Origin of the sequence: Mycobacterium kyogaense, from assembly GCF_003254575.1 — a bacterium.
Classification (GTDB): Bacteria; Actinomycetota; Actinomycetes; order Mycobacteriales; family Mycobacteriaceae; genus Mycobacterium; species Mycobacterium kyogaense.
On sequence record NZ_QJUA01000032.1, the window covers coordinates 1 to 57,671 of the forward strand.

Annotated in this window: 52 protein-coding genes and 3 pseudogenes (1 of these 55 running past the window's edge); 25 read left to right on the forward strand and 30 right to left on the reverse strand. The window is 67.3% G+C overall.

The features are described from left to right. The 6 genes and pseudogenes from DMB80_RS19770 to chvE form a co-directional block, all read right to left on the reverse strand. A pseudogene (locus DMB80_RS19770) lies at positions 1–305 on the reverse strand (galactokinase family protein); the annotation flags it as partial. Next, positions 302–1,384 (reverse strand): galactose-1-phosphate uridylyltransferase, encoded by a 1,083-nt coding sequence (gene galT / locus DMB80_RS19775; RefSeq protein ID WP_240431286.1) that lies wholly within the window; start codon positions 1,382–1,384, stop codon positions 302–304. The gene galT and the pseudogene DMB80_RS19770, both read right to left, overlap by 4 nt. Next, complete coding sequence (locus DMB80_RS19780; RefSeq protein ID WP_111511421.1) at positions 1,351–1,572, reverse strand: hypothetical protein; 222 nt, start codon at positions 1,570–1,572, stop codon at positions 1,351–1,353. Before DMB80_RS19780 ends, galT begins: the two co-directional genes overlap by 34 nt. Before the next feature lies 1 nt (position 1,573). Then, the gene (gene mmsB, locus DMB80_RS19785; protein WP_111511422.1) at positions 1,574–2,806 is read right to left on the reverse strand and encodes a multiple monosaccharide ABC transporter permease; all 1,233 of its coding nucleotides are present in this window, start codon (positions 2,804–2,806) and stop codon (positions 1,574–1,576) included. Next, a complete protein-coding gene (gene mmsA, locus DMB80_RS19790; RefSeq protein WP_420812206.1) occupies positions 2,807–4,348 on the reverse strand; it encodes a multiple monosaccharide ABC transporter ATP-binding protein in 1,542 nt (513 codons plus the stop codon). It lies immediately after the preceding gene. Then, on the reverse strand, positions 4,345–5,445 hold the full coding sequence (gene chvE / locus DMB80_RS19795; RefSeq protein WP_111511424.1) for a multiple monosaccharide ABC transporter substrate-binding protein: 1,101 nt from the start codon (positions 5,443–5,445) through the stop codon (positions 4,345–4,347). Before chvE ends, mmsA begins: the two co-directional genes overlap by 4 nt. A 273-nt stretch (positions 5,446–5,718) precedes the next feature. On the opposite strand from chvE, the gene DMB80_RS19800 reads away from it, so the two are divergent. The 9 genes from DMB80_RS19800 to DMB80_RS19840 are packed head-to-tail and all read left to right on the forward strand — an operon-like array spanning position 5,719 to position 16,217. Continuing rightward, positions 5,719–6,708, forward strand: coding sequence for an ABC transporter substrate-binding protein (locus tag DMB80_RS19800; protein ID WP_240431287.1), 990 nt, complete (start codon positions 5,719–5,721; stop codon positions 6,706–6,708). A gap of 20 nt (positions 6,709–6,728) precedes the next feature. Continuing rightward, a complete protein-coding gene (locus DMB80_RS19805; RefSeq protein ID WP_162938625.1) occupies positions 6,729–8,243 on the forward strand; it encodes a sugar ABC transporter ATP-binding protein in 1,515 nt (504 codons plus the stop codon). Continuing rightward, a complete protein-coding gene (locus DMB80_RS19810) occupies positions 8,240–9,298 on the forward strand; it encodes an ABC transporter permease (protein ID WP_111511425.1) in 1,059 nt (352 codons plus the stop codon). Before DMB80_RS19805 ends, DMB80_RS19810 begins: the two co-directional genes overlap by 4 nt. Next, positions 9,295–10,290, forward strand: coding sequence for an ABC transporter permease subunit (locus DMB80_RS19815; protein ID WP_111511426.1), 996 nt, complete (start codon positions 9,295–9,297; stop codon positions 10,288–10,290). The genes DMB80_RS19810 and DMB80_RS19815 overlap by 4 nt, the downstream gene beginning before the upstream one ends. Beyond that, on the forward strand, positions 10,287–11,315 hold the full coding sequence (locus DMB80_RS19820; RefSeq protein WP_111511427.1) for a LacI family DNA-binding transcriptional regulator: 1,029 nt from the start codon (positions 10,287–10,289) through the stop codon (positions 11,313–11,315). Before DMB80_RS19815 ends, DMB80_RS19820 begins: the two co-directional genes overlap by 4 nt. Next, a complete protein-coding gene (gene araB / locus DMB80_RS19825) occupies positions 11,312–12,979 on the forward strand; it encodes a ribulokinase (protein WP_111511428.1) in 1,668 nt (555 codons plus the stop codon). Before DMB80_RS19820 ends, araB begins: the two co-directional genes overlap by 4 nt. After that, positions 12,976–13,686 carry an L-ribulose-5-phosphate 4-epimerase gene (locus DMB80_RS19830; RefSeq protein WP_111511429.1) on the forward strand — a complete coding sequence of 237 codons (711 nt, stop codon included), beginning with the start codon at positions 12,976–12,978 and terminating at the stop codon, positions 13,684–13,686. The genes araB and DMB80_RS19830 overlap by 4 nt, the downstream gene beginning before the upstream one ends. Continuing rightward, complete coding sequence (araA, locus tag DMB80_RS19835; RefSeq protein WP_111511430.1) at positions 13,683–15,194, forward strand: L-arabinose isomerase; 1,512 nt, start codon at positions 13,683–13,685, stop codon at positions 15,192–15,194. The genes DMB80_RS19830 and araA overlap by 4 nt, the downstream gene beginning before the upstream one ends. A 15-nt stretch (positions 15,195–15,209) precedes the next feature. After that, the gene (locus DMB80_RS19840; protein WP_240431288.1) at positions 15,210–16,217 is read left to right on the forward strand and encodes a zinc-dependent alcohol dehydrogenase; all 1,008 of its coding nucleotides are present in this window, start codon (positions 15,210–15,212) and stop codon (positions 16,215–16,217) included. A 5-nt stretch (positions 16,218–16,222) separates the two neighbouring features. Here DMB80_RS19840 and DMB80_RS19845 read toward each other — a convergent pair whose 3' ends face one another. From DMB80_RS19845 to DMB80_RS19860, 4 genes are read right to left on the reverse strand one after another with little or no spacing between them, the layout of a single operon-like run. Beyond that, positions 16,223–17,083, reverse strand: a complete 861-nt coding sequence (locus DMB80_RS19845; RefSeq protein WP_111511432.1) for an oxygenase MpaB family protein — start codon at positions 17,081–17,083, stop codon at positions 16,223–16,225. 8 nt (positions 17,084–17,091) lie between these two features. Further along, complete coding sequence (locus DMB80_RS19850) at positions 17,092–18,246, reverse strand: serine hydrolase domain-containing protein (RefSeq protein WP_111511474.1); 1,155 nt, start codon at positions 18,244–18,246, stop codon at positions 17,092–17,094. A gap of 22 nt (positions 18,247–18,268) precedes the next feature. Next, positions 18,269–19,603, reverse strand: coding sequence for an LLM class flavin-dependent oxidoreductase (locus DMB80_RS19855; protein ID WP_111511433.1), 1,335 nt, complete (start codon positions 19,601–19,603; stop codon positions 18,269–18,271). Beyond that, positions 19,600–20,505: a MetQ/NlpA family ABC transporter substrate-binding protein gene (locus tag DMB80_RS19860; RefSeq protein ID WP_111511475.1), complete on the reverse strand. Its 906-nt coding sequence runs from the start codon at positions 20,503–20,505 to the stop codon at positions 19,600–19,602. Before DMB80_RS19860 ends, DMB80_RS19855 begins: the two co-directional genes overlap by 4 nt. 116 nt (positions 20,506–20,621) lie before the next feature. Between DMB80_RS19860 and DMB80_RS19865 the strand changes: the two genes are divergently transcribed. From DMB80_RS19865 to DMB80_RS19875, 3 genes are read left to right on the forward strand one after another with little or no spacing between them, the layout of a single operon-like run. After that, positions 20,622–21,617 carry a methionine ABC transporter ATP-binding protein gene (locus DMB80_RS19865; RefSeq protein WP_111511434.1) on the forward strand — a complete coding sequence of 332 codons (996 nt, stop codon included), beginning with the start codon at positions 20,622–20,624 and terminating at the stop codon, positions 21,615–21,617. Then, on the forward strand, positions 21,614–22,327 hold the full coding sequence (locus DMB80_RS19870) for a methionine ABC transporter permease (RefSeq protein ID WP_111511435.1): 714 nt from the start codon (positions 21,614–21,616) through the stop codon (positions 22,325–22,327). Before DMB80_RS19865 ends, DMB80_RS19870 begins: the two co-directional genes overlap by 4 nt. Continuing rightward, a complete protein-coding gene (locus tag DMB80_RS19875; protein ID WP_111511436.1) occupies positions 22,324–23,226 on the forward strand; it encodes a MetQ/NlpA family ABC transporter substrate-binding protein in 903 nt (300 codons plus the stop codon). Before DMB80_RS19870 ends, DMB80_RS19875 begins: the two co-directional genes overlap by 4 nt. Positions 23,227–23,229: 3 nt before the next feature. Here DMB80_RS19875 and DMB80_RS19880 read toward each other — a convergent pair whose 3' ends face one another. Together DMB80_RS19880 and DMB80_RS19885 are read right to left on the reverse strand one after the other, a co-directional pair. After that, positions 23,230–24,285, reverse strand: a complete 1,056-nt coding sequence (locus DMB80_RS19880) for a fatty acid desaturase family protein (protein ID WP_111511437.1) — start codon at positions 24,283–24,285, stop codon at positions 23,230–23,232. Between the two features lie 66 nt (positions 24,286–24,351). Then, on the reverse strand, positions 24,352–25,008 hold the full coding sequence (locus DMB80_RS19885; protein WP_111511438.1) for a LuxR C-terminal-related transcriptional regulator: 657 nt from the start codon (positions 25,006–25,008) through the stop codon (positions 24,352–24,354). Positions 25,009–25,108: 100 nt separating this feature from the next. On the opposite strand from DMB80_RS19885, the gene DMB80_RS28195 reads away from it, so the two are divergent. The 4 genes from DMB80_RS28195 (at position 25,109) to DMB80_RS19900 (ending at position 27,029) form a co-directional block, all read left to right on the forward strand. Further along, positions 25,109–25,264: a DUF6131 family protein gene (locus DMB80_RS28195; RefSeq protein WP_162938626.1), complete on the forward strand. Its 156-nt coding sequence runs from the start codon at positions 25,109–25,111 to the stop codon at positions 25,262–25,264. A 91-nt stretch (positions 25,265–25,355) separates the two neighbouring features. After that, positions 25,356–25,940 carry a hypothetical protein gene (locus tag DMB80_RS19890; RefSeq protein ID WP_111511439.1) on the forward strand — a complete coding sequence of 195 codons (585 nt, stop codon included), beginning with the start codon at positions 25,356–25,358 and terminating at the stop codon, positions 25,938–25,940. Then, positions 25,937–26,404: a hypothetical protein gene (locus DMB80_RS28675; protein WP_240431289.1), complete on the forward strand. Its 468-nt coding sequence runs from the start codon at positions 25,937–25,939 to the stop codon at positions 26,402–26,404. Before DMB80_RS19890 ends, DMB80_RS28675 begins: the two co-directional genes overlap by 4 nt. A 64-nt stretch (positions 26,405–26,468) precedes the next feature. Continuing rightward, positions 26,469–27,029, forward strand: coding sequence for a thiaminase II/PqqC family protein (locus DMB80_RS19900; protein WP_111511440.1), 561 nt, complete (start codon positions 26,469–26,471; stop codon positions 27,027–27,029). A gap of 4 nt (positions 27,030–27,033) precedes the next feature. On the opposite strand, the gene DMB80_RS19905 is transcribed toward DMB80_RS19900, so the two are convergent. From DMB80_RS19905 to DMB80_RS19920, 4 genes and pseudogenes are all read right to left on the reverse strand, one after another. Beyond that, the gene (locus DMB80_RS19905; RefSeq protein ID WP_111511441.1) at positions 27,034–28,371 is read right to left on the reverse strand and encodes an MFS transporter; all 1,338 of its coding nucleotides are present in this window, start codon (positions 28,369–28,371) and stop codon (positions 27,034–27,036) included. 120 nt (positions 28,372–28,491) lie between these two features. Further along, complete coding sequence (locus tag DMB80_RS19910) at positions 28,492–29,967, reverse strand: serine/threonine-protein kinase (RefSeq protein WP_111511442.1); 1,476 nt, start codon at positions 29,965–29,967, stop codon at positions 28,492–28,494. 78 nt (positions 29,968–30,045) lie between these two features. Next, positions 30,046–30,456, reverse strand: coding sequence for a cupin domain-containing protein (locus DMB80_RS19915; RefSeq protein ID WP_111511443.1), 411 nt, complete (start codon positions 30,454–30,456; stop codon positions 30,046–30,048). 7 nt (positions 30,457–30,463) lie between these two features. After that, positions 30,464–30,676 (reverse strand): annotated as a pseudogene (locus DMB80_RS19920) (sigma factor-like helix-turn-helix DNA-binding protein); the annotation flags it as partial. Between the two features lie 216 nt (positions 30,677–30,892). On the opposite strand from DMB80_RS19920, the pseudogene DMB80_RS19925 reads away from it, so the two are divergent. Then, positions 30,893–31,144: pseudogene (locus DMB80_RS19925) on the forward strand (SDR family oxidoreductase); the annotation flags it as partial. Between the two features lie 33 nt (positions 31,145–31,177). Here the strand turns inward: DMB80_RS19925 and DMB80_RS19930 are convergent. The 4 genes from DMB80_RS19930 to DMB80_RS19945 form a co-directional block, all read right to left on the reverse strand. Beyond that, entirely contained in the window at positions 31,178–32,563 is a 1,386-nt protein-coding gene (locus DMB80_RS19930) for a WS/DGAT/MGAT family O-acyltransferase (RefSeq protein WP_111511446.1), read from the reverse strand. Positions 32,564–32,599: 36 nt separating this feature from the next. Next, entirely contained in the window at positions 32,600–33,289 is a 690-nt protein-coding gene (locus DMB80_RS19935) for a mycothiol-dependent nitroreductase Rv2466c family protein (RefSeq protein ID WP_111511447.1), read from the reverse strand. Then, positions 33,286–34,065: a maleylpyruvate isomerase family mycothiol-dependent enzyme gene (locus DMB80_RS19940; protein WP_205538796.1), complete on the reverse strand. Its 780-nt coding sequence runs from the start codon at positions 34,063–34,065 to the stop codon at positions 33,286–33,288. Before DMB80_RS19940 ends, DMB80_RS19935 begins: the two co-directional genes overlap by 4 nt. A 61-nt stretch (positions 34,066–34,126) precedes the next feature. Continuing rightward, on the reverse strand, positions 34,127–36,463 hold the full coding sequence (locus DMB80_RS19945) for a CocE/NonD family hydrolase (protein WP_338043886.1): 2,337 nt from the start codon (positions 36,461–36,463) through the stop codon (positions 34,127–34,129). A gap of 308 nt (positions 36,464–36,771) precedes the next feature. Here DMB80_RS19945 and DMB80_RS19950 point away from each other — a divergent pair, with 308 nt between their 5' ends. Next, positions 36,772–38,406, forward strand: a complete 1,635-nt coding sequence (locus DMB80_RS19950) for a fatty acyl-AMP ligase (protein ID WP_111511449.1) — start codon at positions 36,772–36,774, stop codon at positions 38,404–38,406. Here DMB80_RS19950 and DMB80_RS19955 read toward each other — a convergent pair. The 4 genes from DMB80_RS19955 to DMB80_RS19970 form a co-directional block, all read right to left on the reverse strand. Beyond that, a complete protein-coding gene (locus DMB80_RS19955) occupies positions 38,403–40,067 on the reverse strand; it encodes a GGDEF domain-containing protein (protein ID WP_240431290.1) in 1,665 nt (554 codons plus the stop codon). The two genes, DMB80_RS19950 and DMB80_RS19955, sit on opposite strands and share 4 nt — an antisense overlap. Before the next feature lie 124 nt (positions 40,068–40,191). Further along, on the reverse strand, positions 40,192–41,262 hold the full coding sequence (locus DMB80_RS19960; RefSeq protein ID WP_240431291.1) for a glycosyltransferase: 1,071 nt from the start codon (positions 41,260–41,262) through the stop codon (positions 40,192–40,194). A 205-nt stretch (positions 41,263–41,467) separates the two neighbouring features. After that, complete coding sequence (locus DMB80_RS19965; protein ID WP_046366004.1) at positions 41,468–41,671, reverse strand: cold-shock protein; 204 nt, start codon at positions 41,669–41,671, stop codon at positions 41,468–41,470. A gap of 82 nt (positions 41,672–41,753) precedes the next feature. After that, positions 41,754–42,239, reverse strand: coding sequence for a DUF5994 family protein (locus DMB80_RS19970; RefSeq protein ID WP_111511451.1), 486 nt, complete (start codon positions 42,237–42,239; stop codon positions 41,754–41,756). A gap of 346 nt (positions 42,240–42,585) precedes the next feature. Between DMB80_RS19970 and DMB80_RS19980 the strand changes: the two genes are divergently transcribed. After that, positions 42,586–44,778, forward strand: coding sequence for an MMPL family transporter (locus DMB80_RS19980; protein ID WP_111511453.1), 2,193 nt, complete (start codon positions 42,586–42,588; stop codon positions 44,776–44,778). Positions 44,779–44,824: 46 nt separating this feature from the next. Here DMB80_RS19980 and DMB80_RS19985 read toward each other — a convergent pair whose 3' ends face one another. The 5 genes from DMB80_RS19985 to stpK7 form a co-directional block, all read right to left on the reverse strand. After that, a complete protein-coding gene (locus tag DMB80_RS19985) occupies positions 44,825–45,919 on the reverse strand; it encodes a PE-PPE domain-containing protein (RefSeq protein ID WP_111511454.1) in 1,095 nt (364 codons plus the stop codon). A gap of 302 nt (positions 45,920–46,221) precedes the next feature. After that, complete coding sequence (locus DMB80_RS19990; RefSeq protein ID WP_111511455.1) at positions 46,222–46,455, reverse strand: DUF6480 family protein; 234 nt, start codon at positions 46,453–46,455, stop codon at positions 46,222–46,224. Further along, positions 46,452–47,117 (reverse strand): IF2 family translation initiation factor, encoded by a 666-nt coding sequence (locus DMB80_RS19995; protein ID WP_111511456.1) that lies wholly within the window; start codon positions 47,115–47,117, stop codon positions 46,452–46,454. Before DMB80_RS19995 ends, DMB80_RS19990 begins: the two co-directional genes overlap by 4 nt. A 9-nt stretch (positions 47,118–47,126) precedes the next feature. Continuing rightward, positions 47,127–47,672, reverse strand: a complete 546-nt coding sequence (locus DMB80_RS20000; protein WP_111511457.1) for a CsbD family protein — start codon at positions 47,670–47,672, stop codon at positions 47,127–47,129. Positions 47,673–47,742: 70 nt separating this feature from the next. Beyond that, positions 47,743–49,503 carry a serine/threonine protein kinase StpK7 gene (stpK7, locus tag DMB80_RS20005; RefSeq protein ID WP_111511458.1) on the reverse strand — a complete coding sequence of 587 codons (1,761 nt, stop codon included), beginning with the start codon at positions 49,501–49,503 and terminating at the stop codon, positions 47,743–47,745. Between the two features lie 286 nt (positions 49,504–49,789). Here stpK7 and DMB80_RS20010 point away from each other — a divergent pair, with 286 nt between their 5' ends. From DMB80_RS20010 to DMB80_RS20030, 5 genes are read left to right on the forward strand one after another with little or no spacing between them, the layout of a single operon-like run. After that, positions 49,790–51,388, forward strand: a complete 1,599-nt coding sequence (locus DMB80_RS20010) for an aldehyde dehydrogenase (NADP(+)) (protein WP_111511459.1) — start codon at positions 49,790–49,792, stop codon at positions 51,386–51,388. Positions 51,389–51,422: 34 nt separating this feature from the next. After that, a complete protein-coding gene (locus DMB80_RS20015; protein ID WP_111511460.1) occupies positions 51,423–52,364 on the forward strand; it encodes a 5-dehydro-4-deoxyglucarate dehydratase in 942 nt (313 codons plus the stop codon). Next, entirely contained in the window at positions 52,364–53,623 is a 1,260-nt protein-coding gene (locus tag DMB80_RS20020; protein WP_111511461.1) for a glucarate dehydratase family protein, read from the forward strand. Before DMB80_RS20015 ends, DMB80_RS20020 begins: the two co-directional genes overlap by 1 nt. Before the next feature lie 39 nt (positions 53,624–53,662). After that, positions 53,663–54,127 (forward strand): hypothetical protein, encoded by a 465-nt coding sequence (locus tag DMB80_RS20025; protein ID WP_111511462.1) that lies wholly within the window; start codon positions 53,663–53,665, stop codon positions 54,125–54,127. After that, positions 54,127–55,050, forward strand: coding sequence for a LysR family transcriptional regulator (locus DMB80_RS20030; protein ID WP_111511463.1), 924 nt, complete (start codon positions 54,127–54,129; stop codon positions 55,048–55,050). The genes DMB80_RS20025 and DMB80_RS20030 overlap by 1 nt, the downstream gene beginning before the upstream one ends. Before the next feature lie 6 nt (positions 55,051–55,056). Here the strand turns inward: DMB80_RS20030 and DMB80_RS20035 are convergent, their stop codons facing one another. Continuing rightward, positions 55,057–56,004 (reverse strand): 2-hydroxyacid dehydrogenase, encoded by a 948-nt coding sequence (locus DMB80_RS20035; RefSeq protein ID WP_111511464.1) that lies wholly within the window; start codon positions 56,002–56,004, stop codon positions 55,057–55,059. 306 nt (positions 56,005–56,310) lie between these two features. Here DMB80_RS20035 and DMB80_RS20040 point away from each other — a divergent pair, with 306 nt between their 5' ends. Continuing rightward, positions 56,311–57,671, forward strand: the 5' portion of a protein-coding gene (locus DMB80_RS20040; protein ID WP_111511465.1) for an ABC transporter substrate-binding protein. Its footprint extends 187 nt past the window's final position; 1,361 of the gene's 1,548 nt are visible here — the first part of the coding sequence; its start codon is at positions 56,311–56,313; its stop codon lies off the right edge, out of view.

The following is a 57,671-nucleotide window of genomic DNA, read 5'->3' on the forward strand; positions in this document are numbered from 1 at the left end:
GATCTGCACACCACTGCTGATTGCCAGCGTCCCACCCGGCACCGGATAGCCGCCTCCCGCAGCGACCACACCACCCCCGCCACGTACGCCGCCCATCCGTCAACGTCGCCGGGCACCGTGTCGAGACCAATCCGCACCACGTCTTTCGACAGCTCTGTGCTCACCACCAGCTCGCCGCTCTCGGCCGGCTCGAACTCCACCACCGTGCGCCCCGGCAGCGCGATCGGTAGCGCGAATCCCACGTTGTAGTCGGTGTGTTCGCCGATCAAGTTGATCCGGCCCGGCGCCGAGAAGCGAATGCTCACAGGCTGCGCAGCCTTTCCGCCAGCGTCTCGGGCACCACGTCGTTGATGAATGCGTCCATCACCGACTCCGACGACGCCAGGTACTTGAGCTTGTCCGCGCTGCGGCGCGTCGAGATGATCTCGACGTGGAAGCAGCCCTCGCCCTCCGGGTACTGGTGCAGCCCCGCCATGTACGGCAGCGGCGCGTCGTACATGCGGTCCAACCGCTGCAGCACGTCCTGGTACATGGCGCTGAAGGCGTCCAGCTCGGCGCCGGAGAGGTCGAGCAGCGAGTGCACGAACCGGTTGGGATAGATGTGCACCTCCACCGGCCAGCGGGCCGCGAACGGCACGAACGCCGTGAACGCCCAGTCACGCGACACAATGCGACGACCGTCCGCGACCTCCCGCGCCACCAGATCGCCAAAAAGATTGCTGCCGTGTTGTTCCCGGTACAAAGATGCATGCCGCAGCATCTGCTCCGTTCGCGGCGTCAGGAACGGGTAGCCGTAGATCTGCCCGTGCGGGTGGGTCAGCGTCACGCCGATTTCCTCACCGCGGTTCTCGAAGCAGAACACCTGCGCGATTTCCGGGCGGCCAAGCAGGTCAGCGGTGCGGTGCCGCCATGCCTCGACCACAAGCCGGGCCTGCGTTGGAGCAAGAGAGGCGAACGAGCTGTCGTGGTCGCTGGAGAAGCAGATCACCTCGCAGCGGCCGCTACCGGGCACCGGATCGAACTCCGAAGAAGCAGAAAGGCCGCCGCCCGACCCCGAGAGAGAAGCGAACCGGTTCTCGAAGACGACGACGTCATAGTCCTGGGCCGGGATCTCACTGGTGAGTCCGGTCGGCCCCGGGCAGAGCGGGCACTCCCCGCGGGGCGGGAGGTAGGTGCGGTCCTGGCGGGCCGGGGCGATGATCACCCACTGCCCGGTCGTCTGGTCGAACCGCAACTCCGACAGCGACTCTGAGCGGGGCGGAAGTGGCCGGAGGTCGGGTACCGGTGCTGGCGCCCGGCCGGGCAGGTTGAAGAACAGCAGATCGCGTCCGTCGGCGAGGGTCCACGCCGTCACTGAGTCGGTGAGCGACGGATTCTCAACCACGGTTGACGCAACTCCTCTGCCCGGCGCATCGCCTCAGCGTCCAGGATCTGATGGTAACGCGCGACGAGTTGCTCCCGGGTCAGCCCGAACTCGGGCAGCACCTCATCGGCGGGCGGGCCGCCGTACGGCGCCCAGCTCCGCATGAACGTGACGATGTCGTGTTCGTAACGATCCGCGACTCCGGGCATGTCAGGCCCCGCCCTTCTTCTTGTTGTAGATGTCGAAGCCGACCGCAGCCAGCAGCACCAGACCCTTGATCACCTGCTGCACGTCGCTGCCGATACCGATCAGCGACATACCGTTGTTGAGCACGCCGAGCACGAATCCACCGATGATCGCGCCGAACACCGTGCCGACACCGCCGCTGGCCGAGGCACCGCCGATGAACGCCGCGGCGATCGCCTCCAGCTCCATGCCAATACCTGCCTGTGGCGTCGCGGAATTCAGGCGGGCGGCGAACAGCAACCCGGCCAGTGCGGAGAGCAACCCCATGTTGACGAAGACCAGGAACGTCACCCGCTTGGTCTTGACGCCCGACAGCCGTGCCGCGGCCTCGTTACCGCCGACGGCGTACACCTGCCGGCCGACGACCGTGCCGCGCATGATGAACGCGTAGACCACGAAGGCCAGGGCCAGGATGATGCCGACCACCGGGACACCGCGGTAGCTGGCCAGCAGCAGCGTGAACGCCGCCAGCGCCGCGACGATGGCCGCGCACTTCGCGACGAACCAGCCCAGCGGCAGCACGCTGAACCCGTACTGACTCTGGGCGCGTCGCTGCCGCACCTGTTGCCACACCGCGGCCAGCATCACGAACACGCCGAGAATCACGGTGGGCCAGTGGTAGACGGCGTTCGCGCCGAGCTCGGGTAGGAACCCGCTGCTGACCTGACCGAAGGTGCGTGGGAACGGCGCGATCGACTGCCCTTCGAGCAGATACTGTGTGGCACCGCGGAACACGAGCATCCCGGCCAGCGTCACGATGAACGACGGGATGCCCACATAGGCGATCCAAAAGCCCTGCCAGGCACCGATCAACGCACCCAACAGCAGACACAGTGCGACCGCGACAGGCCAGGGCATGTCGTTGCGGATCATCAACACCGCCGACATCGCCCCGATGAACCCGGCGATCGAGCCCACCGACAGGTCGATGTGACCGGAGATGATCACGATGACCATCCCGATCGCGAGGATCAGGATGTAGCCGTTCTGCTGGACGATGTTGGTGACGTTGAGGGGCTTGAGCAGGATGCCGCCCGTCCACACCTGGAACAGGATGACGATCAGGGCGAGCGCGACGACCATGCCGTACTGGCGGAAGTTGCCCTGCAGCAATGCCTTCAACCGGGACACGGTCGAGTCCGCGGGCGGCGGCGCCGGAGCGCTCGGCGGCGTCGACACCGTCGGGGTGGTGGTCATCTATCCTCGTCCCTTCATCATGTAGCGCATCAGCGTCTCCTGCGACGCGTCGGCCCGGGCCACCTCACCGGTGAGCCGGCCCTCGTTGAGTGTGTAGATGCGGTCGCACAGGCCGATCAGCTCCGGCAGTTCCGAGGAGATGACGATCACCGCTTTCCCCTGTGCCGCCAGTGAATTGATGATCGTGTAGATCTCGTACTTGGCGCCGACGTCGATGCCGCGGGTGGGTTCGTCGAGAATGAGCACGTCGGGGTCGGCGAACACCCACTTGCTGAGCACCACCTTCTGCTGGTTGCCGCCCGACAGGTTCCCGGTGACCGCCTTGACCGACGGCGCCTTGATCCGCATGTCCTTGCGGAAGCGCTCGGCGACCTTGGTCTCCTCGTGCTCATTGATGACGGACTGCCGGCTCACCTTCGGCAGTGACGCCAGCGTGATGCTGCGCGCGATGTCGTCCATCAGGTTCAGGCCGAAGTGCTTGCGGTCCTCGGTGGCGTAGGCGATGCCGTGGCTGATGGCTTCGGGCACCGTGCGGGTGCGAATCTGTTTGCCGTCCTTGAACACCGAGCCGCCGGCCTTCTTGCCGTAGCTGCGGCCGAACACGCTCATCGCGAGCTCGGTGCGGCCGGCGCCCATCAGGCCGGCCAGCCCCACCACCTCGCCGCGACGGACGTTCAGCGAGACCCCGTCGACGACCTTGCGCTGCTGATCGAGTGGGTGATAGACGGTCCAGTCCTCGATCGCGAACGTGACGTCGCCGATCTCATGCGCGGTGCGCTCGGGGAACCGGTCCACCAGCGGCCGACCCACCATGCCGCGAATGATGTGCTCCTCGGTGAGATCCGGCCCCACGTCGAGCGTCTCGATCGTGCGGCCGTCCCGTAGCACTGTGATGCGGTCGGCGACGCGCGTCACCTCGTTCAGCTTGTGCGAGATGATGATGCACGTGAGCCCCTGGCGGCGTAGCTCCAGGATCAGGTCGAGCAGGTTGCGGCTGTCCTCGTCGTTCAGCGCCGCGGTCGGCTCGTCCAGGATCAGCAGCTTCACCTTCTTCGACAGCGCCTTGGCGATCTCGACGAGCTGCTGCTTGCCGACCCCGATGTCGGAGATCCGGGTGCCCGGGCTCTCCCTCAGCCCGACCCGGTCGAGGAGCTGCTGGGCGTGGGTGGTGGTCTCGTGCCAGCTGATCACCCCCGCCGAGGCGTGCTCGTTGCCCAGGAAGATGTTCTCCGCGATCGAGAGCACCGGCACCAGCGCGAGTTCCTGGTGGATGATGCCGATGCCGCGCCGCTCGCTGGACCGGATGTCCTTGAAATCGCCCGGGGCACCGTCGAAGACGATCTCCCCGTCGTAGGAGCCGTGCGGGTAGATCCCGCTGAGCACCTTCATCAGCGTCGACTTGCCCGCGCCGTTCTCTCCGCAGATCGCGTGGATCTCGCCGTGGCGCACCGTGAGGTTCACGTCACTCAGCGCGGTCACCGCGCCGAAGCGCTTGGTGATTCCCCGCATCTCGAGCAGTGCGGTGCCCTCGCTGCCCATCAGGTCAGCTGCGCCGAGGTGTAGTAGCCAGAGTCGACGAGCACCTTCTGGTAGTTGGACTTGTCCACACTGACGGGCTGCAGCAGGAACGACGGCACGACCTTCACCCCGTTGTCGTAGGTGGTGGTGTCGTTGACCTCCGGCTTACCGCCGGTGAGTAGCGAATCAGCCATCTGCACAGCTGCTTTTGCGAGCTCGCGGGTGTCCTTGAACACCGTCTGCGTCTGCTCCCCGGCAATGATCGACTTGACCGACGCGAGTTCGGCGTCCTGTCCGGTGACGATCGGCAGCGGGTTGGCCGGAGTGCCGTAGCCGGCGCTCTTAAGCGCCGAGATGATGCCGAGTGACATTCCGTCATAGGGCGAGAGCACCGCGTCCACCCGGCCGCTGGTGTAGGACCGGCTCAGCAGGTTGTCCATCCGCGACTGCGCGAGCCCACCGTCCCAGCGCAGCGTCGCCACCTGGTCGAAGGACGTCTGCCCGCTCTTCACCACCAGCTTGCCGCTGTCGAGGTAGGGCTGCAGCACGCTCATCGCACCCTTGAAGAAGAACGTCGCGTTGTTGTCATCGGGCGAGCCGGCGAACAGCTCGATGTTGAACGGGCCCTTGCCCTGCGCCACACCCAGCTTGTCAACGATGTACTGCGCCTGCAGCACACCGACTTTGAAGTTGTCGAACGTCGCGTAGTAATCGACGTTGGCCGAGCCGCGGATCAACCGGTCGTAGCTGACCACAGGAATCTTCGCGTCGGCGGCGCGCTGCAGGATGTCGGTCAGCGACGACCCGTCGATCGGCGCGATCACGAGCACCTTCACGCCCTTGGTGATCATGTTCTCGATCTGCGAAACCTGGTTCTGCACGACGTCGTCGCCGTACTGCAGGTCGGTCTCGTAGCCGAGTGACTGGAACTGCTTGGCCATGTTGTCGCCGTCGGCGACCCACCGCTCCGACGACTTGGTCGGCATCGCGATGCCGATCGTTCCGCTGCGGTCACCGCCGCCCCCACCGCCGGTGGCCGCGGGCTCGGTCGAGCGGCCGCAGGCGGCGAGCGACGCGGTCAGCGCCAGCGCCGCCGCGATGCGCAGAAAGCTTTTTCGCATGGATTCCTCCGGTTGGTCCGGCGCTCATCGCGGGTCCGGCACGCGGACCGCCGTCACGATGTGAGCGCTAACATCGAGCATCTTGTGACGCCGGTCACGGCCCTGTCAAGGGTTCGTGTCGACGAAATGTGAGCGCTAACAAATCGTTGACAGCATTCGAATGTGAGCGTTAACATCGCCGCAGTGTAACGCCGGTCACAGCTTCACCGACGTCGCCGATCCCCGCCACTCACGGACGTGACCTGGTCCGATGGCATCTGTGAAGGAGTCCTCGTGAAGAAAATCCTCTCTGCGATGCTCGCCGTCGCAATGGCAGGTGTGCTGTCGGCCTGCGGCAGTGGACCGGCGCCCGGCAACGCCCCCGGAGGCGGCGGCGGGGCCGGCGGCCAGATCACCATGGGCTTCTCCCAGGTGGGCGCGGAAAGCGGGTGGCGGACCGCGAACACGACCTCGATCCAGGATGCGGCCAAGGCCGCCGACATCAACCTGAAGTTCTCCGACGCCAACGGCAAGCAGGAGAACCAGATCTCCGCCATCCGGTCGTTCATCCAGCAGCGCGTCAACGTGATCGCGTTCAGCCCGGTGGTCCGCACCGGCTGGGACGCGGTGCTGCTGGAAGCCAAGAACGCCAACATCCCGGTGATCCTCACCGACCGCGCCGTCGACACCCAGGAGAAGGACGTCTACAAGACGTTCCTCGGTGCCGACTTCGTGCAGGAAGGTCAGTGGGCGGGCGAATGGGTGGTCAAGGAGTTCGCCAACGCGACCGGCCCGGTGAACATCGTCCAGCTCGAAGGGACCACCGGATCGGACCCCGCGCTGGAACGCAGCACCGGCTTCAGCAAGGCCATCGCCGCCAACCCCAACCTGAGCGTGATCGCCTCGCAGACCGGTGATTTCACCCGCTCGGGCGGCAAGCAGGTGATGGAGGCGTTCCTCAAGGCCAACCCGAAGATCGACCTCGTGTTCGCGCAGAACGACGACATGGCCCTCGGCGCGATCGAGGCTATCGAGGCGGCGGGCAAGAAGCCCGGGCAGGACATCAAGATCGTCGCGATCGACGCCACCCACGACGGCATGCAGGCACTCGCCGACGGGAAGATGAACTTCATCGTCGAGTGCAACCCGCTGCTCGGGCCGCAACTGATGGACCTGGCGAAGAAAGTCTTTGCGGGCGAACCGGTTCCGGCCCGTGTGGTGACCCCTGACCAGACCTTCGACCAGCAGCAGGCCAAGACGGTCCTGCCCGAGCGCAAGTACTGACCACGCACGTGCCTTCCGTGATGACCACAGCGACCGCCGACCCGGTCGTGCACATGCGGGACGTCTCGATCGACTTCCCCGGCGTCAAGGCCCTCGACGGCGTCGAGTTCCGCCTCCTGCCCGGCGAGATCCACGCGCTGATGGGCGAAAACGGCGCCGGGAAGTCGACCCTGATCAAGGCGCTCACCGGGGTCTACGACATCGACGCGGGCTCGATCACCGTCGGCGGTGTCGAACAGCGGTTCAGCGGTCCGCGACAGGCGCAGGACGCCGGCATCAGCACCGTGTACCAGGAGGTCAACCTCTGCCCGAATCTGACGGTGGCAGAGAACATCCTGCTGGGGCGCGAACCGCGCCGCTGGGGCCGTATCGACACCCGGGCCATGAACCGCCGGGCCGCAGAGGTGCTCGCCGACCTCGACCTGGCCATCGATCCGCGGTCCACACTGAGCGCGCACCCGATCGCGCTGCAGCAGCTCGTCGCGATCGCCCGCGCGACGGCGGTGTCGGCGCGGGTACTGATCCTCGACGAACCGACCTCCAGCCTCGACGCCGACGAGGTGTCCGAGCTGTTCCGGGTGATGCGGCGGCTGCGCGACGCCGGCACCGCAATCCTGTTCGTCTCGCACTTCCTCGACCAGGTCTATGCGATCTCCGACCGGATGACGGTGCTGCGCAACGGCCGCCGCGTCGGCGAGTACGAGACCGCCACGCTGGACCGGCTCTCGCTGATCTCGGCGATGCTCGGCCACGAACTCGCCGTGCTCGACGAGATCGCCGACGCCGCCGGCGCCGCCCCCAGCAAGGACGTGGTGCTCAGCGCCCGCGACCTCGGCCGGACCCCGGCACTGCACCCGGTGGATCTCGACATCCACCGCGGCGAAATCGTCGGCCTCGCAGGCCTGCTGGGTTCGGGCCGAACAGAATTGGCGCGCCTGCTGTTCGGCGCCGACCGCGCCACCAGCGGGCAGATCACCATCGACGGCGACGCTGCCGCGATCCGCTCACCGCGCGCCGCGATCGCGCACCGGATCGCGTTCTCCTCCGAGGACCGCAAGCGCGAGGGCATCATCGGCGACCTCTCGATCCGCGCCAACCTCGTGCTCGCGCTGCAGGCCCGCCGCGGGTTCGCCCGCCCGCTGTCCCGCGCCGCCACCGACGCTCTCGTCGACCGCTACATGGAGACGCTCGACGTCCGGCCCCGCAACCCATGGCTGCCCGTCAAGAACCTCAGCGGCGGCAACCAGCAGAAGGTGTTGCTGGCGCGGTGGCTGATCACCGAACCGCAGCTGTTCATCCTCGACGAACCCACCCGCGGTATCGACGTCGGCGCCAAAGCCCAGATCCAGAAGCTGATCGCCGACCTCGCCCACGACGGCATGGGCGTCGTGTTCATCTCCGCCGAACTCGACGAGGTCGCCCGCATCAGCGACCGCATCGCGGTGCTGCGGGAGGGCCGCTGCGTCGCGCAGGTCGGAAACGACTGCACCGCGCGCGAATTGACCGCACTGATCGCCGGGGACGGTGCCGCGTGATCAAGAAGCTGACCGCCTCCCCGCTGCTGTGGCCCGCGCTGGCGCTCGTCGCTCTGCTCATCGTCAACGTGATCCTGACACCGAGCTTCCTGAGCATCCGCGTGCAGGACGGCCACCTGTTCGGCAGCCTCATCGACATCCTGCGCAACGGCGCCCCCACCATGCTGGTCGCGCTCGGCATGACGCTGGTGATCGCCTCCCGCGGTATCGACCTGTCCGTCGGTGCCGTTGTCGCCGTCAGCGGCGCGCTGGCCTGCGCGCACATCGCCGCCTCCGGCGATCCGGGCAGCCCCGCCACCGTGCTGACCGCCATGGGCATCGCGCTCGGCGTCGCCGTGCTGCTGGGGCTGTGGAACGGCGCCCTGGTGTCGGTGTTCGGGGTGCAACCGATCATCGCGACGCTGGTGCTGATGACCGCCGGCCGAGGCATCGCGCTGTCGATCACCGACGGTCAGATCGTCACCACCGCGAGCGCACCGTTCAAGGTACTGGGCGCCGGGTTCGCGTTGGGACTGCCGGTCGCGATCCTGGTCAGCCTCGGCGTGTTCGCCCTCGTCGGCCTGCTGACCCGCCGCACGGCGCTGGGCATGCTGCTCGAGTCGGTCGGCATCAACCCCGAGGCCAGCAGGCTCGCCGGGGTGCGGCATCGCTCGATCGTGTTCGCGGTCTACGTGTTCAGCGCGCTGTGCGCCGGAGTCGCGGGATTGATGATCGCGTCGAACATCTCCGCCGCCGACGCCAACAACGCCGGGCTGTGGATCGAGATGGACGCCATCCTGGCCGTCGTCATCGGCGGCACCTCGCTGTTGGGTGGCCGGTTCAGCCTGACCGGCACGATTCTGGGCGCGTTGATCATCCAGACGCTGACCACCACCGTGTACACCGCCGGCATCACGCCGGAGACCACGCTGGTGTTCAAGGCGCTGGTGGTCATCGCGGTGTGCCTGCTGCAGGCACCGAAGTTCCGCGCGCTGCTGCGACGGAAACGCACCGGCCGACCCGTGACGGTCGCGCCCGTCAGCGTCCGCAGCGCCGCACCGGTGGTGACACGATGACCGTCACCGCCACCCGGCCCGGTGCACTCGCCGGCCTGGCCCGCTACGCCCGCGGCCGCTACCTCTCGCCGCTGGCTTCGCTCGCTCTGTTCGTCGTGATGTTCGTCGCCGTCGTCACCCGCTTCGACTTCGCCAGCCCCGCCCAGGTGTTTCTGAACCTGTTGGTGGACAACAGCTATCTGATCGTGCTTGCGGTCGGCATGACGTTCGTGCTGCTGACCGGCGGCATCGACCTGAGCGTCGGGTCGGTCGTGGCGCTGTCCACCGTGATCGTGGCGACGACGCTGCGGGCCGGGTGGCCCACCCCGCTGGCGCTGGCCGCCGTGCTGATCGTCGGCCCGCTGCTCGGGCTCGTGATGGGTCTGGTGATCGAGTACTTCGACGTCCAGCCGTTCATCGTCACGCTCGCCGGCATGTTCGCAGCGCGCGGCCTCTGCTACGTGATCAGCGTCGACACGCTGCCGATCGACGATCCGGTGATGCGGGCCGTCGGCTTGAACTACGTCTACCTCTACGAGGACAAGTTCATCCGGTGGACGGTCGTGATCGCGCTCGCTGTCGTCGTGGCCGCGGTCTACGCGCTGCACCAGACGCGGTTCGGCCGGACGGTGTACGCCGTCGGCGGGAATCGGCAGTCCGCACAGCTGATGGGACTCAATGCCTCTCGCGCCCGCGTCGGGGTGTACGCGATCAGCGGCTTCTGCGCGGCGCTGGCCGGACTGCTGCTCGCGATGCAGAAGCTGTCGGGCTACAGCCTCAACGGCATCGGGCTCGAACTCGACGCGATCGCAGCCGCCGTCATCGGCGGGGTGCTGCTCGCCGGCGGTGTCGGCTTCGTGCTCGGCTCGCTGATCGGGGTGCTGGTGCTCGGCACCATCGGCACGTTCGTCACCGCCGCCAACCTCGACTCGTACTGGACCCGCATCATGACGGGGGTTCTGCTGCTGATATTCGTCCTGGTTCAACGACTAGTGGTGAGGAAACCCGGATGAGCACCCAGCCCACTCCCCCGACGGCTGCCAAGCCGGTGATGGCCGACGTCGCGCGCCTGGCCGGCGTCAGCCACCAGACCGTGTCCCGGGTGATCAACGGAGCGGCGAGCATCCGCCCCGCCACCAAGGCCCGCGTCGAGCAGGCCATCGAGGAGCTCGGCTACCGGCCCAACACCGCAGCCCGCGCCCTGGTGACCCGCCGCTCGGGCATCATCGGGATCGTCGGCACCAACAGCGCCCTCTACGGCCCGTCGAGCATCCAGCGCTCCGTGCAGGAGGCCGCCCGCGCGGCCGGCTACTTCTCCAGCCTGGTGCCGCTCGCCGAGGTCACCCTCGAGGCGCTGCGCGATGCGCTCGACCACCTCACCCGGCAGTCGGTCGAGGCGATCGTGATGATCGCCGCTCAGGAGGACGCGCTGGAGATCGTGCACTCCGCCCACGCCGACCTCCCCCTGGTGGTGGTCGAGGGCGATCTGTCGGGTCGGGGTCTCAGCGTCGGCGTCGACCAGATCGGCGGGGCCCGGCAGGCCACTGCACACTTGATCGACCTCGGTCACACCGCGATCGAACACGTTGCCGGGCCGCTGAATTGGACCGAGGCCAAAGGCCGGCAGACCGGCTACGAGGAGGCCATGCGCGATGCCGGCCTGACCCCCCGCGATCCGTGGGAGGGCGACTGGACGCCGGGCCGTGGTTACGAGATCGGCCGCGAACTCGCCCGCAAGGACGATGTCAGTGCGGTGTTCGTCGCCAATGACCAGATGGCGATCGGCGTGCTGCACGCACTCGCCGAGGCCGGCCTCGCCGTACCCGACGACATCAGCGTCGTCGGATTCGACGACATCCCCGAGGCCGGCTTCCTGATCCCGGCGCTCACCACCATCCGGCAGGACTTCCAGGCGATCGGCCGCCGCGCCATCGACCTGGTGATGGCCACCCTCGAAGGGTCGAGCGCCAACGTCCCGCTCCTTCCTCCTGAACTGATCGTCCGCGCCAGCACCGCACCGCCGAAGGAGTCTTCGTGAGCAGTGAGAAGTACACGGTAGGAGTCGATTTCGGCACCCTGTCCGGACGTGCGCTGGTGGTGCGGGTCAGCGACGGCCACGAGATGGGCAGCGCCGAACACGTGTACCGCCACGCGGTGGTGACCGACACGCTGCCCGGCGGCACCGACCGGCTGCCTCCGCAGTGGGCACTGCAGGTGCCCAGCGACTACGTCGACGTGCTGCGCACCGCGGTCCCGCAGGCCGTCGCCGCCGCCGGGATCGATCCGGCCGACGTCATCGGGATCGGCACCGACTTCACCGCCTGCACGATGGTGCCGGTACGCAGCGACGGTACCCCGCTGTGCGAGCTCGCCGACTTCGCCGACCGCCCGCACGCCTACGCCAAGCTGTGGCGCCACCACTCCCCGCAGCCGCAGGCCGACCGCATCAATACCGTTGCGGCACAGCGCGAAGAGTCCTGGCTCCCGCGCTACGGCGGACTGATCTCCAGCGAGTGGGAGTTCGCCAAGGCTCTCGAGATCCTCGACGAGGACCCCCAGGTGTACGCGGCGATGGATCACTTCGTCGAGGCCGCCGACTGGATCGTCTGGCAGCTCTGCGGCACCTACGTCCGTAACGCGTGCACCGCCGGGTACAAGGGCATCCGGCAGGACGGCCACTACCCGTCACGGGACTTCCTCGCCGCGGTCCGGCCGGAATTCGCCGACTTCGTCACCGACAAGCTCGACCACCGCATCGGCCGGCTCGGCGACAGCGCCGGATTGCTGACCGCCCAAGCTGCCGCGTGGACCGGCCTGCCGCAGGGCATTCCGGTCGCGGTCGGCAACGTCGACGCCCACGTCACCGTCGCCGCCGCCGACGCGCTCGACCCGGGCTCGCTGGTCGCCATCATGGGCACCTCGACCTGTCACGTGATGAACTCCGACGTGCTGCGCGAGGTCCCCGGCATGTGCGGGGTGGTACTCGACGGAATCAGCTCCGGCAGTTGGGGATACGAAGCCGGACAATCCGGGGTGGGCGATATCTTCGGCTGGTTCGTCGCCAACTGCGTGCCCGAGAGCTACCAGACCGAGGCCCGGCGCCGTGGACTGTCCCTGCACGCGTATCTGTCCGAGCTGGCCGGCCAGCAGCGCGTCGGCGAGCACGGCCTGATCGCGCTGGACTGGCACAGCGGAAACCGGTCCGTTCTCGTCGATCACGAGCTGTCAGGCGTCATGGTCGGGCAGACACTCGCCACCACGTGCGTCGACATGTACCGGGCCCTGTTGGAGGCCACCGCGTTCGGGACCCGGATGATCGTCGAGACGTTCGTGCGCAGCGGCGTGCCGGTCAACGAACTCGTCGTGGCCGGTGGCCTGCTGAAGAACAGCCTGCTGATGCAGATCTACGCCGACGCCGTCGGGCTGCCGCTGTCGGTGGTGCCGTCGCCGCAGGCGCCCGCGCTCGGCTCGGCCATCCACGCCGCCACTGCGGCCGGCGCGTTCCCCGACGTGCCGACCGCCGCCCGGCAGATGGGCCGCCGCATCCGCGACGCCTACACCCCGATCCCCGCCAATGTCGCTGCCTACGAACAGCTCTACCGCGAGTACGTCGCGGCCTACGAGTGGTTCGGCCGCGGCAACGGCATGATGCGGCGGCTTCGCCGCATCGGCACCCCCGAACCCGTAGGAGTTCTGTCGTGAGAATCACCTCCGACATCGATGCGGCCATCGCCGATCTGCGCCGCCAGGTGTGCGATCTGCACCGCCACCTGACCCAGTACGAACTGGTGATTTGGACCGCGGGCAACGTGTCGGCCCGAGTCCCCGGCCGCGACCTGATGATCATCAAACCCTCCGGTGCGGACTACGACTCGATGGCCCCGGCGGACATGGTGGTCTGCGATCTGTACGGCAACCTCGTCGACGGTGAGCTGTCCCCGTCGTCGGACACCGCCGCCCACGCCTACGTGTACCGGCACATGCCCCACGTCGGCGGGGTCGTGCACACCCACTCCACCTACGCCACCGCGTGGGCCGCGCGAGGTGAACCGATCCCGTGCGTGCTGACGATGATCGCCGACGAGTTCGGCGGCGAGATCCCGGTCGGCCCGTTCGCGCTCATCGGCGACGACTCGATCGGCCGCGGCATCGTCGAAACACTGCAGCACAGTCGATCTCGCGCGGTGCTGATGCGCAATCACGGCCCGTTCACCATCGGGCGCACGGCCCGCGAGGCCGTCAAGGCCGCCGTGATGGTCGAGGATGTCGCCCGCACCGTGCACATCAGCCTCCAACTCGGCGTGCCGCCGGAGATCGACGCCGAGGACGTCACCGCCCTGTTCGAGCGCTACCAGAACGTGTACGGCCAGCCCGGCCACACCACGAACCCCGAGGAGACCCTGCGATGATCGCGTCCCGACTCGTCACCAGCCAGGTGTGGCTGGTGACGGGCAGCCAGTCGATGTACGGGCAGGCCATCCTCGACCAGGTCGCCGAGCAGTCCCGCCAGATCGCCGAACAGCTCGACGCCGGACCCGAGATCCCGGTCGAGGTGCGGTGGCTGCCCGTCGTCACCGACACCGAGCAGATCGCCCGGGTGCTGGCCGAGGCCAACGCCTCTCCCGATTGCATCGGGGTGATCGCGTGGATGCACACGTTCTCGCCGGCGAAGATGTGGATCCGCGGGCTCAAGGCCCTGACCAAACCGCTGCTGCACCTGCACACCCAGTTCGGTGTCGAATTGCCCTGGGAGTCCATCGACATGGACTTCATGAACCTGAACCAGGCCGCCCACGGCGACCGCGAGTTCGGCTACATCCAGACCCGCATGTCGCACCCGCGCAAGACCGTCGCCGGCCACGTCAGCGACCCACGCACCCGCCACCGCGTCGGCTCCTGGATGCGCGCAGCCCTCGGACACGCCGAACTCTCGACGTTGAAGGTGGCCCGGTTCGGCGACAACATGCGCGGCGTCGCCGTCACCGAAGGCGACAAGGTCGAGGCCGAGGCACACTTCGGCGTCTCGGTGGACACCTACGGCGTCAACGACCTGGTCCGAGTCGTCAACAACATCAACGCCTCCGACGTCGACAAGCTGGTCCGTGAGTACGCCCACACCTACCGGGTGGCGCCCGAACTGCTACCCGGCGGAGACCGGCACACGTCACTGCGGGTCGGCGCGCAGATCGAACTCGGCTTGCGGAAGTTTCTGCAGCAGGGCGGCTTCCACGCCTTTACCACCAACTTCGAGGACCTGGGCGGGCTGCGTCAGCTCCCCGGTCTTGCGGTGCAACGCCTGATGGCCGACGGCTACGGCTTCGGTGGCGAGGGCGACTGGAAGACCGCGACCATGCTGCGCACCATCAAGGTGATGGGCGAAGGTCTGCCGGGCGGCACCTCGTTCATGGAGGACTACACCTACGACCTGACACCGGGCCGCGAACGGATCCTCGGCGCACACATGCTCGAAGTCTGTCCGAGCATCGCCGCCGACGTGCCGACGCTGGAGGTGCATCCCCTCTCGATCGGCGACCGGGACGACCCGGTGCGGCTGCGCTTCACCGCCGCCCCGGCCGACGCCGTGATCGTCGGCATCTGCGACATGGGCGATCGGTTCCGATTGGTGGCCAACGAGGTCCGCGTGGTCGAGCCAGCAGTGGAGCTGCCGCGACTGCCCGTCGCGTGCGCGGTGTGGGAGCCGCTGCCCTCGTGGTCCACCTCGGCCGAGGCGTGGCTGATGGCCGGTGCACCCCACCACACCGTGCTGACCACCGCGGTGGACACCGAGACCGTCGAGGACTTCGCCGACATGACGGGCACCGAGCTGATGGTCATCGACGCCGCCACCACGATCCGGGACTTCCAGAACGCACTCAAGTGGAACCAGGTGTATCACCATGTCGCCGGCGGACTCTGACGCGGTGGTGCGCTGATGCTCGCCGCGCGCCTGCACGGCGTCGGTGATCTGCGCGTCTACCGCGAACTCGATCCCGACGAACCGCCACCCGGCTGGTCACTGCTCGCCGTCACCTCGGTCGGCATCTGCGGCTCGGACCTGCACTGGTTCACCGACGGCGGCATCGGAGAGAACCGGATCGAGCGTCCCGTCGTACCCGGCCACGAATTCGCCGCCGTCGCGCTCACCGGGCCGCTCGCCGGCCGCCGGGTGGCCGTGGACCCCGCGATCCCGTGCCAGAACTGCGAGATGTGCCGCGCCGGCTTCCACAACCTCTGCCCCACTGTGGAATTCGCCGGGCACGGCACGCTCGACGGCGCTCTGCGGGAACACCTGGTGTGGCCGGATCACCTGCTGCATCCGCTGCCCGACGACCTCAGCGACGACGCCGGCGCACTGCTCGAACCGCTCGGCGTCGCTGTTCACGCCGTCGGAGTCGGCCACGTCCGGCCCGGGATGGACGTCCTCGTCGTCGGGGGCGGGCCGATCGGCGTGCTCACCGCGCAGGTCGTGCGGCGGACCGGGGCCCGGCGAGTGTTCCTCGTCGAACCGCTCGCCCATCGGCGCGCCACCGCGCTGCGGGTCGGCGTCGACGCCGCCTTCACACCCGAGGCGGCGGCCGACGAGATCCTCGACGCGACCGATGGCCGCGGCGTCGACGCGGTGATCGAGATGGCCGGCACCGACGCGGCGATCGCCACCGCCGTGGCCGCCTCCCGGCCGGGAGCCCGAATCGCGCTCGGCGGCATTCCGTCGGAGGATTCGTCGTCGTTCCCGGCAGCCGCCGCCCGGCGCAAAGGTCTGACCTTCGCGATGGTGCGGCGGATGAATGACACCTACCCGCAGGCCATCGAATTGGCCACCAGTGGAATCGATCTCGATGCGATCGTCAGCCAGCGGCGGCCCCTTGCCGAGGCCGCCGAGGCCTTCACCTCAGCGGCGCAGCGCTGCGGCGACAAGGTCGTCGTCACCGTGTCCGGCTGAGCCACTCACCCCGCATTGGCGGACATCGCCCACCGGATGCCGCCGACGAGCACGTGCCCGGCTGAACGCACGACGGTCGCCTCGGCGGGCGGGAAGTACGGCAGCCACAGCGGTCCCCGCGCCCACCGCGGCAACATCGACACCGCCGCGGCGGCGAGCGCGGCATACGGTGCGCGCGCCAGGATCGGCAGCGGCGGGGTCAGCAGCAGGAACCGGGCCGCATCGCGAGCGGCGGCCGTACCGGCCAGCTCCGGTCGGTAGTCGGAGAGCCTTTGCGCCACTTCAGCTTCCGTGCGGGGCGGGTCTATCACCCCCAACTTCGCGGCGACCTCCGCGGTGTCGGCCACGTATCCGTCGCGGCCCGCCTGATCGAGAGGTGCCGACCCGTAGAGCTGATGTGCGCGTAGGAAGCTGTCGACCTCGGCGATGTGCACCCACTCCAGCAGGTGCGGATCCGTCGCCTCGTAGGACCGGCCGTCGGGTGCGACCCCGCGCACCCGACGGTGAATGCCGCGCACCTTGTCGACGGCGCGCTGCGCATCGTCGGCCGGACCGAACGTCGTCACCGCGAGGAACGTGCTCGTCCGCGCCAGCCGGCCCCACGGGTCACCCCGGTAGTCCGAGTGCTCGGCGACACCGGCCATCGCCAGCGGGTGCAGCGACTGCAGCAGCAGCGCCCGCAACCCGCCGACGAACATCGACGCGTCGGCGTGCACCTGCCGGATCGGCCGGTCCTCGGCGAACCAGCGCGGGCCGGGCGTCTCGTGGATGCGGGCGCGATTCTCGGGTCCGTCCGGACCGGCCACCATCCCGAACAGCGCGCTGCCCATCCGCGTACGGACGGCCCCCAGGTCGTACAAAGCCATACCCCAGGCTACGGGGTCTTGGCTGCTCCCAATTCTGCATAGACCGCAGCCTCGAACCCGAGGATGGTCTCGACCATCGCCTCGTCGAAGAACGGCAGCACCTGCGTCGCGATGACCGCGGCGATGCCTGCCGTGCGGTCGATCCAATAGAAGCTGTTGAACAGGCCCGACCAGTCCGCAGAGCCCGCGCTGCGCATGCCCGGCAGGTCGACCTGATAGAGGTGGAACCCGAGCCCCCAGCCCTGCGGAACGTCCAGCAGCGCGACAGTGTTACTGAGCTCCGGCACGGTCGAGATCGACTCCTTCGGCAGCGGCGCCCCGTCGAGGTGATCGCGCAGCGCAAGCTCGACGGTCTCCTCGGCGAGGATGCGTGTGCCGTCGAGTTCACCGCCGTTGAGCCAGGCCCGCACGAACCGCCCGTAGTCGGCGATCGTCCCGTAGGACCCGTGCCCGGCGGCGTCCCACTCCGGCGCGGCGGGCAGGTCGAGGTCGGTCGCGACCAGGCTGCCGTCCGGTGTGCGGAAGCGGATCGGCAGCAGCCGCGCACGCTGCTCGTCGGTCGGGTCGAACGTCGTCTGCGTCATCCCGAGCGGGCCGTACACGTGCTCGGCGAGGTAGTCGCTCAGCGACTGACCGCTGACGGCCTCGATCACCAGTCCGAGCCAGTCGGTGTTGACGCCGTACTCCCAGGCGGTGCCGGGATCGTTGACCAGCGGTGCGCTGAGGCTGCGCTTGACGCCGTCGAGTGCGTTGGGGAAGTTCAGCTCCGTGCAGTAGGTGAAGAGCTTCTCGTTGGTGAAGTGGTAGCCGCAGCCGGCCGTGTGGGTCATCAGCTGCTTGATGGTCGGTTGTGTCTTCGGTGCCCGCAGGATCGGCTCCGTGCCGTCGAAACCGTCGAGCACCTGAAGCTCGCCGAACTCGGGCAGGATCGACGCGACCGTCGCATCCAGGGCCAGCCGCCCCTGCTCGACGAGCTGCAGCGCCCCGGTGGTGGCGACGGCCTTGGTCATCGACGCGTTGCGGAACATCGTGTCCGGCTTCGCATCTCCGGCGGCGTGTTCGTAGAGCACACCGTCGCGGCCCACCACCGTGGCAGCGACGCCGTGCAGCCTGCCGCTTCCCGTGACACCATCCAGAATCTCGTCGATCCGCTCGAATCCCATGGCCGCCATCATGGCACGGCCGCTACACCGCGCGGGCGAGGTTCCGATCCGGTACCCGCGCCAGACCGAGGTGACCCCGCAGCGTGGCGGACGTGTACTCGCGCCGGAACAGGCCCCGGTCCCGCAGGATCGGCACGACGTGATCGACGAACAACTCCAGGCCCGATGGGAACACGTCCGGCATCAGGTTGAAGCCGTCGACCGCGCCCGCGACGAACCACTCCTCGATCGCGTCCGCGATCTGTTCCGGCCCACCGACGACGAGACGGTGCCAGGTGATCACCCGGTCCAGCAGCTCACGCACCGTCAGCGATTCCCGCCGCGCCAGGTTGACCACGATGTCTCGGGCGCCCTGCGATCCCGAATCGGTCACGGCACCATCGAGCAGCCACTGTGGCAGCGGCCGATCCCAATGCAGTTCCGCCGGGTCGACCGACAACTGGCCCGCGAGGTGGGCCAGCCGTCGCTCACCCGCGAGCTCGTTGAGCTCGTCGTTGCGCCGCCGCGCTTCCGCCTCGGTGCTGCCCAGCACGAACGACAACCCCGGCATGATCCGCACGGCATCGCGTGGTCGACCGTATGCGGCTGTCCGCGAACGGATCTCGTCGGCGTTGCGCAGCGCGTCGGGCAGCGACGCCTGCGCGGCGAACACCCCGTCGGCATAGCGGGCCGCCAGGTCAAGCCCGCCCGGTGAGCCGCCAGCCTGGAAGAGCACCGGATGCCCCTGCGGGGACCGGGGCAACGTCAGCGGCCCGTCGACGGAGAAGAACTCACCGCGGTGGTCGATGGTGTGGATGGCGCCGGGCCGGCTGAACGCACCCGTCTTCTTGTCGGCCAGCACGGCGTCGTCGTCCCACGAATCCCACAGTGCACGAACCACATCGATGAACTCGGCGGCTTGACGGTACCGCTGAGCTCTGTCCGGCTGACCGCTCCCCCCGAAGTTGTTCCACGCGTACGGGTCGCTGCTGGTCACCACGTTCCACGCGACCCGGCCGCGACTGAGGTGATCCAGCGATGCGAAGCGGCGCGCCAGGTTGTAGGGCTCCTCGAAGGACGTCGACACCGTGCCGATCAGCCCGAGATGCGTGGTCGCCGATGCCAGCGCCGACAGCAGCACGATCGGGTCCAGCGCCAGCGGCGGCGCCACCAGTGGCTCGTCAGGCTTCTGGAACAGCGACGGGCTGTCCGCCAAGAACAGCGCGTCGAGCGTGCCGCGTTCGGCGATCCGGGCGACCTCGATCCAGTAGGACAGGTCGGTGAACCAGTGCGGGTCCGCGCCGGGGAACTGCCACGCCGCCGGGTGCATCCCGTCGGACAGGACGTTGACGCCCAGATGCAGCTGGCGGCTGGTCACGCCGGGTCACCGGGCAGCGCGAGCTTCTTCACCTCGGGATCGGTGGCGATGAACTGCTGCACCCGCGGATCCTTGAACGCTTTGATCAGGTTCTTCACGTTCTCGGTGTCGACGTAGTCGCTGCCCACCGTGAGCACCGAGGCGAATTCGTCCGGTGACTTCGGCGCGTAGATCAACTTGTCCTCGCTGACCCCCGCGGCAAGGAACGACTCCGCGTAGCCGACGATCGCATCGAGATCGGGCAGCGCGCGCGGTTGCGCCCCGAAGTCCAGCAGCGTGAACTTCAGGTTCTTCGGGTTGGCCACGATGTCCTTGGTGGTCAACGCGGTGATGTCGGCATCAGGACGCACCGTGACGAGCCCGGCCTGGGCCAGGTACCAGATGCCCTGGGCGTTGTTCGCCGGATCGGCCAGCAGCGACACCGTGGCGCCGTCCGGAAGGTCCTGCGGTGTGCGGTATTTGTCCGACCAGATGCCGAACACCCAGTGGAAGAACGGGCCGGTCGCGGCCTGTTCCTTGAAGCTCGGGTTCGCGTCGAGCACCTGCTGCAGCCAATGCCGGTGCTGGAAGATGGTGCCGGCGTAGCGTCCGTCGCTGATCGCCTGGTTGATCTGGGTGCTGTCACCCAGTCCGACCGCGCCGACCTTGACGTCGTAGTCGGGGGCGATGTTCGCGGCGATGTACTCGATGATCGCCTTCTCCGCGGGGTTGGAATTTAGATACACCACGTCGAGCGTCGCGCCCGCCGTCTCGTTCGCCGACGTCGTACCGCCGGAACGCTGGACCACGAAAAGCACTGCAGCGCCGACGATGACGACCGCCACCACCAGGTAGGGCCAGCGGCGCCGCTTCTTTATGGTGAAACCGTGCGGCTGCGCCGCAACCGACTCATCGATGCTCATGCGTCCAGTACTGTGCGGCATGATCGGCACCGTGCCCAGGGTTGCGATCACCGCGATCCACTCACCCTGAGCGCAAAGGTGTCCCGCATCGTCGTGCTTTGACACAGTTCGCCCCCATGATCGAGTTGACCGAGCTGACCAAGGTCTACGGCAGTGGCGAACACCGAACCGTGGTGCTCGACCGCATCACGTTCCGCGTGGACGCCGGGGAGATCCTGGCCGTCGTCGGCCCGAGCGGGGCCGGCAAGAGCACGTTGGCCGAGTGCATCAATCTGCTCACCCTCCCGACGTCGGGCTCGGTCGTCGTCAACGGCGAAGACCTCACCACCCTGTCCGCCCAGAAGCTGCGCGTCGCGCGGCGGCGCATCGGCACCGTGTTCCAGTCCGCGGGTCTGTTCGAACGGCGCACTGCCGCAGAGAATGTCGCTCTACCCCTGGAGTACCTCGGCGTCACCGCGGCCGAATCCAAGAAGCGGGTGGCCGAACTCCTCGACCGGGTCGGCCTGTCGAACAGGGCCAATCACTATCCGTTCCAGCTCTCCGGCGGGCAGAAGCAGCGAGTCGGCATCGCCCGCGCACTGGCGTTACGACCCTCGGTGCTGCTCTCCGACGAGGCGACCGCAGGCCTGGACCCGACCACCACCGCGTCGGTCGTCGAGCTGCTCCGCGAACTGCGTGACGATCTGAACCTGTCGATCGTGTTCATCACCCACGAGATGGACACCGTGCTCAAGATCGCCGACTCGGCGGCCCGCCTCGACCACGGCAGCATCGTCGAATCCGGCCGTCTGGTGGACCTTCTCACCGATCCCGAGTCGACGTTGGGTGCCGCCCTGCGGCCCCAGGGGGTGGCCAGCGACGCTGCCGTCGGTCAACGGGTGCTGCAGGTGGTCTACGACTCCCCGAGCGTGCCGAGCGACTGGATCGCCCGCGCCAGCGCCGACCTCGGCGCGCCCATCGCGGTCCTCGGCGCTTCGGTGCAGCAGGTCCACGGTGTCACCGTCGGCTCGGCCACCCTCGGCATTCCCGTCGAGCTGTCCAGCCGGGCCGCCGACGTGCTCGCCCGATACGGACTGTCCAGCGGTGAAGCGCCGCTGCGGGGTGCGGCGTGACGCAGACCCTGCTGGCCAACGCCAAGGTCCCCGTCAACGAGCTGCCGGCCCTGCTGTTCCCCGCACTCATCGACACGCTGATCATGGTCGGCATCGTGATGACGATCGTCGTCCTGGTCGGAGTGCCGCTCGGGGCGCTGATTCAGAACCTCGCCCCCGGCGGCCTGTTCGAGAACCCCACGCTGCACACGGTGTTGAGTTGGATCATCAGCATCGGCCGCTCGCTGCCCTTCTTGATCCTGATGGCCGCGATCATGCCGTTCACCCGGTTCATCACCGGCACGAACATCGGCATCGCGGCGGCCGTGGTGCCGATGTCACTGGCCGGCATCGCGTTCTTCACCCGCATCGTCGAGAACTCGCTGCGATCGGTCCCACCGTCGGTGGTCAGGGTCGCCCGCGCCTCGGGCGGCTCGCGGCTGCAGATCATCCGCACCGCCCAATTGACCGAGGCCGTCCCGTCGATCCTCGGCGGGCTGACCATCAACATCATCGCGATGATCGAATACTCCGCGATCGCCGGCACCATCGGAGCCGGCGGAATCGGTTACGTCGCAGTCACCTACGGCTACCAGCGATTCGACCAGGGCGTCATGCTGGCCACCATCCTCATCCTCGTTGCGACCGTCGCCGCCGTCCAGCTGATCGGCGACGCCGCAGTGCGCTTCACCACCCCCCACGCTCGTGTGAAAGGAACCGTCACCGCATGACCACCACCGAGAGCCAGGTCGCCAGTCCCGACGACCACGGATTCGACCTCGAGAAACGTCCCCGCTGGATCTGGCTCGCCGTCGGGCTGGTCGTCGTGATCGTCGCCGTGGTCGCGGGCCGGTTCTTCTTCTTCGGAGACACGAAGTCCGCCAATGAGATTCCTGGCGCCACGCTCGTCGTCGCGACCAATGAGGGCAACGCCGCCGAGCAGGCGCTCATCGAGTACATCAGCCGCGAGGTCGCACCCAAGCACGGCATCACCGTGGCGTTCCGCGGCCTGGCCGACAGCAACACCATCAACCGCGCCGTCAGCGACGGCGAAGTGGCCGGCACCGTCTACCAGCACAAGTTGTGGCTGGGCCAGGTGCTCGAAGCCAACCCCGACTTCCAGGAGCAGGCGGCCACGCCGGTGTTCCGCTGGGGGTTCGGTATCTGGTCGGACAAATACACCGACGTCAACCAACTGCCCGACGGTGCCAACGTCTCGCTGTACTCCGATCCCGCCAATGAGGCACAGGGCCTCTGGCTGCTCGAGCGGGCCGGCCTGATCACGCTCAATCCGTCCGTCGACAAGTGGACCGCGACGCAGAAGGACATCGTCGGCAACCCGAAGAACCTCAAGTTCACACTGCTCGACTTCGCCGCGCAGTCCCGCTCACTGCCCGATCTGGACGCCGCGGTGGGCTACACCGAGTACTACCTGGCCGCGAAAGTTCCCGTGCAGCAGCAGATCTTCGCGCCGCCCGCTCCCGACGAGTTCGCCGGCCAGCTCACCATCGGCAGCCGCTGGGCCGACATCGACAACATCAAGAAGCTGGTCGCGACGTTCAAAGACCCTGCAGTGCAGCAGTTCCTCGCCACCGATCCCAGCGTCAAGGGCATCCTGCTGCCGCTGTAGCGGTCACCCGTTCGGCAGTGCCAGGCGGTGGATCACCCGCAGCGTCGACAGGTACTGGTGCGAGAGGGAACCCGTCAGGTAGGGCAGATCGTACTTCTCGCACAGAGGCCGCACCCGGTCGGCGATCTCGGCGAGCCGGTTGCTCGGAAGATCCGGGAACAGGTGGTGCTCGATCTGATAGCAGAGGTTCCCGGAGGCGAAGCCGAGGAACCGGCCGGCCGTGAAGTTGGCGGTAGCGAGCATCTGCCGCAGATACCACTCCGCCCGCGTCTCGGTCTCGAGAACGTCAGCGGTGAACTTCTGCGTACCGTCGGGAAAGTGGCCGCAGAAGATGACGACGTACGCCCAGAGGTTGCGCAGCAGGTTGGCGATCGCGTTGGCGCCCAACGTCCTCTTCCAGCGCCGCACACTCAGCGCCGGCCACAGCACATAGTCTTTGGCGCCCTGGCGGAGGATCTTGCGCACCACCTCCTTGCCCTGCGCGATCCAGTCGGCACGCGACCGCCGCTGATCGAGGCCGTGCAGAGCGACGCCCCACTCGAACGTCGCGGCGAGGAGGACATTCTGCAGCGGCTGGAGTAGATGCTTTCTCTCCCACGGCTGTTCCGGTGTCACCCGCATGGCACCGAAGCCCAGATCGTCGTCTTCGCCCAACACATTGCTGAACACGTGATGCCGGTAGTTGTGTGAGGATCGCCAGTGCGCGGAGACCGCGACCATGTCCCATTCCCATGTGCTGGAATGGATTTCGGGATCGTTCATCCAATCCCACTGGCCGTGGGAGACGTTGTGGCCGATCTCCATGTTCTCGACGCTCTTGGCGAATCCGAGTGCCGCGGTTCCCGCAACCCAGCCGACCTTCGACCGTGTCGCGACGATGAGAAGCCGCGCCGCGACGTCGAGGGCGCGCTGGAACATGATGGTGCGCCGGATGTAGGCAGCGTCGCGGGCGCCGAGCGACTCTTCGATGTCAGCCCGGATCGCGTCGAGTTCCTCGCCGAGACTGGAGATGTCCTGCGGCGAGAGGTGGGTGTACGCGGCGATGTCGGTGATGGCGATGAGGCGTCCTCGATTGTTCCGGGCCGTAGCGCACCGGCGTGTGCCCCCACCCTACCTGCGAATGCGCTACGGACCGCCCCGCCAGTGCTCGATGCGGTGGTGATCCGGCAGGAAGCCGTGCCGGGTCCCCCACAGCACCGCCTGCGTGCGACTCTGCACGTCGAGCTTGCGGTACAGCGACCTGATGTAGGACTTGACCGTGTTCGGACTCAGGTAGGTCAATCGCGCGACGTCGGCGTTGCTCTTGCCTTGCGTGATGAGAGCCAGGATCTCGGCCTCCCGGTCACTGAGGCCCTCACCGCGGCCGGGCCAATCGTTGCCCGGGGCGGGGCGGGTCCGCGGGGGCGTCTCGCTGATCACGGTCTCCCCGCGGTGCACCGCCTCCAGCGCGGCAACCAGCTCGCGGGCCGGCAGTGTCTTCGACAGGTAGCCGTGCGCCCCGCGCTCGCGCGCGCTGGCGACCAGATCGGGGTGAAAGTTCCACGTGTACACCACAACTCGTCGAGCACACGGGTTCGCGACCAACACCCCGATCTCCTCGTGATCGGATTCGGGCTGAGCGAAACTGTCGTACAGCGCGATGTCGACGGTGTCCTTGAGCGGGGTGCTGGCGTCGAGTTCGGCGATCACGATGCGATCGCGGTACGGCTCGAGCATGTTGGCCACGCCTTGGACGACGACGTCGTAGTCGTCGATGAGCGCGACGGTGATCGGCTCGGCCACGGCGCCGACATTACCCCCTTAGGGGTGTACCGCCACACCCTTGAGGGTGGTCGACTGAACATGGTCTGAACGGCCGAAACTCCCTACGGAAGGTTCGATCATGATCATTCTCGGCATCATCGCCGTCATCGCAGGGCTCCTGCTGAAGATCTCGATTCTCACCACGATCGGGGTCATCCTCCTCGTCGTCGGGGTCGTCCTCGCAGTCCTCGGCTCGGCCGGTCGCGCGGTCGGCGGCCGCCGGCACTACTTCTGACCGCTGACCTGGGCATCAGTGGCGCCGATCACAAACTGACGTTTGCGTAGACGACACCACGGATACCCGACGTGCACGAAAGGAGTTCGAAATGCCTACCTGGCAATGGATTTTGATCGCCGCAGCAATCATCGTGGTGATCGTGCTCGTGGTGCTGGCAGTGCGTTCCGGTGGCGGACGCAAACGCAGTGAAGAGCTCAAGCAACACTTCGGCCCGGAGTACGACCGGACCGTCGAACGCACCGGCGACCCCAAGGCGGCCGAGAAGGAACTGGCCGCCCGGGCCCGCAAGCGCGACAAGCTCGACATCGTCGCGCTCTCCCCTGTGGCTCGCAACGATTTCGAAGTGCGCTGGGCACAGGTGCAAACCGATTTCGTCGACGACCCCGCTCGGGCCGTCGGCACCGCGGACGTGCTCGTCACCGAGGTGATGCGCCAGCGCGGCTACCCCGTCGACGACTTCGAACGCCGCGCAGCGGACATCTCCGTCGACCATCCCCACATCGTCGAGAACTACCGCGCGGCACACAGCGTGCACACGGCGCAGCAGGGCGGCGAGGTCAACACCGAACGCCAGCGGGAGGCCTTCGTGCACTACCGCGCGCTGTTCGAACGACTTCTCGACACCACCGACAACGGACCCTCGAAAGACACCTCGAAGGAGGCACGCGCATGACCACCCATGACCAGCACACCGACGTCTACGACAAGAACCCCGACCACATCCCGGCGGATCAGGTCGCCCCGATGCAGAACGACGTCAGCGCACCGCAGGCCGGTGGGCCGCCGACCGCGCCGATGGACCCCCAGGTCGCCGGCGTCGAACAGCACCACGGCGAGCAGCACCGGGACGCACACCAAACCGACCCGGAGCCAGGTCTTTTCGCGCATGACGAACTCGCCGGCTTGCGTGCCCGCTGGGATGCGGTGCAGGCCAGCTTCGTCGACGACCCCAAAGACTGCGTGCAGAAGGCCGACAGCCTGGTCTCCGATCTGGTTCACCAGCTGACCACCGGATTCGGTCAGGCGCGGTCGCGGCTCGAAGAGCAGTGGAGCCGCGGCGAGCAGGCGTCGACCGAGGACCTGCGGGTCGCGCTGAAGCAGTACCGAAGCTTCTTCGAGAGGTTGCTCTCGGTCTGACGTGCGAGCACCGAGGGCGGCGGGACGGGTGCCCGCCGCCTTCGGCGTGACTAGTGTTGCCCGAATGCATGATTCGCTCTGGACCGCAGCCACCCAACATCCGTTCCTCGATGCCGTTCGGGAGGGCAGCATCGGTGGCGACGCATTCGACCGGTGGCTGGTCCAGGACGTCCTGTTCGTCACCGACCTGCTGACCTTCCAGGCCCGGCTACTCGCACGATCGCCACGGCGGGCGCAGAACGTGCTCGCCGGTGGATGCGTGGCGCTGGTCGCCGAGCTCGACTGGTTCGACGTCAAGGCCGCCGAGCGTGGACTCGACGTCGCCTCAAACGCGCTGCCGGCCACCCTGTTCTACCGAGAGCTGCTCAGCCGTCTGGACTCCGCGCCCGCTGACGCAGCCCTGACCGCGCTGTGGGTGATCGAAAAGGTGTACCTGCTCGCGTGGTCGCACGCGACGTCGGACGGTTCCCCGTTCGCGGAGTTCGTCGAGCACTGGACGGTTCCCGAGTTCGCCGCGTACGTCGAGGGACTCGAGCAGGTCGCCGACCCCGACAGCTACGCAGACCTGGTCCGGGAGGTCCTCGAGCACGAGATCGCGTTCTGGGACATGGCGCTCGAGCGTTAGCGCATCATGCGCGGAACGCCGAGCCCCGCTCCCTGTCGAGGTAGGTCTCGGCCTTGTTGCGCAGGAAGAACACGTAGACGACCAGCGAGATCGCGATGCACACGGTGACGTAGCCGATGAACAGGGGCACCTGGTCGCGTTCCTTGAGCGCCTGGTAGATCAGCGGCGCCGTCCCGCCGAACATCGAGTTGGCCAACGCATAGCCGACGCCCACGCCGAGCGCCCGGATATGAGCGGGGAACAGTTCGGACTTCACCAGGGCGTTGATCGAGGTGTATCCGGTCAAGATGATGTATCCCGCCGCCACCAGAGCGAAAGACGTCAGCGGAGAACGTGTCTCGGGCAGGAACGTGATCAGCACGTAGGTGTAGAACACGCCGCCGATCCCGAAGAACACGAGCATCGGCTTGCGCCCGATCCGATCGCTGATGATCCCGCCGATCGGTTGCAGCAGCATCAAGAACACCAGCCCAGCCAGATTGATCCACGTCGCTGTCATGCCCTCGCCCTTGTAGGCGGTCTTGACGATCGCGGGCGCGTTGACACTGTAGGTGTAGAACGCCACGGTGCCGCCGAGGGTGATCAGGAAGCACAGCAGCAGCGGCCGCCAGTACTGCGTGAACAGTGCGCGCATCGAGCCGGCGCCGGGGTCCTCACCGGCCTTGGCCGCCTCGATCACATCCTCGGACAGCGACTCGTCCATCGTGCGCCGCAACCAGAACACCACGATCGCCGCCACACCGCCGACGGCAAAGGCGATGCGCCAACCGAATTCGCGCAACTGATCGTCATCGAGGACGGTCTGCAGGATGAGGAGGGTGAACTGCGCGAGCACATGGCCACCGACGAGCGTCACGTACTGGAACGACGAGAAGAAGCCGCGCCGCTCCCGAGTCGCCGCCTCCGACATGTAGGTCGCCGAGGTGCCGTACTCGCCGCCCGTCGCAAATCCCTGCACCAGACGCGCGACGATGAGGACGATGGGCGCTGCCATCCCGATGACGGCCTGCGACGGCACCACCGCGATCACCAACGAGCACAGCGCCATCAGCGACACGCTGACCGTCAGCGCCGCCCGTCGTCCCCGCCTGTCGGCGAAGCGCCCGAAGAACCATGACCCCACCGGTCGCATGACGAACGTGATCGCGAAGATCGCGTACACGTAGACGGTCGAGTTCTTCTCGGACTCGTCGAAGAACTGGCCCTCGAAATAGGTTGCGAAGACGGTGTAGACGTAGACGTCGTACCACTCGACGAGGTTGCCCGACGACCCTCGGATGGTGTTCCAGATCGCCCGCCGGGTCTCGGCGGCGCTCGACCGCGGCACTGTCGTGGTGGTCATCGGCGACCCTCCCCTGTTCGCGTAGCCGTACTGTACGAGCGCGCGGCCGAGCGTGTGGCTTGTGTACGCAAATTCGGTCGATTGCGTGCAGAACCCCCACGTTCGATACAAGCCCCTGCGTCAGCCCGAACCGTACTCCACAGCGGGCTCGCGATCGACGCCGCGGCTACTGGACAGCGTCAACCCGTCCGGTTGCACGGCGTACTGGATACCGTCGGCGGAGTTGGTGACGGTGAACCCGGCGCCGGAGCGCTGCGCGTTCTGTAGTTCGAGGTTCGCGCCGTCGCGCAGCCGTTCGCCGCGGTAGTAGTAGCCATCGCCCGACGCGCAGATCACGGCCAGCGACTGAGCTGTGCGGATCGCGGCAGCCGCCGAGTCACCGCTGTCGCAGCGCGCCGAATGTCCCACGAAGCCTTGGGAATCCGTGCCGGACACCCCGCTGAGCGGCCGGCTGCTCGACGTGGTCTCAGAAGACGTGGTCTCCGCTGACGTCGACTCCTCCGACGTAGACGAGGACGGTGCCGAGAGGCGCGTCGTCGGCGCCGTCCCGGTCCCGCCGCCGCTGAACACCAGCACCAGCGCCAGGACCACCGCGGCCGTCAGCAACACGACGGTCGTGACCATCAACGCGATCTGCCCCTGACTGAAGCGTCGCGCCGCGCGCTGCGGTGCAGGCGGCACCGGCGCGTACGGCGGCGGGGTCGGATAGGCCGCCGAGAACTGCCGCGTCGACGGCGGCGCCACCGGTGCGACCGGTGCCGCACTCGGCGCGCGCTCGGCCGCCGCCCCGGCCGCCCGCGCGAGATCCCCGGCCGAGGTGAAGCGGTCCCCCGGCGCCTTCGCCATCCCGCGCGTCACCACGTCGTCGAACGCGCGGCTGACCCCCCGCCGCATGATGCTGGGCCGCGGCGGCGCCGTGAACATGTGCGCACTCATCACCTGCCGCACATCGGCCGCCTCGAACGGTGCGACACCTGTCAACGTCTCGTACAGCAGACACGCCAGCGAGTACACGTCCGAGGCCGGCCCGCCGCGCTCCCCGCTGAATCGCTCCGGCGCCATGTAGGCGCATGAGCCGACGACCAGGCCCGTCGACGTGATGGTCGCCTCACCGCCGCCGTGGGCGATGCCGAAGTCCACCAGATAGGCGAAGTCGTCCGGTGTCAGGAGCACGTTCTCCGGTTTGATGTCGCGATGCACCAACCCGTTGGCGTGCGCGGCGTCCAGGGCCGCGGCCACCTGACGGATGATCGCCACTGCGCGCCGTGGTTGCAGAGGTCCGTGGGTGCGCAGGACCTCTTTGACACTCGCGCCCTCGACGAGGCGCATGTCGATGAACAGCACACCGTCGATCTCGCCGAAATCGTGCACGGGGATGACGTGCGGTTCCTGCAGCCGCGCCGCCACCCGGGACTCGCGGCGGAATCTTTCCTGAAAACTCGGGTCGGCCGCCATCTCGGGACGCAGCAGCTTGATCGCCACCATGCGCTCGCGCGCCGTGTCATAGGCGCGGTACACCTCGCCCATACCCCCGACGCCGATCACCGAGCGCAGCTCATAGGGTCCGAACCGCGTCCCCACGCGTGGGGTGCTCACTGTTTGCTTCCTTTCCTCGCGGCTGTTCGTGTGACCCCTCCACCGAGAAGAAAACCTACCGGGTGAGCTCCGGATCGGTCAGTGAGCGCCGATGCGCAGGTGTCTGCGCGACCGCAATTCGTCCTCGTCGACCAGCACGAGCATCGGCGTGTCGGGGCTGCACAGCATCGTGACCAGGAAACGCAGCCGCGCGTCGCTGCGTTGGTTGGCATCTGAATAGTGAATGACGTCACCCCCAGGTTCCCAGAACGCCTCGCCCGCACGCACCACTCGAGGCGCCTGACCCTCGAGCTCGAAGACCATCTCGCCCTCGAGCACGTAACCGAAGGCCGGACCGCCGGGGTGTCGATGCGGCGGGGCCCCGGCGCTGCCCGCCGGATAGTCGACGAGGACGGTCATCGCGTGCATGCCGTCCCGGATGAGCGGGGGCGTGACCTCCTGCAGCACCGTCAACGCATCTTCCCAGCCGTCGTCGTACCGGTCGCTCATCGTCGGTCTAGGCACTGATGCGCTCGGCGTCGACGGCGTCGTCCGCGGTCGGGCGGGACAGCGCGAGACGCAGGCGGCGACGGGCCCGATGGATGCGCGACATGACGGTGCCCAGCGGGATGTCGAGGATCTCGGCGGTCTCGGCGTAGGTGTAGCCCTCGATATCGGTGTAGTAGAGGACACGGCAGAAACCCTCGGGCAGTGTCGCGAGCGCCGCGCGCCAAGACCTCCAGGTGTGGCCCGACCTCCTGGGCGAACCGTGCGGCACGGGTATCGGGGGTCAGCGTCGGATCTGTCGCGGCGGTGAAGGTCATGCATGCACTCCTCGGAGGTCCATCGCCCCTTGTCGGGGCCTGATCCCAGCCTCGTGGGAAGACCCTCGTTCCGAGCCCCAGAGAACCCGTGGTCTTCGCCAGGAAGTGCGTGGTCGCACCCGGGTCTGTACTTCCTGACGGCCGGCGTGGCCGACGGCATGGTGAGGCGGGGACGCGGCAGCATCGTCAACATCTCCTCGATGGTCGCCACCAAAGGCGTGCCGACCGCGTCGACCTACAGCCGCGCGCTGCCCCTGGGCCGCACCGGTCGGCCCGAGGAGATCGCCCAGGCCGTGCTCTTTCTCGCCTCCGACCGGGCCAGCTTCATCACCGGCGCCATCCTGCGCGTCGACGGCGGTGGATCGGCAGCATGAAAAGCGTTGCCGTACTGCGTGAGTGAGGCAGCGTCAGCAGCCCTGCAGCAGCTCTCCCAGTGCGACGTCGAAACGATCAGCCAGATCCCACAGGTCGTCGACCAGCTGCGGACACGAGATGATGCCCACGTTGAGCCTGTCGGCCACAGACATCACCGTGATGTTCAGCCCGACCGTGTGGAAGATGGGCCCGAGCGGATACAGAGCCTCCACCTCGGCGCCGCAGCTGTACAGCGTCGCAGGCGGACCTGCCACGTTGGAGATGACCACGTTGGCGGGGGCCGCCGAGGGGACGGGTGCCCGCGACATCACACCCAGGAGCACGTTGTACATGTTGCGCGAGATCATCTGCGCGAGGTCGACGAGAAGCGTGGGGCCCAGTGAACCGCTGTGCTCTTTGGCTCGCAGGGTCGACTCGGAGATGGCCTGCAGCCGCTCGTGGGGGTCGGCGACATCGGTGTGCAGATTACAGAACATCCCCGACAGTTGATTTCGGCCCGGCCGATTCGTCTGCCCGTGTACCGACGCAGGTACGAAGGCGATCATAGGTCTGGTCGGCATCTCGTCGCGGGCCGCGAGGAATTCGCGCATCGCCCCGCCGCACAGCGCCATCACGACGTCGTTGACCTTGACGCCGTAGTGGTTCTTGACCTTCTTCACGTCGTTGAGGTCGAGCTGTACCAGGGCGATGGACCGTTCCGACGTCACCTCAGCGTTGAACCGCGTCCTCGGTGCGACGAACGGTGCGGCCATCGCCGTACCCGACACTGCGCGGGTCACCGTCTTGCCCACCATCGCCGCCGTCACCGGCACCACTCGTGCGAGCTGCAGCGGCCTCGTCGCGAAGCGCACCAGACCGTCGGCGGCGATCGCCCACGGCGTCGCGTCACCCGGTCCGTCCACGGGTGGCGGTGGCGGCGCATCCGGTTCCAGGTCGCACAGGGTCTCGAGCAGATTGGCGGCCGACACTCCATCGACGGCTGCATGGTGGATCTTGATCATCAGCGCGAGCGGGCCGCCGGCGTCCAGCCGTGCCCCGTCAACGCCCTCGATGACCCACATCTCCCACAGCGGCTTGCTCCGATCCAGCGGCACCGACGCGATGTGCCCGCACACCGCGGCCAATTCCTCGCGGCCACCCGGCGACGGCAGCGCGATCCTGTTGAGGTGGCGGTCGAGATCGAAAGCCCTGTCCTGCACCCACACCGGGTGGTCCACGTTGAACTGGCTGTCGCCGAGCTTGGACCTCAGTTCCGGTAGGGCACGGACCCGATCGGCGATGTCGCCCCGAAACCGTTCATAGGAGAAGCCGCCGGGCACCGTCGATGTGTCGACCGTGACGACCGAACAGACGTGCATCGGAATCGCGGCCGACTCGCTGTACAGAAGACCCGCATCAAGCCCACCCAGCCGTTCCACCCGGCAGACGTACCCGTTTCGAGGGCGCGGCCAAACTCAGTCGAAGGTGACGACCTCGCCCCGGTTGATCGACACCCAGTCGCGGGCCTGCAGGTACGGCCGGAACGTCTGCGTGATGGCCTCCTGATCGGCGGCCGTCTTGGGGCGCTGAAGTTCGTAGAGATGCGGGAACTCCGTCCACGCGACGACCGCCTGCCACAGCCGCAGCGCTGCCTCGCCCGTCGGGGGGTCGATCAGCACCGGACCGAACAGGCACTGCCCGTCGGCGAAGAACAGCGTCGGCACCCCGTAACCGCCGGCGTCGACGACGCGGCGATGATCGGCCAGCACCTCGTCATCGGTGGTCGGATCGGCGATGGCGTCGTCCACCAATCCCGGGTCGAGGCCGAGTTCGGCGAGCAGGTGACGGGCGACGGCGGGATCGTGAGGCTTGTGCCCCTCGACGTGCAGGGCGCGCCCCGCTCGCTCGTACCAGGCGTCCACGGCGGCCATCGACTGCCGGCGCAGCAAGGCCCCGATCCGCATCATCGACCAGCCGTAGGACCACTCCCGCTCCCACGGGTGTTTCTTGCCTTCCTGGCGGTTGATCTCCTCGAGACTGAAGAAGCGCCAGTTGACGGTGATGCCGGTGAGGTCGCCGACCTCACGTATCCACCGCGACGTCTGATACGCGAAAGGGCACATCACGTCGAAGTGGAAGTCCACCGACTCAACAGGATTCGTCACATCGTGAACCTCAGGTTGCGGGCGGCTCGGTCCCCGAGTTCGCCATCACCGGTCCAGCGGATGCGGCCGGCGTCGATCTGGGCCTGCGGATCGATGCGGCCGGACGCCAGCTGAATGAACGTGGTGGAGTCGGTGGTGACGACGACGTCGGGGGCGTCGAGGTGGTCGACCGCCTTGGCTTTGCCGTCGACGCGCACATGCAGTTTCCGGGTGACCGGGCCGGTGAGGTCGAACGTGATGCTCGTGCCGTCGGGCAGACCGACCTTCTTGCCGACGATGTGACCGATGGAGTTGTCGACCTGATCCAGGGACAACTCCGCGGCGATACCGCCGTCATCCGTGGGCCGGCCGAGCGCGGTGGTGATGTCGCGTTCGTGCACCCAGATGTCGAACACGCGGATCGCGAGGAACCGACCGAGCGTGCCGGGGCCGACGGGCATCCACGACGGTCGGTCGTAGTCCTCGGGTGACAACGACGCGAGGTCGCTGCGCCGCTGCTCGAAGACGGTGTGCATCTTGTCGGGATACGGCGCCGGGTCGGCGACGAACTCGGCGGCGCGCCCGAAGGGCGGCAGCTCCTCGACGCTCTCCGGCAGCCAGCCTGCCAACACGGCCTCTATCCCCACGACGTGGTCGAACACGCCGCGCACCGTCCAGTCCGGGCACAGCGACTGGGCCTGCCAATCGGCATCGCTCAGGTCGGCAGCGAGCTTCTCCATCGCGGTGTAACACTGCTCGAGCGCGGTGCGGACGTCGTCGGGGGTGCGTGAGGGCATCCCTCTTCTCTAGCCGTGCGGACGCTCGGAGGGAAGGCTTTTCGACAACCTGGTCGTCGGATCAGGCCGGGATCGCTTCCGGCTGCGAATCGGTCGCCAGCGTCGGCAGCTCGATCGTCATACCCTCGACGGTGATCCGGCCCCACGAGTAGAAGTTCAGGAACTTGATGGTCGAGGTGACCAGCTGCACCGTCACCGATTCACCCGGCTCCAGCGTGTGGGCCACCTGCTCGAGGGAGAACGTGACCTCGTGCGTCGCGCCGTCCAGCGTCACCGGGATCGCCGTCGCCTGCGTGCCCAGGACGAGTCCGGTCTTGTCGTCGACGATCTGCGCGTAGACGTGCTTGGCGTTGCCCTTCCCGGAGTAGGTGAGCGTCAGTTCCGGCGCGCCGACGATGTGTGTGAGCTCCTGCGCCGGAGGCACTTTGAGGTTGACCGCGTTCAGCGCGGGGCCGGCCGAGGCGATGCCGAGCAGTGTCTGCAGCGGCCCATGGAAGAGGATGCGGGGGTCGGGTCCGGAACCACCGAGGAACGGGACGAACGGGATGGTCTTCGGCGTGTCCTCGGTCGCGATGATCGGTGTGCCGTTGTCCACCGGGTACTTCTCGGAGCTGTACCAGACCCCGTTCTGGTCCGTCCATTCGAATTCCGGTCCGGTGGAGACGGTGCCATCGCCCATGACGTAGTGGTTCAGCCAGTCCATCGTCCGGTCGAGGATCACCTCGCCTCGCTTGGGCTGGCTCAGGCAGGCGCCATGACCGCCGCAGTACCAGATCACCTTCGTGGTGGTGCCCGCTGCGAGGAGATCTTTGGCGTTGGCATCGGCCTGGCTGAGCGGGAACAGCGTGTCCACGGTCCCCTGGATCAGCAGGGTCGGCGCCGTGATGTCCTTGATCTGGTCGGCGAAACCGAAGCTCTCGACGAGATCCAGGTCGGACTGTTTCACCTTGCCGAACAACACGCCCATGACAGCGACGGGCAGGATCCGCGGGTGTTCGCGGGCGAGCGTCAGCACCAGGACCGCAGGCAACAGGGTGCCCCAGGCGCTGTTGACCGCGCCGCGGGGGAAGAGGACGTCGACGAGGTCGTTCCACGCGATCGTGGGCACGATCGCGTCGATGCGGTGATCGATTGCGGCCGCTGACAATTGGATGCCGCCGCCGTAGGACGCGCCGACCATCCCGAGGCGGGGATCATTGGTCGTGTCCAGTTTCACGTACGGCAGCGTCGACAGGAAGCTGATGATGTGGGAGACGTCGCGGCCCTCGAGGTCCGGCGAATCCAGATGCATGATGCCGCCGGAGCGCCACTCGCCGCGCGGATCCCACGTCACGACGTTGAAGCCGGCTTCGCGCAACCGTCCGATGCCGATCACGTCGAACGGCAGCAGGCTGTCGTTCTGCAGAGCCAGCGACGTCGAGCCCGGCAGTCCGAGACCAGGGCCGTCGAGGACCGTGGGGGCCTGGCCGTACTCGTCGAACTTCAGCGACGGCATCACGTTGACGAAGATCCTGGTGCCGTCGAACGACGTGACCCAGTAGCTCTTCGGCTGTGGTGTCCCGGGCGGGTCGAAACGATTGAGGGGAAATCCGATGATGGGCTGTAGCGCATCTCCGACGAGCGGAAGGGCATGCAGGGTGCGGACAATCGGCGTGAAGACGAACGTGCCGAGCACGGGGATGCGCTGCAGCCAGAACAGCGGTGGATGCACCTCCTTCACCGTCACGCCTTCCGGGATCGGGTAGGAGTCCGCGACCTGACTGGTCGTCAGCTCGCTGCCCGCGGTCGCCGGCGCATCGCTGGTGGCCTCGCGCCCCGCGGCCACCACCGACATCACCAACGACGCCAGGGCCGGCAGCGCCGGATCGCCGCCCGTGTCGGCAGCGGCATGCTTGGCGGCGATGCGGTCGAGCAGCGGGGTCACCACACGAGCAGGCTCCGGGTCCTGCTCGGTCACCTCTAAATCCTCGTGCGCGAGCACCGGCGTCTTCACCCAGAAGGGTTTGCGCACCGCTGCGGGCACCTCGGCCGGGGCCGATTCGGCGGCTGTGTCGGCCACTACCGGAGTGGCCACCGTCTCGGCGGTGTCGTGCGCCTCGTCGGCCTCGGCGGCCGGTTCAGTGCCGGGTGTGACGGCCGAGAGTTTGTTCCGTGTGCGGACGGGCCTGGTGTCCGCATCCGGCTTCTCATCGTCTGTGTTCTGCGCCGTCCCCTCCGCGGAGGGCTTGTTCCGCAGCGCCCGCCGTTCCTTGAGCGTCTTCCGCAGCGTCTCCGGGGTCTTGCCGGTCTGCGACGTCTGAGACGTCGGGGCACTGACCGTCTGCGACGAATCCGCCCCCTCGTCGGCCACTGCGACGCCGGCACCGGCGAGAACCGCCGCTCCGATACCGAGTGCCACTGCCAAACCGCCGACTCGACCCACGCATGATCCCGCACCCATGGGTGTCAGTCATACCGCCTGATTCGCGGGCTTCGCGGAGATTTCGCCGCTTTCTTACCGATGAGTCAGATCGGCACGCTCTGGCGATGGAATCCATGGCGTTTCACGAAACTCGCGACGGATATCGCGCGCGTCCCCGATCACGGCACGGCTGTCCGTACAGTTGGCATGCACACACATCTGGGCATCGCCATGGGAGGTCAACTCCGCGCTAGTCGTATTCCAGCGGCTCATCCACCACACGGACCTAAGCCTGAGGGGCTGTCTTGAGCCAGTTCACGGAGACCATGTACGACAACGCCCGGCGCAGCGTGCGGGCATTCATCACCGGCGAACCCGACGCACCGCTGCGCCAGTCGTGGCTCGAGGTGCACGAACGGGCGGCCCGCATCGCGGGCGGACTCGCCGCAGCAGGCGTCGGCCCCGGCGACGCCGTCGCCGTACTCGCAGGCGCACCCGTGGAGATCGCGCCGACCGCGCAGGGCATCTGGATGCGCGGAGCCAGCGCGACGATGGTGCACCAGCCGACGCCACGCACCGACCTCGCCCGCTGGGCAGACGAGACGACCGCGATCATCCGCATGCTGGCGGCTACGGCGGTCGTCGTCTCCGAACCGTTCCTGGCCGCGGCGCCGGCTCTGGCCACGCTCGGAGTGACGGTGTTGACCGTCGAGGAACTACTCGCCCACGACCCCGTGCGCCCGGTCGCCACCGACGACGACGCGATCGCTCTTCTGCAGCTGACATCCGGCTCGACCGGCTCGCCCAAGGCGGTGCAGATCACGCACGCCAACATCGTGGCCAACGCCGAGGCGATGACCGCAGCGTGTGATTTCGACCTGGACACCGACGTCATCGTCAGCTGGCTACCGTGCTTTCACGACATGGGGATGACGGGGTACCTGACGGTGCCGATGTACTTCGGGGCCGAACTGGTGAAGGTCACACCGATGGACTTCTTGCGCGACACCTTGCTGTGGCCCCGCCTGATCGACAAGTACCGCGGGACGATGACCGCTGCGCCGAACTTCGCCTACACCCTGTTGGCCAAACGCCTTCGCCGCCAGGCCACGCCCGGGGAGTTCGATCTCTCATCCCTGCGGTGGGCGTTGTCGGGCGCCGAACAGGTGGACCCCCTCGACATGGAAGACCTCTGCGCTGCCGGAGCGCCGTTCGGTCTGCGACCTGGGGCCATGATCCCGGCCTACGGAATGGCCGAGACCACGGTCGCGGTCTCGTTTTCCCCGTGCGGCGGCGGCATGGTCGTCGACCAGGTCGACGCCCATCTGCTGTCCGCGCTGCACCGCGCCGTTCCGGCCACCAAAGGTAATGTCCGACAACTTGTTTCACTCGGACGACCTTTGGATGGGATGGACATCCGCGTCGTCGACGAAGACGGCGCGGAAGTGGCCACCCGCGGGGTCGGCGTCATCGAAGTGCGCGGCGCCGCGGTCAGCGCCGGCTACACGACCGTCGCCGGGTTCCTCTCCGCCCAGGACGAACTCGGTTGGTATGACACCGGCGACCTCGGATACCTGACCGAGACAGGCGAGATCGTGGTGTGCGGGCGCCTCAAAGACGTGATCATCATGGCGGGACGCAACATCTATCCCACCGACATCGAGCGGGCCGCCAGTCGCGTCGGCGGAGTGCGTGCGGGATGCGCTGTCGCGGTTCGACTCGATGCCGGGCTGTCGCGCGAGACATTCGCAGTTGCCGTGGAGTCCACAGACTTCGGAGACGACGACCAGGTCCGTCGAGTGCAGCGCCAGGTTGCACACGAGGTGTTCGCGGAGGTGGATGTGAGACCTCGCAACGTTGCGGTCCTCGCGCCAGGGACGATCCCCAAGACCGCGTCGGGCAAGCTACGCCGCGCCCACGCCCTGGCGCTGGTCAGCTAACGTCCGCGGCCCCGCACGCAATAGGCCGCCAGCACCTGGACCACAGGCGCAATGGCCAGCAGGTCCTCGGGCCCGACGTTCGAGTAGAACTCGGCGAGGTAACGAGCGTTCGGCCCATGCACCCCGACGATCAGGACCGCGCGATAGTTCAACGTGTCGAGCAGTGCCAGCTCGGACGGGTGGGTGCCCGGAATCTCATGAGCCGCAACGAAGGCCGACTCGTTCTCGATGGCGGCTGCCGAGGCGGGATAGTCCGCCAGGTCCCCACCATCGACGCCGAGATCGGTGAGGATCGCCAGTCCCGACCACTTGTCGACGACGATGTCCATCTTGCGCGGTGTCACGACCGCACGACCGTCCTCGGTGAGGATCGACAGTGCGTAGGCACACGTGTTCGCGGCCCACTGCAGTTGAACCGCAAGGACTTCGAGTGCCTCCATGGCCGGCAGGTCGGGATTGTCGGCAAGCACGTCGACGACTTCCTGGCACAGGTCCTCTGCGGCCGATCTGCGCGGACCCCCGGTGGTGCGGCGTCGTGACACACCCGGGAGATCCTCGCTGCGCGCGACCGCGCTGTAGTGGGCGGAGCCGTGTCGCTTCGCCTCGATCAGCGCGGCGTCGGCGGCCTGCAGCAGCGCGCTGCCGGTGCGCAAGTCGACGCCCGCCGCGGCGGCTCCCCACGACATCGTGACCCCGTGGGTCGCGACTTCGGCGAACGCGCGGGTGGCGTGATTGGCGAACCGCTGCGCCTCCTCGAGCGTCGCATCGGCGAGCAGCACGCAGAATTCGTCGCCACCGAGGCGAGCAGCGAGTGCATCGTCGAATGTGCTTGCCGTGTCGTTCAACACGCGCGCCACGAGGCGCAGCAGGTCGTCTCCCGCCTGGTGGCCCCTGGTGTCGTTCACCTGTTTGAACCCGTCCAGATCGCACATCAGTGCCACCGGCGAGCACGAATCCCAGTCGAGTCGCTCGAAACAGCTGTCGACCGCTCGCCGGTTGGCCATGCCGGTCAGAGGATCTTCGAACGCGTACGACGACACCGTGTTCAGCATCTCCGACCGGCCGATGGCCACGGCGGTGTGCGCCGCGATCGCCTGCAGCAGTTGCGCATCGCCGTGGTCGAAGCGCCGGCCGTCGGCTCCACTGGCCCAGATCTCGCCCCACATGGCGTCGCCGTACACGATCGGCACGCCCAGTTCGCACTCCTTGCCCAGGGATTCGAGCAACCGGCGCGATTCCGGTGGGCAGGCGGGATCATCCACACAGTGCAGGTACGTGCGGCCACCGATGATGAGCTCGGCGACGGAGGGGTCCTGCGACGGCTTGTAGAACTCGTCGGTGGGCCAGCGCTCCTCGTGATCGGCCAACGCGCCCACATTGATCAACGTCCGCAACTTACCGGTGTCGCCGTCCCATCGGCTGATCGCCAGCGAGGCCGCACCGACGGCGAGGAGCGCCTGTTCGGCGACGACCTCCAACACCTCGTCGAAGTAGTCCGACCGTAGGACGGCGTCGGAGATGCGCAGCAGCGTCACCAACACCGGAACGTCCGCGGCGTCTCCGAGCAAGTCGTGCAGTGCGGGGAGATGACCGCCGGTACTGGACAGGTGAACCCGCTCGTCCCTGGGTGCGCGAAACGCATCGTTCAACCGTCGAGGCACATTCCCTCGCTTCCCCCGGGCGCCGATCCTCGATGATACGTCGAACCGCGGACCCACACCGTGCGCACGCGGTGATCATGGCTCTCGCTCAACAGATCTCCGCCGCGGCCGTGTGCCGCTCTGATCAGCTGGCGAGGCGCTGCGCAAGCGAGCCGTACGCGCGAGCGACCGTCGACCACGCCATCTCCGGGGCCAATCGGCGTGCCTCGGCAGCCATCTCGCCGGCGAGCCGCGGCTGCGTCAAGACCCGGCGAAGCGCCGCCGCCATCGCATCCGGGTCGTCGTGGTCGACCACGATTCCCGCCCCGCTGGACAGCATCTCCACCGCGTGCGGGAACGCCGTGGCCACCACGGGCCGACCGTTGGCGATGGCCTCCGCCAAAATGGCGGAGTTGACGTGGTCGGTGGAGTCGTAGGGCAGCACGACCACTGCCGCGGACTGAATGAGTTCGGTGAGCATCGCCCGGCTGTAGGAACGAGCGTCGAAGCTGACCGAGTCGGCCACCCCGCACTGCCGAGCCTGCTCGACGCGGGCTTCGCGGTAGGCCTCTCCGTGGACAGACATCTCTGCGGGGTTGGTCTGACCGACGACGACGTATCGGGGGCGGCCTGGAACGTTCTTCAACGACTCCATCGCATCGATGACCCGCTCCACGCCCTTACCGGGTCCGAGTAAGCCCCACGTCAGGATGGTGGGCCGGCTGGGTCGTTTCGGTCGGGGACCGCTCAACGGCGCTCCCCCATGCGGGATCGTCACCACCTTCGCGCGGTCCACCCCGTAGTCGCGGCACAGGCGCTCGTGCGCGGCGCGCGACATCACGACGACGCGATCCGTCGTCGCCACCAGCCGTTCCAAGACCCAGCGTTGGTGCGGATCGGGATTGTCGAGGACCTGGTGCGCCACCGCGATCGTGGGCACCCGGACGGCAGCGATGATCGACAGCACATCGTCACCGTGAGTGCCTCCGTAGATGCCGTAGCCATGCTGGATGACGACGGCGTCGCAGCGATTCAGTTGCGCGGCGATCGACGCGACCGACTCGCCGATCGGCACCTGTCGGGCCTGGCCGGATGCACAGAGCTCGTCGGTGACCTCAACGGTGTCGACGCCGTAGCCGAGCCCGCGCAGACTCTCGGTCAGCGCGGCGCCGAACCGAACCACACCGGAGACGGCAGGCTCTGGCGGTCCGACCACACCTATGCACATTCGGTAACCAAAAGCATTGTCGCCCTTGGAATTCGAGGCGCTGGCCACTGGTCTGTGCGCAGACGATGCGCGGAGCTCGGAAGTTGTCATGGGGTGATCCCGCCTGAGCCCACGGGGACCCCTTGTATGCCTGAAACGAAAAGTGGGCTGGTGAGTGTTGACTCACCAGCCCACGATCGAAAGCTCGTGCCGCTTAGACCGCCGTCACGTTGACGGCCTGCGGGCCCTTCTGTCCTTGCTCGACGTCGAACTCGACGCGCTGATTCTCTTCGAGCGAGCGGTAGCCGCCGCCGGAGATCGCGGAGTAGTGGACGAAAACGTCCTCTGCGCCGCCGTCGGGGGCGATGAAGCCGAAGCCCTTATCGCCGTTGAACCACTTCACAGTTCCCTGTGCCATACTTTTTCAACTTCTCTCATGGGATGAAACGCCAGATTCGGCGTCCCGCCCTAACGGTAGCACGCGCTGCGCGACCGAATGGTCACGAACTGGCGGCCTCGCACCAATTGACGCTCTCGGTGCGCGCGAGACCGACGACGAGACAAGCTGTTTCGTAGATCCGATTGTTGGCCGCATCGATCCTGGGAGGTAATCCCGCCGCTGCCCGCATCACCATCGATCCGAGCGCCTGTGACGTCATGCTCGGGACGACAAGCAGTTTCACCGCCGCCTCACGGCCCACGATCGACATGAGCCGGGGCCGGCGGTAATGACCACCGGGAAGCGCCTTGCGCGATCCGACGGCGATGGTCTCCAGATCCAGCTGACCCTCCGTGGGGGACCAATTGATCTGCATCGTCTCGACCTCGCCGAGCGCGGGGTGCAGCGCCCCGATCAGATCGGGGAGCTCGGCCGCGATCGCCGAGGAATGAGGCCACCACGCCCCGTCGATTACGCCGGTCCGATCAGTCGCGAGACTGACCCGGATCGGCCTCGACGCGCGGCGAGCACGCGGTATGCCGTTCACCGACCAGGCGAATCAGCAGAATGCCTCGGGGTCAGGTCGGAGAACACCGGAGCCTCGACCGGCTCGTCGGATGACGACGCCGGAGCATGTTCCTGCTTGGTCTGGCGATGGGAAAAAAGTTCAGACGATTCCATGAGCACGTCCTCGAATGTTGGGAGGGTTTTCGCCTCGGTGCGGAAGCTTTCGATCGCTTCGCCGGCTGAGCAACCCTGTGTCCGACGATACACCCCGCGGGTCAGGGCGCTGCAGCGTCATCGACATCACACCCTCGTGGCGAATATCCGCCGACGGATCGGGCATCAATGAACACATCAAAATTACTGTTCACCACCCGACGGAGAGATCGATGTCGCGCTACCTGTTCGCCCTCGGTGGGCTCAGCTTCCGCCGCCGCTGGCTCGTGCTCGGCACGTGGCTCGCTGTCCTGATCGGCGTGGCCGTCGCCTTCGTCGGATTCCGGGGCGAGCCGTCGGACAACTTCACGATCCCGGGCACCGAATCACAGCGGGCCGTCGAGCAACTGCAGCAGCGACTGCCGGTGCTCGCCGGTGCCCAGACGCAGATCACGTTCGCCGCGCCGCCGGGACGGACCCTCACCGATCCGACGATCGCGCCATCGATCGACCGGGCCGTGGCTTCCCTGGCCCGGGTTCCCGACATCGCGGCCGCCGCAGGTCCGACGCAGACCCGCCAGGTGGCTCCCGACGGCCAGGTGGGGTTGGGCACCGTCCAATGGCGAGCCCCCATCGGCGAGGTGACCGACGCGTCACTCGACCAGCTCGAAGCGGCGATGAAGCCGGTCCAGGACGCGGGTGTCCGGGTCGAGTACGCCGGCAGCGTGTTCCCCGGATACAAGGTCGACGTCCCACACCTGCCCGAGATCATCGGAATCGCGGCGGCGTTCCTGATCCTGCTGGTGACCTTCGGCGCCATCGTTGCCGCGGGGCTACCGATCCTCACGGCGAGCATCGGCGTCGGCATCGGCGCGCTGGGCATCTTCGTCGTCGCCGCGTTCGTCGACATGCCCTCGGCATCGCTGTCTTTGGCCCTGATGCTGGGCCTGTCGTGCGGCATCGACTACGCGCTGTTCATCCTCAACCGCTACCGCAACAACCTGCTGCTGCTGATGCCGCGCCAGGAAGCGGCCGCCCTGGCCGTCGGTACGGCGGGCGGATCGGTGGTGTTCGCGGCACTGACCGTCGTCATCGCACTCTGCGGCCTCGCCATCGTGGGCATCCCGTTCCTGACCTACATGGGCCTCGCGGCAGCGGTGTCCGTGCTGATCGCGATGCTGATCGCGCTGACCTTGCTGCCGGCCCTGTTCGGCTTCGCGGGCGGCAGAGTCGCGTCCTTCATCGAACCCCCGCTGCAGCCCGGCCGTCCCAAGCAGGTCGCGCAGGTGGCGGCGTACACCCCGCACCGCACCCTCGGCGCCAGGTGGGCCCGGTTCGTCGTGCGGTTCCGCGCGCCGCTGCTGGTGGGTGGGGCGGCAGCGCTCGTCGTCATCGGCCTCCCGGCGCTCGGCCTGCACCTCGGCCTGCCCAGCGGAGCGTCACAGCCGGAGTCGAACACGTCCCGTCAGGCGTACGACCTGACGGCCGCACATCTGGGCCCCGGGTTCAACGGACCGCTTCTGGTGGTGGCGGATCTGACCCGGGCCACCGATCCACGTGCGGCGCCCACGCTGGCAGCCAACCTCAGCCGAGAGGACGGCGTCGCGGTCGCCGCGCCTGCCGGCGGCGACGACCGGACCGCCGTCATCCAGGTCATTCCGACCAGCGGCCCCAACGACACCGCGACCGCGGACCTGGTCACCACGATTCGCGCCGACCGCGACGAGATCGAAGGAAACACCGGGGCAACCTTCCTCGTCGGCGGAAACACCGCGTCCAACATCGACACCTCGGCCAAGCTCTCGGCCGCACTGCCCGTGTTCTTGCTCGTGGTCGTCGGGTTGGCCTTCGTCCTGCTGACCATCGCGTTCCGCGCAGCACTGGTCCCGCTGACCTCCATCGCCGGATTCCTCCTCTCGGTGTTCGCGGCACTCGGCGTTCAGGTGGCAGTCTTCCAATGGGGTTGGGGTGCATCACTTCTCGGCATCACCCCGGGAGAGACGATCAGTTTCCTGCCCATCATCGTGCTGGCGATCATCTTCGGCCTCTCCAGCGACTACGAGGTCTTCGTGGTGTCGCGGATCAAGGAGCAGCTCGGACACGGTGACGACGCATCGACCGCGGTGCGGCACGGTGTGGGGTTGTCGGCACGGGTGGTGACGGCTGCCGCTCTGATCATGTTCGGCGTGTTCATCGCGTTCGTGGCGGGCAGTGATCCGATCATCAAGTCGGTGGGCCTCACCCTGGCCGTCGGCGTGTTCCTCGACGCGTTCGTCGTCCGACTCACCCTGATCCCGGCGGTGATGGCCATGCTGGGGGATCGAATGTGGAAGCACTCCGCGTGGTTCGACAGGTTCGTGCCGGACCTCGACATCGAAGGCACGGCGTTGGAGGCCAAGCACTCTCCGCCGGTCCCCGTGTCCTGACGCGACGAAGCCCCGACCAGTCAGGTCGGGGCTTCAGCCGGGTTCGTCACGCGTCGGCGCGCGCCGCCTTCCGTTCCTCACGCTGAGCTGCCCGGGCGGCCTTCGCCTGCGCACGGGCTTCCCGCTTGGCGGCCTTGACCTCCGCGCGGTGCGTTGCGCGCGCCTCACGTTGTGCGGCGGCATCTGCGCGGGGCGTGGGGTCTGCCTGTGGCTCCGGGGTGTCCACGACGGGCGGCGCCTCGACCGCCAACGATTTCACGGGCGAGGTGGTGACCTTGTCGTTGCGGCTGTAGCCCGCGTCGATCTTCGCTTTCAACGCAGCCTCCTGCGACTTCAGCTTCGGATTCAATTGCACCAGAGGCAAAGTGGCAGTGGGGACCAGGTAGTGGGTGGTCGTACCACCCTGCGCGTTGGTCTCGACGGTGATGTTCTTCGCCGGAACGGACGCGAGGCTCCCGTACATCACCGGCACGTGAACGACGATCGCCCCGGCCATCGCGTTCGCCACCGCCAGCGCGTTCCACGGCCGGTCGGGGAAGTCTGCGAAACCGTCGTATTCGCCGGTGACGACGACGACGTCGTACGGCGTGACCGGTGCGGGCTGGTAGGTGTAATTGAGCTTGGAGCTGTACTTGGTGGAGTTCTTGATCAACTCCTGCCTGCTCGAGTCCTCGACCACGATGAACTCGATGTCGTCGGGATTCGGCAGCTGCCCGCTGGCGACCATGTTCCGCATGACCTCGTTCACCACCAGCGAGCCTGCCGACAGTCCGACGACGGTGACCTTCTCACCGTTGATGACGTTGCCGTTCGCATCCCGGGACAGCTGGGCGAGACCGGTGTTGATCGCGGCGGTGAGATTGGTGACGCCGATGTTGATGGAGTCACCGAGGTTCTTGTCCGTCTTGCCGGTGATCGGACCAGCCTGCGCGGGCCACGTGACGTTCACCCGTTTCTCGTTCTTGAACTGACCGCCCAGCAGCGGCGCCATCACGTTGTCGCCCATGGTGCCGGCGCCGATTCCGCCGATGATCAGCGCTGAGCTACTGGCCCAGGATGTCGCGGCGCCGGTGAGTGCGAGGGATGCGGAGGCAAACGCGATGCCGCATGTGAGGGAGGCTTTGCGGAAGATGGTGCTCATGAGGTTCCCCGGATCTACGTGATAAGTGTCGAAACGCCATCTCGTCGGCGTGACACGAGCGTAGAGCCGGAATCCGACTTTCCATCAGCAAATCAGAAAGTTTCCCATTATGGGTTATACAGTTACTTTAATTCTATCAATATTACCGCTTTGAACAGGTATTACACAGATTTATGCCGTCCTAAGCAATTCCGAAGAGTAGTCATTCAAGATCTCCAAGCATATTTCTTGCTTACGCAACAAGTGACCTGCAATTTTCCGGTACGGAGCGTGCCATTTTCTCTGCGACGCACCAGAGCCGCTCACAACTGGATGATCAACACGATTGCCACGACCGCGAAAATGACGGCGAAGAGAGCGACCGCAGCAATGCCGACGGCCGCGCGCGGATTCAAGTTCTTGCCCGCCGTCGGATCAGGGTTCTTGGTGGCCGACGTCTGGGCCGACTGCGGTGAGATCTCCCCCGGGGGGACACCCCCAGCGCGCTCCTCGCTGGGGGTGTCCATGGGGTCGGGATCAGGCAGCAACGCGGTCACGACGAGTTTCCTTGTCGCGCTCGCTCACTGTCGCTGAGATCCTCCAACCTGTCTGCCCGGGCTCGCGCTCCCGTCGCAGCTCGGCGTTTGTCAGCCGCATCGTCGAGTTCCCGGTCAGCGACGTCGGTCACCGCCTTCTCGGCCGCCTTGCTCCGGTTCTGTGCGCTGCGCTTGGATTTCTCTGCTGCAGCGACGCTTTGGTCCGCCGACTCGGCGATCGCCCGCTTGGCCTCCGCTGTCCTTTCGGCAGCGTCTCGGGCGGCCTGACGCTTCTCTTGCTCTGCGTCCTCACGAGCGGACGCGACGCGCTGCGCCGCATCGTCACGTGCCTGTTGCGGTGCTGTCGCGGCCTTCTCGCGTTTCCGGGCCAGCTGATCCTGGGCCTGCTCTTTCTTCTGCTCGGCCAGCTCGTCGAGGCGCATCGCTTCGCCCAGCGCAGCAACGCGCTGAATGCGTGAGATCCCGCTCTCCTCGAGAGCGCTGTCCCTGAGCGCATTACCAGCGGCAGCATCGAGGGCTCCCACCGCACGTTCGTACATCAGCCGGCCCGGCGCCTCCTGGTCGACGAGGGGCAGGACTCGGTCCTCGACCATCTGTAACGGTGTTCGCGCAAGCCGGTATTGGAACCGCAGGATCGCGAAAGGCAGGTCGGAGAGTTTCATCAGGTCCTCCTAGGAATGGGGATCGGCGGACTCGGCGCGACGGCGCAACCTGTCGGCCTCGGCTTCGGCGCGCGCCGCGTCGGTCACCTCGCCGCGGTACTCATCGAGCGCCGCATCGTATTCGGACTGCGCCTCCGCAACCTGCTGGCGTTCCTGGGCAGACGCGCGCAGCGCCTCACTTTGCGCGTCGGCCTCGGCCTGGGTTTGCGCTCGGGCCGCGTCGCGGCGTCCCGCCTGCTCGGCAGCAGTCTGTTGCGCAGCTTCCTGGGCACGCACGGACGTTTTGGCCTCGGCCGCACGGACTTCCGCGGCTCGACGCTCCTGCGCACCCTCACGCTGGGCTTCTGCGGCCATGTCTCGCGCCTCGGCAGCTTCAGCGTCTGCTTCAGCGTCGACGCGACTGGCCTCACGGCGTTCCTTGGCCTCGGTCTGCTCGAGTTGGCCCTGCGCGGTCAACGAGTCGTTTCCCGTCACCGCCCCGGCCACTTCTTTGGCCTTGCCCTTCACGGAATCCACGAAGCTCTTCCGCGTCTGGGCGGCGTTGTCGTCGGTCATCTGGCCTCCTTCAGGGAGGGGGCTACCCGGGCTGACCCGATCTACACCGACGATTGCGCGGCGCGGATTCTCACTTCGTCGCGCCGTTGATGGCGGGGCGGTCGATCATGCCGCGCTCGACACCCCACATGTTCGCGATGGCCCGATACTCGCCGCTGTCCATCACGTGCTCGAGCGCCCGGCGCAGCGCCTCACCCAATGGGGAGTTCTTCTGCACCGGCCAGCCGTACGGGGCCGAGTCGAACACGTCTCCGGCAGGCACCAGATCACCGCGGCTGAGCTTGATCGCGAACCCGGTGACCGGTGAGTCAGCCGACATCGCTTGCACCTCGCCTTTGAGCAGTGCCGTGGTGACCTCGTCCTGACTGGTGAACACGACGATCTCCACCGGCGCCAGTCCCGCCGCTGTGCACTCGTTGCTCTTCCTGGGTAGCTCGTCGGTCTCTTGCAGAGTCCCCTGCGCCACACCGATTTTCAGTCCGCAGGCCGATGCCGGACCCAGTGAGGTGCCCGGTCGGCGCGCCCACTGCGTACCGGCGCGCAAATACGTCACGAAGTCGACCAGTTCTTCGCGATCGGCCGTGTCGGTCACCGATGAGGAGCCGATGTCGAACGAGCCGTCGACCACTTTCGGCAGGATCGAATCGAACGGCGTATCACGGAAATCCGGCACCAAGCCCAGTACCCGGGTGACCGCCTTCGCCAGTTCCACGTCGAAACCCGTCAGCTGACCGTCGGTGTTCTTGAACTCCATCGGCGCATAGGGAACGTTGACGCCGATCACCAGCCGGCCCGTCTCGCGGATGTCAGCCGGTACGGCGGCAGCGATCGACGCCACAGCGCCGTCGGGCAGCTTCTCCGGAGTCTCCGAGGTGCCACGCCACGGCGCCCACGTCCATAGTCCGGCCGCACCCGCCGCGAGAACGACCACCGCGGCCGCCGCCGAGAGCGCCTTGACCGGTATCCGGCGTCGAGGCCGAGCCGCGTGCCGAGAGCCACGGCCGCCACGGGGCACCGGCGCAGTCATGGCGCGCCGCGCCGCGGCAGCCAGTTCGCCCGCACTCTGGTAACGCTTCTCCGGCTTCTTGGCCATGCCCTTCGCTATGACTTCATCGAACGCGGCCAACCGAGGATCCGTCGCCGACGGGCGCGGCAGCGGTGACACCATGTGGCCGGCGATCTGCTGTTCGAGGCTGTCGGCGGGATAGGGCCGCGAACCGGTCAGGCACTCGTACAGCACGCAGGTCAGCGCGTAGATGTCGGATCGCCGGTCGACTTCGCCGCCCTCGAATCGCTCCGGCGCCATGTAGGCCAAGGTGCCCAGGGTGCTGCCCGCGGTGGTCAACCCGTGCTCCCCCGCTGTGCGGGCCAACCCGAAGTCGATCAGGTACACGAAATCGCCGCTGGTGATGAGGATGTTGGACGGTTTGATGTCGCGGTGGATCAGACCTGTCGCGTGGGCGGCATCGAGAGCCTCGGCGACCTGTTCGACGATGCTGACCGCGAACTCTGCACCGAGCGGCTTGTCGGTCTCCTCCAGCATCGTGCCGAGGTTGCGACCCTCGATCAGCCGCATGTCGAGGTAGAGGCGGCCGTCGATCTCACCGTATCCGTGGATCGGGACGACATGCGGGTCGTTCAGCCCCGCAGCAGCCTGTGATTCCCGCCGGAAACGCTGCTGGAAGACGGTGTCGGCGGCCATGTGGTGGGGCAGGACCTTGAGGGCCACCACACGATCGGTTCGCGTGTCGTAGGCCCGATAGACCTCACCCATGCCGCCCTGGCCGATGAGCTTCTCGAGTCGGTAGGGACCGAATGGTGTCGCATTCACCGGTGTTCTCCTCGGCTGCGGCCAAACGGTCTGTCGAAACGATCGACATCAGGTTTGCCGGGGCTGCCCCGGCGCATGTCACGAACGTACGACCGGTTGCCCACATCGGACATCGCGGTCAAAACGTTCTACCACGGCACAGCAGCTGCTGCTTTTGTTGAGCGAAAAGCCGACGTCGGGCTGCACACCGCACTCTCGCCGCGACGATGTATCAATGCTCGTTGAGCATCAATCGAGTGGTAAAGGGTCTTGGACAGGCATCGACGCGCCTCCTACCGTTGACGTCATGACAGCGACGATGTCTTCCGCCACGGGCCTCACCGGCCAGATGATCATCGCCGGTACCCCTGTCCGCGGAACGGGAACCGAAGTGCGTGCCTACGACCCAGCCGCCGACCGGGCGCTCGAACCGCCGTACTTCCACGGCGATGCCGGTGATGTCGAGGCTGCCTGCACTGCCGCGGCCGAGGCGTTCGGAACCTACCGCTCCACGACATCGGAGGAACGGGCCCGGTTCCTCGAGGCCATCGCCACCAACGTCGAAGCCATCCGCGACACGCTGATCTCCCGCGCCGTCCTCGAATCCGGACTGCCGCAGGCTCGCATCACAGGCGAGGTGGGCCGCACCACCGGCCAGCTGAGGCTCTTCGCCAGTGTCCTGCGGGAAGGCAGCTGGAACGGCGCGCGTATCGACCCCGCCCTTCCCGATCGAACTCCGGCTCCGCGCCCCGACCTGCGACAGCGGACCGTTCCGCTGGGCCCGGTGGCCGTGTTCAGTGCGTCTAATTTCCCACTGGCGTTCTCGGTGGCCGGCGGCGACACCGCGTCCGCATTGGCCGCCGGCTGCCCCGTCGTCGTCAAGGGCCACGACGCACACCCCGGCACCTCCGAACTGGTCGGCCGGGCGATCTCCGATGCCGTGACCGCAGCAGGTCTGCCCGCAGGGACGTTCTCGCTGCTCTTCGGCTCAGGACCGGACCTCGGTATCGCACTCGTCACCGATCCACGCATCAAGGCTGTCGGGTTCACCGGCTCCCGTTCCGGTGGCACCGCACTCGTCGCGGCCGCCGCGGCGCGTCCCGAACCGATCCCGGTGTACGCCGAGATGAGCTCCATCAACCCCGTCTTCCTGCTCGACGGAGCGTTGGCCAACCGCGGCGCGGATCTCGGCCGGGCATTCGTCGCCTCACTCACTATGGGCTCGGGACAGTTCTGCACGAACCCCGGTCTGGTCATCAGTGTCGACGGCCCGGGCCTGGACACCTTCGTCGAGGCCGCCCGCGACGCGCTCGCCGGCGCCCCGGCGACTCCGATGCTGACGCCCACCATCGCGCGCAGCTACGCCTCGGGCGTCGAATCGCTTCGACAAGGCGCCGAGCTGGTGGCCCGCGGCGAAATGCAGGAAAGCCAAACATCCTGCCGAGCAGCGCTTTTCATCACGAACGCATCGACCTTCCTGGCCTCCGATACCCTGCAGGCCGAGGTCTTCGGGTCGTCGAGCGTGATCGTGCGCTGTGCCGATCTCGACGAGATGCACGCCGTGGCAGCCGGTATGGAGGGTCAACTGACCGCCACCGTGCACGCCGACGAGATCGATCACCCGACGGCGGCCGATCTGTTGCCGCTGCTCGAGCTCAAGGCGGGCCGGATTCTCTTCAACGGCTGGCCGACGGGAGTCGAGGTGTGCCACGCGATGGTCCACGGCGGCCCCTCACCCGCCACGTCGGACTCGCGCACCACGTCGGTCGGCTCTCGCGCCATCGAACGTTTCCTGCGGCCCGTCTGCTACCAGGACGTGCCCACGTCTCTGCTACCTCCGCCGATCACCGACGGAAATCCAGAGCACCTGTGGCGGCGCATCGACGGCCGGCTCACGCAGGACTGACACCCCACCACTGACGAACGAGGAGCCCCAACCCATGCGTCCGATTTCGCGCCCCGACTTCCGCGGCGTCCTGTTCTTCCCGGTCACACCATTCGGCACGTCCGGAAGCGTCGACTTCGACGCGCTGGCCGCGCACATCGCGCGGGGCGTGGACGCGGGCGCCGGCGGCGTCTTCATCGCCTGCGGCACCGGCGAGTTCCACGCCATGGACGATAGGGAGTTCGGCGACGTCGTCCGCACGGCCGTCGACGTGGTCGGCGGCCGGGTCCCGGTCTACGCCGGCGCCGGTGGCTCCGTGGCACAGGCCAAGCGCTTCGCGGTAGCAGCGGAACACGCCGGGGCCGACGGGCTCCTGCTCCTACCGCCCTACCTGGTGGAGGTGCCGCAGGCCGGTCTCGTCGACTACACCCGGGCCGTCGCGGCGGCCGCACAGCTGCCCGTGATCGTCTACAACCGCAACAACGCACGATTCACCGAGGAATCCGCCGTAGCAGTCGCACGTATCCCGAACGTCGTCGGATTCAAGGACGGCACCGGCAATTTCGACCAGGTCGCTCGAATCGTGCAGGCCGTCACCACGACCGTCGATCCCGATTTCCTCTTCTTCAACGGTCTGCCCACCGCAGAGACGACACAGCTCGCGTTCCGGGCGATCGGCGTTCCGCTGTACTCGTCGGCCACGTTCGCCTTCGCACCCGATCTGGCGCTGGCCTTCTACAACGCGTTGGAATCCGGGAACCAGGGCCTGGTCGACGCCTTGCTCAACGCGTTCTTCATCCCCCTGGTACGGCTGCGCGACACCGTCCCGGGCTATGCGGTGTCGCTGGTCAAAGCCGGCGTCACGATGGCAGGCATCCCCGCCGGTTCCGTGCGCCCGCCGCTGGTGATGCCGACGCCGGACGACCTCGCCGAACTGGCTTCGATCGTCGAGGCCGGGCGATCCGTCGTCGCCGACGCGCTGGCCCAGGCACGCTGATGCCGGCCATCCGGATCACCGGAGCCCGGATCACGCCGGTGGCGTTCGCTGATCCGCCGCTGCTCAACACCGTGGGCGTGCACCAGCCGTATGCACTGCGGGCAATCATCCAGCTGGACACCGACGCAGGCTTGGTCGGCCTGGGTGAGACCTACGCCGACACCCGCCACCTCGGCCGGCTCCATGCCGCCGCCGATGCGATCACCGGACTGGATGTCTTCGCGCTCAACGCCATTCGTGCGGAGATCGCCGAACGGCTCAGAGGCGACACCGCCGCGGTCGGTACGGCGGGCATGATCACCACAGCCAGTGCGGTCGATCAGGTGTTGTCCCCGTTCGAGGTGGCATGCCTCGACGTCCAGGGCCAGGCACTGGACCGCCCGGTCTGCGATCTGCTCGGCGGTGCCGTCCGTGACGCCGTGCCGTTCAGCGCCTACCTGTTCTACAAGTGGGCAGCTCACCCCGGCGCCGAACCCGACCGGTTCGGAGAAGCACTCGATCCGGACGGCCTCGTCGCCCAAGCTCACCACATCGTCGACGAATACGGCTTCACCGCAATCAAACTCAAGGGTGGCGTCTTTCCCCCCGACGAGGAGATGGCGGCCATCGAGGCCTTGTCCCGCGCATTCCCGGGTGTCCCGCTGCGGCTCGACCCCAACGCGGCATGGACTCCGCAGACCGCGGTGAAGGTGGCCTCCGGATTGGCAGGGATCCTCGAATACCTCGAAGATCCCACACCGGGCCTCGACGGTATGGCGGAGGTGGCCGCGCAGGCGCCGATGCCCCTGGCCACCAACATGTGTGTGGTCGCGTTCGACCAGCTCGCTCCTGCCGTCGCGAAAAATTCTGTCCGCGTTGTCCTTTCCGATCACCACTACTGGGGTGGGCTGCAACGCTCGCGACTGCTTGCGGGAATCTGCGACACGTTCGGGCTCGGCCTGTCGATGCACTCGAACTCACATCTCGGCATCAGCCTCGCCGCGATGGTGCACCTCGCCGGGGCAACGCCGAACCTGACCTATGCCTGCGACACCCATTGGCCGTGGAAGACAGAAGACGTGGTCAAGCCCGGGGCACTCCACTTCGTCGACGGTGCCGTCCCGGTGCCCCGCGGCCCCGGCCTCGGCGTGGAGATCGACGACGAGGCGCTCGACACACTGCATCAGCAATACCTTCGCTGCGGTATCCGCGACCGGGACGACACCGGCTACATGCGTACCGTGAACCCGGGCTTCGAGCTGCTGAGCCCGCGTTGGTAGAGCCTTTCGCGGCACGACCCGGAGCTCTACGGTGAGAGGATGGCAGCGATCGAGGCCGTCCACCCACCGGATGCCGTACTCAAGACCATCAATCCGATCCTGCGGCGCGCACTTCCGACACCCCTCGGCAGGCTGATCGGCGAGTTCATGTTGCTGCGCTTCACCGGTCGCAAGTCCGGCCGGCGCTTCGCCATTCCCGTGAGTGCACACCATCTCGACGGCAACCTCTACGCGGTGATGGAGGCACAGTGGAAGTACAACTTCCGCGGTGGGGCCGACGTCGAGGTGTCCCATCTCGGGCGCACCTCGCCGATGCGCGGCGTCCTGCTGACCGACTCGGCGCAGGTCGCCGACATCGTCGACCAGCTTGCGACCGCCTACGGCGCCAAGAAAGCGCAACGGATGATGGGCCTGAAGTTCGACCGGGTGCCCACCCCCCAGGAGTGGGATGAGGCGGTCGCACGCATCCACATCTCCGTGGTCTCCCTGACTCCCGGACGCTGATGTTCTCTCTGGCGCGATTGCAGTGCTTCGTCGCGGTCGCCGAAGAGCTGCATTTCGGCCGGGCGGCCGAACGCCTGCACATGACGCAACCCCCGTTGTCCCGTCAGGTTCAGCAGCTCGAGAGCGAGCTCGGCGTACAGCTCATCGACCGCACCACCCGAACCGTCACGCTGACGCCGGCGGGTGCCGCGTTCCTGCCGGACGCGCGGCGCATCCTGCAGCTGGCCGAAGGGGCCGCGCAGACTGTGAAGCGGGTCCCCGCAGGGGATCTGGGTACGGTCGTGATCGGATTCACCGCGGCGTCGGCGCACGCGGTGCTGCCGCGACTGCTGGAGCGTGCGCGCGAAAGACTGCCCGACGTGACGCTCGATCTGCGCGAGATGGTGACCGCAGCCCAGATCGAGGGGCTGGCGACCGGCGAGCTCGACCTGGGCATGGCGCGTCCGCCGCTGAAACGGCCAGGGCTGGTGTCGCGGCCGCTGCTGCACGAGCAACTGATCGCGGCTCTGCCCTCGGGTCACCCGCTGGCCGAGCTGCCCCGGCAGTTGACGCTCACCGACCTCGACGGGCAGGACGTCGTGATGTATTCGCCGGTGCAGGCACGGTATTTCAACGAACTGCTCATCTCGACCTTCACCATCGCCGGCGCCACGCCGCGGTATGTCCAGTACGTGACACAGGTGCACACGATGCTTGTGCTCGTACGCTCGGGCATCGGAATCGCGCTGGTACCGGCATCGGCGGCCACGCTGCACCCCGAGGGCGTCGTGTTTCGGACGATCGGGGCGTTTCGCGAACGGCCCGTCGAACTCGACGCCGTGTGGCGGGGCGACTCGACGAACCCCGCTCTGCTGCGAGTACTGCGAGATGTGCTTCCCCCGCAGGAGTGGACGACCGACGACCTCGTCGAAACCGTCGACTGACGTCGATCAGACCGGCGTGACCAATTGCCCTGTCTCGAGGAAGCTCTCCAGGTTGCGCAGGGTCAGTGCCTCCATGGCCGCGCGCGTCTGCACCGTGCCGCTGGCCACATGCGGGAGCAACACCACCGTGTCCAGCCCGTAGAGCACCTCGGGCACCTTGGGCTCGTGGGCGAACACGTCGAGCCCGGCGCCCGCAAGCCTTCCTTGCACGAGTGCTGACACCAGGGCGTCCTCGTCGACGACGCTGCCGCGAGCGATGTTGATCAGATAGCCGTCGGCGCCGAGCGCGTCGATGACCTCACTACCGACCAAGCCGCGAGTGCCCTCACCACCGGCCGCGGCGATCACCAGAACGTCGACCTCCCGCGCCAGCTCCACGGGGGACGCCGCGTACGCATAGGGCGAATCGGTCACGCGGTGGCGATTGTGATAGCTGATGGTGCAGCCGAAAGCGTTGAGCCGGTGGGCGATTGCAGAGCCGATGCGACCCAGACCGATGATGCCGACGCGGGTGTTGCTGACCTGGCGGGTGAGCGGATAGGAGCCTTCGACCGGCCACCGACCGGCCCGTACATATCGGTCGGACGCCGAGAACTTCCGCAACGTGTCGATCAACAGACCCACAGCCGTGTCAGCCACACAATCGGTCAGCACATCGGGTGTGTTGCTCACCCCGATTCCCCGGGCTTCGGCCGCGTCCACGTCGGTGGTGTCGTAGCCGACGCCGAAGTTGACGATCGCGCCGAGATGAGGCAGTGCAGCCATCAGCTCGGCATCCACGCCGGTGCGACCGGACGTGACCACCGCGGTGACCTCCGCGCCGTGTTCGGCGAGGAATGCTGCTCGCTCGTCCCCGGACTCCGGGAGCGTCTTCGCGAGGTACTCCTGGGCAAGCGTCTGCTCGAGCGACGGCTTGAGGGGACCGACCTGCAGAACCGCACCATTGATGCTCACAGCGCACCACGCTACGGCGACCTGCGAATACCCGTCTACGTCCGAATTGGCATGAACTTATAGCCAAACGGCATCGGCAGCTCTGTGCGCGTCCCATTCGGGTATCGGAAACCAGGTTCGCTACGTAAATGTGCTCGTCAGAGGCATTTCCGCGGCCCCACGCCCCGGTTCGATGTCGCTGAATGACTGCGCAAAGCGCCTTCTGGGCAGGGTTGACGCTCACGGAAACCCGCTCTTACGGTGTGGTTGTCATCACAGCGTGCATCTACATACGTGGACGTCACAGCCCCCAGCCCGGGAGGACCCATGAAAGCCGCAGCCCTTGCCGCACTCACCGTCGCGGCGGTCACCGTGAGCGGCTGCTCGGTCGCGAACTCCGGCGGCGGCGGATACGACCCGGGCACGCTGCGCGTCGTTCTCCAGCAGGAGCCGCCCACGCTCGAACCGTGCGAGAGCTCGCTGACCTCGACCGGCATCGTGGTGCGTTCCAACATCACCGAGCCCCTACTGGAGCGCGACGCCACCACCGGCGACCTGACCCCGCTGCTCGCCACGCGGTGGACGCAGACGAGCCCCACTCAGTGGACCTTCCAGCTGCGCGACGGTGTGACGTTCTCCGACGGGGCGCCCTTCACGTCCGAGGACGCCGCCTTCTCGATCGACCGGGCCGTCAACTCGGATCTGCAATGCAACGTCGACGGGTACGTGTTCGGCGACGAGAAGCTCAGCCTGCAGACTCCGGACCCGACCACGGTCGTGGTCGGCACCACCGAACCGGATCCCATTCTGCCGCTGCGTGTCTCATTCATCGAGATGGTGCCGCGCACCACCAGCACCGCCGAGAAGGTGCGCGAGCCGATCGGCACCGGGCCCTACGCCATCGCCGCATGGGACTACGGCCAGAAACTGACGCTGAAGCGCAACCCCACGTACTGGGGCGCGGCGCCGGCCTTCGCCACCGCCGAATACCGCTGGCGCAGTGAGGGAAGCGTGCGCGCGGCGATGATCATCAACGACGAGGCCGACATCGCCACGGGCCTCGGCCCCGAGGACGGCGCCGGCGACCTCGGAGTGCCGTTCCAGAACAACGAGACCACAGCCCTGCGCATGCAGGCCACCGAACCGCCGCTCAACGACATGCGGGTGCGCCAGGCCATCAACTACGCCGTCAACCGCACCGGCATCGTCAAAGCCCTCTTCCGCGGCCTCGGTCAGCCGGCGGCGCAGCTGATCCCCTCCGGCGTGGTCGGTTACAACGACCAGCTCCAGCTCTGGCCGCACGACACCGAGAAGGCCAAGCAGCTGATCGCCGAGGCCAAGGCCGACGGTGTGCCTGTCGACACCCAGATCCGGCTGATCGGGCGCACCGCGCAATTCCCCAACATCAGCGAGACCATCGAGGTCCTGCAGGCCGAGTTCACCGAGATCGGGCTGAACGTGAAGATCGAGATGATGGACACGTCCAATCAGCTCGAGTACCAACTGCGCCCCTTCCCGGCGAACACCGGGCCCTACCTGCTGATGATCATGCACGGCAACCAAGCCGGTGATGCCGCGTTCACCATGGACCAGTACATGCTCTCTGACGGTCCGCAAAGTGCCTATGGGACAGCCGAATTCGACGCCAAGATCCGCGCCGCCGAGGCACTGACCGGACAGGCCAGACA

Coding starts and splice junctions, on each gene's coding strand:
- DMB80_RS20015 (WP_111511460.1), top strand. CDS start 51,423: ATGCGTCCGATTTCGCGCCCCGACTTCCGCGGCGTCCTGTTCTTCCCG.
- DMB80_RS19820 (WP_111511427.1), top strand. CDS start 10,287: ATGAGCACCCAGCCCACTCCCCCGACGGCTGCCAAGCCGGTGATGGCC.
- DMB80_RS19875 (WP_111511436.1), top strand. CDS start 22,324: ATGACCACCACCGAGAGCCAGGTCGCCAGTCCCGACGACCACGGATTC.
- DMB80_RS28195 (WP_162938626.1), top strand. CDS start 25,109: ATGATCATTCTCGGCATCATCGCCGTCATCGCAGGGCTCCTGCTGAAG.
- DMB80_RS19840 (WP_240431288.1), top strand. CDS start 15,210: ATGCTCGCCGCGCGCCTGCACGGCGTCGGTGATCTGCGCGTCTACCGC.
- DMB80_RS20030 (WP_111511463.1), top strand. CDS start 54,127: ATGTTCTCTCTGGCGCGATTGCAGTGCTTCGTCGCGGTCGCCGAAGAG.
- chvE (WP_111511424.1), bottom strand. CDS start 5,445: ATGCGAAAAAGCTTTCTGCGCATCGCGGCGGCGCTGGCGCTGACCGCG.
- DMB80_RS19940 (WP_205538796.1), bottom strand. CDS start 34,065: ATGCCCTCACGCACCCCCGACGACGTCCGCACCGCGCTCGAGCAGTGT.
- DMB80_RS19815 (WP_111511426.1), top strand. CDS start 9,295: ATGACCGTCACCGCCACCCGGCCCGGTGCACTCGCCGGCCTGGCCCGC.
- DMB80_RS19965 (WP_046366004.1), bottom strand. CDS start 41,671: ATGGCACAGGGAACTGTGAAGTGGTTCAACGGCGATAAGGGCTTCGGC.
- DMB80_RS20025 (WP_111511462.1), top strand. CDS start 53,663: ATGGCAGCGATCGAGGCCGTCCACCCACCGGATGCCGTACTCAAGACC.
- DMB80_RS20000 (WP_111511457.1), bottom strand. CDS start 47,672: ATGACCGACGACAACGCCGCCCAGACGCGGAAGAGCTTCGTGGATTCC.
- DMB80_RS19780 (WP_111511421.1), bottom strand. CDS start 1,572: ATGCCCGGAGTCGCGGATCGTTACGAACACGACATCGTCACGTTCATG.
- DMB80_RS19900 (WP_111511440.1), top strand. CDS start 26,469: ATGCATGATTCGCTCTGGACCGCAGCCACCCAACATCCGTTCCTCGAT.
- DMB80_RS19850 (WP_111511474.1), bottom strand. CDS start 18,246: ATGGGATTCGAGCGGATCGACGAGATTCTGGATGGTGTCACGGGAAGC.
- DMB80_RS19890 (WP_111511439.1), top strand. CDS start 25,356: ATGCCTACCTGGCAATGGATTTTGATCGCCGCAGCAATCATCGTGGTG.
- DMB80_RS19805 (WP_162938625.1), top strand. CDS start 6,729: ATGACCACAGCGACCGCCGACCCGGTCGTGCACATGCGGGACGTCTCG.
- DMB80_RS19985 (WP_111511454.1), bottom strand. CDS start 45,919: ATGAGCACCATCTTCCGCAAAGCCTCCCTCACATGCGGCATCGCGTTT.
- DMB80_RS20020 (WP_111511461.1), top strand. CDS start 52,364: ATGCCGGCCATCCGGATCACCGGAGCCCGGATCACGCCGGTGGCGTTC.
- DMB80_RS28675 (WP_240431289.1), top strand. CDS start 25,937: ATGACCACCCATGACCAGCACACCGACGTCTACGACAAGAACCCCGAC.
- DMB80_RS19865 (WP_111511434.1), top strand. CDS start 20,622: ATGATCGAGTTGACCGAGCTGACCAAGGTCTACGGCAGTGGCGAACAC.
- DMB80_RS19980 (WP_111511453.1), top strand. CDS start 42,586: ATGTCGCGCTACCTGTTCGCCCTCGGTGGGCTCAGCTTCCGCCGCCGC.
- DMB80_RS19860 (WP_111511475.1), bottom strand. CDS start 20,505: ATGAGCATCGATGAGTCGGTTGCGGCGCAGCCGCACGGTTTCACCATA.
- DMB80_RS19995 (WP_111511456.1), bottom strand. CDS start 47,117: ATGAAACTCTCCGACCTGCCTTTCGCGATCCTGCGGTTCCAATACCGG.
- DMB80_RS19905 (WP_111511441.1), bottom strand. CDS start 28,371: ATGACCACCACGACAGTGCCGCGGTCGAGCGCCGCCGAGACCCGGCGG.
- DMB80_RS19845 (WP_111511432.1), bottom strand. CDS start 17,083: ATGGCTTTGTACGACCTGGGGGCCGTCCGTACGCGGATGGGCAGCGCG.
- DMB80_RS20010 (WP_111511459.1), top strand. CDS start 49,790: ATGACAGCGACGATGTCTTCCGCCACGGGCCTCACCGGCCAGATGATC.
- mmsB (WP_111511422.1), bottom strand. CDS start 2,806: ATGACCACCACCCCGACGGTGTCGACGCCGCCGAGCGCTCCGGCGCCG.
- araA (WP_111511430.1), top strand. CDS start 13,683: ATGATCGCGTCCCGACTCGTCACCAGCCAGGTGTGGCTGGTGACGGGC.
- DMB80_RS19915 (WP_111511443.1), bottom strand. CDS start 30,456: ATGAGCGACCGGTACGACGACGGCTGGGAAGATGCGTTGACGGTGCTG.